This is a genomic window from Sphingomonas echinoides (genome assembly GCF_029623395.1).
GTDB lineage: Bacteria > Pseudomonadota > Alphaproteobacteria > Sphingomonadales > Sphingomonadaceae > Sphingomonas > Sphingomonas echinoides_A.
Genome location: NZ_JAPYKK010000004.1, coordinates 111,570 through 169,240, shown reverse-complemented (window position 1 = coordinate 169,240; position 57,671 = coordinate 111,570). Strand labels below are relative to the sequence as shown.

49 protein-coding genes and 2 tRNA genes (2 of these 51 cut by a window edge) are annotated in these 57,671 nt (G+C 63.2%); 24 read left to right on the top strand and 27 right to left on the bottom strand.

All coding sequences use genetic code 11. From position 1 onward, the window contains the following. Positions 1-2,475: the 3' portion of a preprotein translocase subunit SecA gene (secA, locus tag QBJ92_RS04430; RefSeq protein ID WP_277968468.1), read on the top strand. 258 nt of this gene lie to the left of the window's left edge; 2,475 of the gene's 2,733 nt are visible here — the last part of the coding sequence; the start codon falls outside the window, past its left edge; it ends in the stop codon at positions 2,473-2,475. A 138-nt stretch (positions 2,476-2,613) separates the two neighbouring features. Here the strand turns inward: secA and QBJ92_RS04425 are convergent, their stop codons facing one another. Further along, positions 2,614-3,249 (bottom strand): CC0125/CC1285 family lipoprotein, encoded by a 636-nt coding sequence (locus tag QBJ92_RS04425; RefSeq protein WP_277968467.1) that lies wholly within the window; start codon positions 3,247-3,249, stop codon positions 2,614-2,616. A gap of 277 nt (positions 3,250-3,526) precedes the next feature. Here QBJ92_RS04425 and QBJ92_RS04420 point away from each other — a divergent pair, with 277 nt between their 5' ends. Beyond that, positions 3,527-4,117: a hypothetical protein gene (locus QBJ92_RS04420; RefSeq protein WP_277968466.1), complete on the top strand. Its 591-nt coding sequence runs from the start codon at positions 3,527-3,529 to the stop codon at positions 4,115-4,117. A 142-nt stretch (positions 4,118-4,259) separates the two neighbouring features. Further along, positions 4,260-4,334, top strand: a tRNA-Asn gene (locus QBJ92_RS04415). Between the two features lie 166 nt (positions 4,335-4,500). Here the strand turns inward: QBJ92_RS04415 and QBJ92_RS04410 are convergent. The 5 genes from QBJ92_RS04410 to QBJ92_RS04390 all read right to left on the bottom strand — a co-directional run bounded on the left by QBJ92_RS04410 (position 4,501) and on the right by QBJ92_RS04390 (position 9,301). Next, entirely contained in the window at positions 4,501-5,139 is a 639-nt protein-coding gene (locus QBJ92_RS04410; RefSeq protein WP_277968465.1) for a phosphoribosylanthranilate isomerase, read from the bottom strand. Between the two features lie 102 nt (positions 5,140-5,241). Continuing rightward, the gene (gene pyrF, locus QBJ92_RS04405; protein ID WP_277968464.1) at positions 5,242-5,916 is read right to left on the bottom strand and encodes an orotidine-5'-phosphate decarboxylase; all 675 of its coding nucleotides are present in this window, start codon (positions 5,914-5,916) and stop codon (positions 5,242-5,244) included. Then, complete coding sequence (locus QBJ92_RS04400) at positions 5,913-6,290, bottom strand: hypothetical protein (protein ID WP_277968463.1); 378 nt, start codon at positions 6,288-6,290, stop codon at positions 5,913-5,915. The genes pyrF and QBJ92_RS04400 overlap by 4 nt, the downstream gene beginning before the upstream one ends. Positions 6,291-6,311: 21 nt before the next feature. Beyond that, complete coding sequence (locus QBJ92_RS04395) at positions 6,312-8,615, bottom strand: patatin-like protein (protein WP_277968462.1); 2,304 nt, start codon at positions 8,613-8,615, stop codon at positions 6,312-6,314. Further along, positions 8,612-9,301 (bottom strand): endonuclease/exonuclease/phosphatase family protein, encoded by a 690-nt coding sequence (locus QBJ92_RS04390; protein WP_277968461.1) that lies wholly within the window; start codon positions 9,299-9,301, stop codon positions 8,612-8,614. Before QBJ92_RS04390 ends, QBJ92_RS04395 begins: the two co-directional genes overlap by 4 nt. A gap of 259 nt (positions 9,302-9,560) precedes the next feature. Between QBJ92_RS04390 and QBJ92_RS04385 the strand changes: the two genes are divergently transcribed. Together QBJ92_RS04385 and QBJ92_RS04380 are read left to right on the top strand one after the other, a co-directional pair. Further along, complete coding sequence (locus QBJ92_RS04385) at positions 9,561-10,523, top strand: alpha/beta hydrolase (protein WP_277968460.1); 963 nt, start codon at positions 9,561-9,563, stop codon at positions 10,521-10,523. 146 nt (positions 10,524-10,669) lie between these two features. Then, a complete protein-coding gene (locus QBJ92_RS04380; RefSeq protein WP_277968459.1) occupies positions 10,670-12,742 on the top strand; it encodes an alpha/beta hydrolase family protein in 2,073 nt (690 codons plus the stop codon). Here QBJ92_RS04380 and QBJ92_RS04375 read toward each other — a convergent pair. Genes QBJ92_RS04375 through QBJ92_RS04360 form a run of 4 tightly spaced genes read right to left on the bottom strand, consistent with a single transcriptional unit; the run spans position 12,678 to position 17,083 of the window. Next, entirely contained in the window at positions 12,678-13,040 is a 363-nt protein-coding gene (locus QBJ92_RS04375; protein WP_277968458.1) for a DUF3325 domain-containing protein, read from the bottom strand. The two genes, QBJ92_RS04380 and QBJ92_RS04375, sit on opposite strands and share 65 nt — an antisense overlap. Next, on the bottom strand, positions 13,037-14,608 hold the full coding sequence (locus QBJ92_RS04370; RefSeq protein WP_277968457.1) for a PepSY-associated TM helix domain-containing protein: 1,572 nt from the start codon (positions 14,606-14,608) through the stop codon (positions 13,037-13,039). The genes QBJ92_RS04375 and QBJ92_RS04370 overlap by 4 nt, the downstream gene beginning before the upstream one ends. Beyond that, positions 14,605-14,919, bottom strand: a complete 315-nt coding sequence (locus QBJ92_RS04365) for a hypothetical protein (RefSeq protein ID WP_277968456.1) — start codon at positions 14,917-14,919, stop codon at positions 14,605-14,607. The genes QBJ92_RS04370 and QBJ92_RS04365 overlap by 4 nt, the downstream gene beginning before the upstream one ends. Before the next feature lies 1 nt (position 14,920). Further along, complete coding sequence (locus QBJ92_RS04360; RefSeq protein WP_277968455.1) at positions 14,921-17,083, bottom strand: TonB-dependent siderophore receptor; 2,163 nt, start codon at positions 17,081-17,083, stop codon at positions 14,921-14,923. A 102-nt stretch (positions 17,084-17,185) separates the two neighbouring features. Here QBJ92_RS04360 and QBJ92_RS04355 point away from each other — a divergent pair, with 102 nt between their 5' ends. Further along, positions 17,186-19,318, top strand: a complete 2,133-nt coding sequence (locus QBJ92_RS04355) for a TonB-dependent siderophore receptor (RefSeq protein WP_277968454.1) — start codon at positions 17,186-17,188, stop codon at positions 19,316-19,318. 165 nt (positions 19,319-19,483) lie between these two features. Here QBJ92_RS04355 and QBJ92_RS04350 read toward each other — a convergent pair whose 3' ends face one another. Both QBJ92_RS04350 and QBJ92_RS04345 read right to left on the bottom strand, forming a co-directional pair. Beyond that, a complete protein-coding gene (locus QBJ92_RS04350) occupies positions 19,484-21,811 on the bottom strand; it encodes a TonB-dependent receptor (protein WP_277968453.1) in 2,328 nt (775 codons plus the stop codon). 457 nt (positions 21,812-22,268) lie between these two features. Next, complete coding sequence (locus QBJ92_RS04345) at positions 22,269-23,426, bottom strand: FAD-dependent monooxygenase (RefSeq protein ID WP_277968452.1); 1,158 nt, start codon at positions 23,424-23,426, stop codon at positions 22,269-22,271. 197 nt (positions 23,427-23,623) lie between these two features. Between QBJ92_RS04345 and QBJ92_RS04340 the strand changes: the two genes are divergently transcribed. From QBJ92_RS04340 to QBJ92_RS04325, 4 genes are read left to right on the top strand one after another with little or no spacing between them, the layout of a single operon-like run. Next, entirely contained in the window at positions 23,624-25,285 is a 1,662-nt protein-coding gene (locus QBJ92_RS04340) for a thiamine pyrophosphate-binding protein (protein WP_277968451.1), read from the top strand. Positions 25,286-25,287: 2 nt separating this feature from the next. Beyond that, positions 25,288-26,088: an aspartate dehydrogenase gene (locus QBJ92_RS04335; protein WP_277968450.1), complete on the top strand. Its 801-nt coding sequence runs from the start codon at positions 25,288-25,290 to the stop codon at positions 26,086-26,088. A gap of 12 nt (positions 26,089-26,100) precedes the next feature. Beyond that, the gene (locus QBJ92_RS04330; RefSeq protein WP_277968449.1) at positions 26,101-27,564 is read left to right on the top strand and encodes an aldehyde dehydrogenase; all 1,464 of its coding nucleotides are present in this window, start codon (positions 26,101-26,103) and stop codon (positions 27,562-27,564) included. Positions 27,565-27,624: 60 nt separating this feature from the next. Further along, positions 27,625-28,434, top strand: coding sequence for an IclR family transcriptional regulator (locus tag QBJ92_RS04325; protein WP_277968448.1), 810 nt, complete (start codon positions 27,625-27,627; stop codon positions 28,432-28,434). A 3-nt stretch (positions 28,435-28,437) separates the two neighbouring features. Here the strand turns inward: QBJ92_RS04325 and QBJ92_RS04320 are convergent, their stop codons facing one another. The 8 genes from QBJ92_RS04320 to QBJ92_RS04285 form a co-directional block, all read right to left on the bottom strand. Next, the gene (locus tag QBJ92_RS04320; RefSeq protein ID WP_277968447.1) at positions 28,438-29,247 is read right to left on the bottom strand and encodes an SIR2 family NAD-dependent protein deacylase; all 810 of its coding nucleotides are present in this window, start codon (positions 29,245-29,247) and stop codon (positions 28,438-28,440) included. Between the two features lie 275 nt (positions 29,248-29,522). Continuing rightward, on the bottom strand, positions 29,523-30,299 hold the full coding sequence (locus tag QBJ92_RS04315; protein ID WP_277968446.1) for an alpha/beta fold hydrolase: 777 nt from the start codon (positions 30,297-30,299) through the stop codon (positions 29,523-29,525). Positions 30,300-30,398: 99 nt separating this feature from the next. Next, positions 30,399-31,286: a VOC family protein gene (locus QBJ92_RS04310; RefSeq protein ID WP_277968445.1), complete on the bottom strand. Its 888-nt coding sequence runs from the start codon at positions 31,284-31,286 to the stop codon at positions 30,399-30,401. A gap of 43 nt (positions 31,287-31,329) precedes the next feature. Then, entirely contained in the window at positions 31,330-32,151 is an 822-nt protein-coding gene (gene hcaB / locus QBJ92_RS04305; protein WP_277968444.1) for a 3-(cis-5,6-dihydroxycyclohexa-1,3-dien-1-yl)propanoate dehydrogenase, read from the bottom strand. Further along, on the bottom strand, positions 32,138-33,367 hold the full coding sequence (locus QBJ92_RS04300) for an NAD(P)/FAD-dependent oxidoreductase (protein WP_277968443.1): 1,230 nt from the start codon (positions 33,365-33,367) through the stop codon (positions 32,138-32,140). The genes hcaB and QBJ92_RS04300 overlap by 14 nt, the downstream gene beginning before the upstream one ends. Then, the gene (locus tag QBJ92_RS04295; protein WP_277968482.1) at positions 33,364-33,687 is read right to left on the bottom strand and encodes a non-heme iron oxygenase ferredoxin subunit; all 324 of its coding nucleotides are present in this window, start codon (positions 33,685-33,687) and stop codon (positions 33,364-33,366) included. The genes QBJ92_RS04300 and QBJ92_RS04295 overlap by 4 nt, the downstream gene beginning before the upstream one ends. A gap of 22 nt (positions 33,688-33,709) precedes the next feature. Further along, positions 33,710-34,264 (bottom strand): aromatic-ring-hydroxylating dioxygenase subunit beta, encoded by a 555-nt coding sequence (locus tag QBJ92_RS04290; protein ID WP_277968442.1) that lies wholly within the window; start codon positions 34,262-34,264, stop codon positions 33,710-33,712. Next, entirely contained in the window at positions 34,254-35,447 is a 1,194-nt protein-coding gene (locus QBJ92_RS04285) for an aromatic ring-hydroxylating oxygenase subunit alpha (protein ID WP_277968481.1), read from the bottom strand. The genes QBJ92_RS04290 and QBJ92_RS04285 overlap by 11 nt, the downstream gene beginning before the upstream one ends. 398 nt (positions 35,448-35,845) lie before the next feature. Between QBJ92_RS04285 and QBJ92_RS04280 the strand changes: the two genes are divergently transcribed. The 10 genes from QBJ92_RS04280 (at position 35,846) to QBJ92_RS04235 (ending at position 44,966) form a co-directional block, all read left to right on the top strand. After that, positions 35,846-36,874, top strand: a complete 1,029-nt coding sequence (locus QBJ92_RS04280; protein ID WP_277968441.1) for a helix-turn-helix domain-containing protein — start codon at positions 35,846-35,848, stop codon at positions 36,872-36,874. A 353-nt stretch (positions 36,875-37,227) separates the two neighbouring features. Further along, positions 37,228-38,430, top strand: coding sequence for an MFS transporter (locus tag QBJ92_RS04275; RefSeq protein WP_277968440.1), 1,203 nt, complete (start codon positions 37,228-37,230; stop codon positions 38,428-38,430). Positions 38,431-38,911: 481 nt separating this feature from the next. Then, positions 38,912-39,241 (top strand): recombinase-like helix-turn-helix domain-containing protein, encoded by a 330-nt coding sequence (locus QBJ92_RS04270; RefSeq protein ID WP_277968439.1) that lies wholly within the window; start codon positions 38,912-38,914, stop codon positions 39,239-39,241. Beyond that, positions 39,238-40,272 (top strand): aromatic ring-hydroxylating dioxygenase subunit alpha, encoded by a 1,035-nt coding sequence (locus QBJ92_RS04265; protein WP_347342780.1) that lies wholly within the window; start codon positions 39,238-39,240, stop codon positions 40,270-40,272. The genes QBJ92_RS04270 and QBJ92_RS04265 overlap by 4 nt, the downstream gene beginning before the upstream one ends. Position 40,273: 1 nt before the next feature. After that, positions 40,274-41,047, top strand: coding sequence for an IclR family transcriptional regulator (locus tag QBJ92_RS04260; RefSeq protein ID WP_277968438.1), 774 nt, complete (start codon positions 40,274-40,276; stop codon positions 41,045-41,047). After that, positions 41,044-41,940: a VOC family protein gene (locus QBJ92_RS04255; RefSeq protein WP_277968437.1), complete on the top strand. Its 897-nt coding sequence runs from the start codon at positions 41,044-41,046 to the stop codon at positions 41,938-41,940. The genes QBJ92_RS04260 and QBJ92_RS04255 overlap by 4 nt, the downstream gene beginning before the upstream one ends. 30 nt (positions 41,941-41,970) lie before the next feature. Continuing rightward, positions 41,971-42,513 carry a cupin domain-containing protein gene (locus tag QBJ92_RS04250; protein ID WP_277968436.1) on the top strand — a complete coding sequence of 181 codons (543 nt, stop codon included), beginning with the start codon at positions 41,971-41,973 and terminating at the stop codon, positions 42,511-42,513. Between the two features lie 43 nt (positions 42,514-42,556). Next, the gene (locus tag QBJ92_RS04245; RefSeq protein ID WP_277968435.1) at positions 42,557-43,354 is read left to right on the top strand and encodes an alpha/beta fold hydrolase; all 798 of its coding nucleotides are present in this window, start codon (positions 42,557-42,559) and stop codon (positions 43,352-43,354) included. A 12-nt stretch (positions 43,355-43,366) separates the two neighbouring features. Next, positions 43,367-44,161, top strand: a complete 795-nt coding sequence (locus QBJ92_RS04240) for an SDR family oxidoreductase (protein ID WP_277968434.1) — start codon at positions 43,367-43,369, stop codon at positions 44,159-44,161. 28 nt (positions 44,162-44,189) lie between these two features. Continuing rightward, positions 44,190-44,966: an SDR family oxidoreductase gene (locus tag QBJ92_RS04235; RefSeq protein ID WP_277968433.1), complete on the top strand. Its 777-nt coding sequence runs from the start codon at positions 44,190-44,192 to the stop codon at positions 44,964-44,966. Between the two features lie 274 nt (positions 44,967-45,240). On the opposite strand, the gene QBJ92_RS04230 is transcribed toward QBJ92_RS04235, so the two are convergent. The 3 genes from QBJ92_RS04230 to QBJ92_RS04220 all read right to left on the bottom strand — a co-directional run bounded on the left by QBJ92_RS04230 (position 45,241) and on the right by QBJ92_RS04220 (position 46,783). Beyond that, a tRNA-Thr gene (locus QBJ92_RS04230) sits at positions 45,241-45,316 on the bottom strand. Between the two features lie 34 nt (positions 45,317-45,350). Then, positions 45,351-46,235, bottom strand: coding sequence for a hypothetical protein (locus tag QBJ92_RS04225; protein WP_277968432.1), 885 nt, complete (start codon positions 46,233-46,235; stop codon positions 45,351-45,353). Continuing rightward, positions 46,232-46,783 carry a TetR/AcrR family transcriptional regulator gene (locus QBJ92_RS04220; protein ID WP_277968431.1) on the bottom strand — a complete coding sequence of 184 codons (552 nt, stop codon included), beginning with the start codon at positions 46,781-46,783 and terminating at the stop codon, positions 46,232-46,234. The genes QBJ92_RS04225 and QBJ92_RS04220 overlap by 4 nt, the downstream gene beginning before the upstream one ends. Before the next feature lie 162 nt (positions 46,784-46,945). On the opposite strand from QBJ92_RS04220, the gene QBJ92_RS04215 reads away from it, so the two are divergent. Further along, the gene (locus QBJ92_RS04215; protein ID WP_277968430.1) at positions 46,946-48,148 is read left to right on the top strand and encodes an MFS transporter; all 1,203 of its coding nucleotides are present in this window, start codon (positions 46,946-46,948) and stop codon (positions 48,146-48,148) included. Positions 48,149-48,183: 35 nt separating this feature from the next. Then, positions 48,184-49,197 carry a zinc-dependent alcohol dehydrogenase family protein gene (locus QBJ92_RS04210; protein ID WP_277968429.1) on the top strand — a complete coding sequence of 338 codons (1,014 nt, stop codon included), beginning with the start codon at positions 48,184-48,186 and terminating at the stop codon, positions 49,195-49,197. Between the two features lie 83 nt (positions 49,198-49,280). On the opposite strand, the gene QBJ92_RS04205 is transcribed toward QBJ92_RS04210, so the two are convergent. The 4 genes from QBJ92_RS04205 to QBJ92_RS04190 form a co-directional block, all read right to left on the bottom strand. Further along, on the bottom strand, positions 49,281-50,207 hold the full coding sequence (locus QBJ92_RS04205) for a LysR family transcriptional regulator (protein ID WP_277968428.1): 927 nt from the start codon (positions 50,205-50,207) through the stop codon (positions 49,281-49,283). Positions 50,208-50,275: 68 nt separating this feature from the next. After that, the gene (locus QBJ92_RS04200; protein ID WP_277968427.1) at positions 50,276-51,040 is read right to left on the bottom strand and encodes a substrate-binding domain-containing protein; all 765 of its coding nucleotides are present in this window, start codon (positions 51,038-51,040) and stop codon (positions 50,276-50,278) included. Beyond that, the gene (locus tag QBJ92_RS04195; RefSeq protein ID WP_277968426.1) at positions 51,037-52,899 is read right to left on the bottom strand and encodes a CocE/NonD family hydrolase; all 1,863 of its coding nucleotides are present in this window, start codon (positions 52,897-52,899) and stop codon (positions 51,037-51,039) included. Before QBJ92_RS04195 ends, QBJ92_RS04200 begins: the two co-directional genes overlap by 4 nt. A gap of 21 nt (positions 52,900-52,920) precedes the next feature. Further along, positions 52,921-55,812 (bottom strand): TonB-dependent receptor plug domain-containing protein, encoded by a 2,892-nt coding sequence (locus QBJ92_RS04190; protein ID WP_277968425.1) that lies wholly within the window; start codon positions 55,810-55,812, stop codon positions 52,921-52,923. 323 nt (positions 55,813-56,135) lie between these two features. Between QBJ92_RS04190 and QBJ92_RS04185 the strand changes: the two genes are divergently transcribed. Together QBJ92_RS04185 and QBJ92_RS04180 are read left to right on the top strand one after the other, a co-directional pair. Further along, a complete protein-coding gene (locus QBJ92_RS04185) occupies positions 56,136-57,455 on the top strand; it encodes a cation:dicarboxylate symporter family transporter (RefSeq protein WP_277968424.1) in 1,320 nt (439 codons plus the stop codon). Next, on the top strand, positions 57,452-57,671 hold the 5' end (the start) of the coding sequence (locus tag QBJ92_RS04180; protein WP_277968423.1) for a carboxymuconolactone decarboxylase family protein. Its footprint extends 341 nt past the window's final position; only the first 220 of its 561 coding nucleotides appear in the window; the start codon lies at positions 57,452-57,454; the stop codon falls past the right edge of the window. Before QBJ92_RS04185 ends, QBJ92_RS04180 begins: the two co-directional genes overlap by 4 nt.

The window sequence follows — 57,671 nt, the reverse complement described above, 5'->3', positions numbered from 1 at the left end:
CAGCTGATCGGCGGCATCGTGCTCCATCGCGGCGAGATCGCCGAGATGCGCACCGGCGAGGGCAAGACGCTCGTCGCAACGCTCGCGACCTATCTCAACGCGCTGCCGGGCAAGGGCGTCCACGTCATCACGGTCAACGACTATCTGGCGGCGCGCGACGCGGGCTGGATGGCGCAGGTCTATAATTTCCTTGGCATGACGGTTGGGGTGATCATCCCCAACCTGTCCGACCAGCAGCGGCTCGACGCCTATGCCGCCGACATCACCTACGGCACGAACAACGAGTTCGGGTTCGATTATCTGCGCGACAACATGAAGTATGAACGCGAATCGATGGTCCAGCGTCCGTTCGCGATGGCGATCGTCGACGAGGTCGATTCGGTGCTGATCGACGAAGCGCGCACGCCTTTGATCATCTCCGGTCCGACCGACGACAAGTCCGACCTGTATCGTTCGGTCGACCTGATCGTGAAGCAGCTCCAGCCGACCGATTACGAGAAGGACGAGAAGCAGAAGTCGATCATCCTGACCGAGGACGGCACCGAGAATATCGAGCGGCTGCTCGAGACCGCGGGGCTGCTCGAGGGCGCGAACCTGTACGATTTCGAGAACACGCAGGTTGTGCACCACACCAACCAGGCGCTGCGCGCAAACATGATGTTCCGGGCGGACATCGATTACATCGTCAAGGACGGCAAGGTCATCATCATCGATGAGTTCACCGGCCGCATGATGGACGGCCGGCGCTGGTCGGACGGTCTGCACCAGGCGATCGAGGCCAAGGAAGGCGTTGAGATCGAGCCCGAGAACCAGACGATGGCGTCGATCACCTTCCAGAACTATTTCCGCATGTATCCGAAGCTTGCGGGCATGACCGGGACGGCAGCGACCGAGGCGGCGGAATTCTACGACATCTACAAGATGAATGTCGTGACGATTCCGACGCACGTGCCGGTCCAGCGCGTCGACGAGGAAGACGAATTCTACAAGGACACCGCGGACAAATTCCGCGCGATCGCCAAGAAGATCAAGCATCACGCCGATCTCGGCCAGCCGGTGCTGGTCGGCACCGTATCGATCGAGAAGTCCGAATTGCTCAGCGAATTCCTGGTGCAGGAAGGCGTCAAGCATGAGGTGCTCAACGCACGTCAGCATGAGCGCGAGGCGCACATTGTCGCGCAGGCGGGGCGCAAGAGCGTGGTGACGATCGCGACCAACATGGCGGGCCGCGGCACCGACATTCAGCTCGGCGGCAACCTCGAATTCCGCGTCAACGACGAGCTGTCGGCAATGGCCGAGGGGCCGGAGCGCGAGGCGGCGGTCGCTCGGATCAAGCAGGAAATCGCGGTCGAGAAGGCCGAAGTGCTCGCGGCGGGCGGGCTGTTCGTGCTCGGCACCGAGCGGCACGAGAGCCGTCGGATCGACAACCAGCTGCGCGGGCGTTCGGGGCGTCAGGGCGATCCAGGTCTGAGCCGCTTCTACCTCAGCCTCGACGATGATCTGCTGCGCATCTTCGGGCCGGACACTTTGTTCGCCAAGATGATGCGTTCGAACATCGGCGACGGCGAGGCGATTGGCAGCAAGTGGCTGTCCAAGGCGATCGAGACCGCGCAGAAGAAGGTCGAGGCGCGCAACTACGACATACGCAAGCAGGTCGTCGAATATGACGACGTGATGAACGACCAGCGCAAGGTCATCTACGAGCAGCGCAGCGACATCATGGACGCGTCGACCGTTGGCGACGTGGTCGAGGACATGCGCTCGGAAACGGTCAACGGCATCGTCGGCGCGGCATGCCCTCCCGGCACCTATCCCGAGCAATGGGACATCGCGGGGATGAAGGAGCAGCTCGCGACGACGCTCAACCTCGATCCGCAGATCGAGGCATGGCTCGAGGAAGAGGCGATCGATCCCGAGATCATCGAGGAGCGCGTCCGCACGCAGGCCGATGATCTGGTCCGTGAAAAGGCCGAGTCGCTCGATCCGGAGACGTGGGTGCGGGTCGAAAAATCGATCCTGCTGCAGAACCTTGATCATCACTGGAAGGAGCATCTCGCGACGCTCGACGCGCTCCGCCAGGTCGTCCACCTGCGCGCCTATGCGCAGAAGACGCCGATCAACGAGTATAAGCAGGAGGCGTTCTCGCTGTTCGAGCGCATGCTCGGGAGCATCCGCGAGGACGTGACACGGACGATCGCGTTCGCGCAGTTCAACGTCGAGCCAGCGCCGTCGCTGCCGACGTTGCCCGACTTCATCACCAACCATTTCGACCCGTTCACTGGCGACGACGATACCTACGATCAGGACGGCGCGAGCGGCTTGATCACCACGCGTCTGCCGCCGCTGTCGATCCCGCGACCGGAAGGTCAGGAGCTTGGACAGGATCCGGCCGATTGGGTCGGGAACGTCAGTCGGAATGCGCCTTGCCCGTGCGGGTCGGGGAACAAGTACAAGCACTGCCACGGCGCGGTCTGACGACCGCTTCTGGCGTCATCTCGCGCAGGCGGGGTGACGATCAGTGGGCAAGTTCTGCCCTTTGGTCCGAGCGCAGATCGCAGACAAAAAAAGCCCCCCTTCCGACCAGCGGAAGGGGGGCTTTTCTGTACCACGAGCTTACTTGGGCGTGACGATACTCGGCCCGAGGTTGCGCAGAACCTCGCGTGCATCGAACGCACGGATGTTGTCCTTCGGCTTGGGGCCCTTGCCAACAACGATCTCGGCGTTGGCCTCGTACTTGTCGATCGTGTTGATATCGATCCCGCGGTCGAAGAATGGATCGCCGATGAAGGGATCCCACGAACGCCAGCCGAAGCCGCGACCGCGATAGCGCCAGCTGGGGCCCCAATAGCCGCCGCCGAAGCCGCCGCCATAACCAAAGCCGCCGCCATAGCCCAAACCGCCATACCCTCCGCCAAAGCCACCCAGACCGGGCGTGGCGTACGTACGCGTGCTCTTGTCGACGTTACGGTCAGCAAAGACGAAATAGTCGAAGCCGCGTTGAACGGTCAATTCCGCGGCGCGGAACAGAAGATACTTCTCTACCGTGTCGCGCGACGTGTAGCTATTGCCCGAGAAACTGACCTGGAAGCGGTTGTCCTCGATCTGGCGATCGCTGTAGCCGGATCGCGAGAAGCCGTTGCCAACGGCGGGGCGATAGGTCGATTCGGATGCGCAGGCCGTTAGTAGGGTCGATGCCGCAAGCGCCACAACAAGCGCAGATCGGCGGAAATTCGGCGGGAACTTGGGCATTTCGGTCTCCAGTGAACTGGTCTGTGCGGCGAGCCGTGCCGTCGAGGCCATGAAGCGCAGAACGATCGATCCGGTGCAAGGCTCCGGTGTTCGTCAGAACTACGACCTTGTAAACCGTTGGAGATGAACGGAGACTGACGCGCGACGAGCCGTGCCATTTTAGGCCTCCAAATCTATTTCTCTTTAATATCGATATGCGACACATTGTAACTGTCGAGGTGCCCGATTTGCGCTTATGTTGCGGCGGGGCGAGTGGCGACGCACAAAGGGGGCGTTAATGCGGATCATTGGGGGGATTGCTGCAGGTCTGATCGCCGCCGCGACGCTGTCCAGCGTCGTTCACGCGGATCCGGGTGTCTTATCGCGCGAATCGGCGGCCAAGATGGTCGGAAAACTGACGCCTGTGGAGGCGCGGGTGACACCGGATTTTCGCATTCGTCTCGCAATGGTCACGACCCCCATGGAGGCCGATCAGCTGATTGATCCGGACGGAGCGATGAAACACCGCTTTGCCAGTTCAATGATCGACTATTACCCGTTCAATGGCAGCGGCCTCCATCTGTCGGGCGGAATGAAGTTCTTCTCGGTCGCCAATTTTGTGCGGGACGCCGAGAAGGCCACCGGCGGGTTGCTGTACATACCGCGCCTGCCGGGTGCCGGCACCGGGGTGCGGACCGGTTTCAACCGTCGTACGCCCGCAGCGACGGTAGGATACAGTGGGCAGTATAAGAACGCGTTGTTCGGGGTCGAGTTGGGCACGCTCGTCGGCGCGGCCAATGCGGATCTACCGCGCTCCTATCGTGCGTTGGGCGAACGACGCGGGGGATTGAACCCGATTGCGAATCTCGTTGTCGGCATGAAGTTCTGAAACGCCGCGCGCAAACAAGGCGATCTCGATCGATGTCGTAGAAACCGCAGAAAACCGCCATTTTCTCAGTAATATAAAAAACCTGCGACACAGCGCTTGCATTGCCGCGCAACCCGTTGCTATAGGCGCGCCTCCGCGATGTTCCCTGATAGCTCAGCGGTAGAGCTCTCGACTGTTAATCGAGCGGCCGTAGGTTCGAATCCTACTCAGGGAGCCACTTTTCGCAGGACGATACGACCCCGGCGGGGCGTATCCTACGAACCCGAAAATGACAGGCGCGGTGGTGCCATTGTGAAATGTCCATCCCCATGGGGTGCGACGACGCGCACCTCGACGCTTATAAGGGTCTGCGGGGCGGAGCCGGGTCTATCGACCCGGTCCTATCAGTATGATGCTACGGCGTGCAGGAACGCGGAGATCCGCGTCGGGTCCTTGATCCCCGGGGCGCTTTCTAGCCCCGACGACACGTCCACCAGCGTCGCGCCGGTTATCCGGATCGCCTCTGCCACGTTGTGCGCATCCAGGCCGCCTGACAGCGCCCAAGGCTGCACGTGACGGACACCCTGAAGGAGCGTCCAGTCGAAGCGTACGCCCATCCCACCGGGCAGCGCTGCACCAGGGGGTGTCTTCGCGTCGTACAGGATGCGGTCCGCGAGGCCGTGATACGGCAGAGCGTCAGCGAGATCAGCGCGAGTCCGTACCGCGACGGCACTCCAGAGCTCCAGGCCGGTTCGCGCCTTGATCGCCGCGGTGCGCGCTGGCGGCGTTTGATGCAGTTGCAGAACACTGAGCCGCCCAACCGCGATCGCCGCGTCCAGCGTGGCGTCGTCCGGGTCCACGAACACCCCCACGCGTGCCACATGATCGGGGACACGCGCCGCGAGCTGCTCGGCTCGGTCGCGTCCGACGTGGCGGGGCGATGGTGGGAAAAACACTAGCCCAACGTGGCTTGCGCCCCCGGCGATCGCACAGTCGAGCGTTTCCGGTGTGGAGAGTCCACAGATCTTGGCGGTAACGGGCATGCAGAAGTCCTTGGCGGTCGTCGTGATGCGCGCAAGCGGTAGCACGAAGGGCTTAACTTCAGCCGAACGAAGAGGTGCACCACGCTGCGGTGACTGGCTCGATTACAGCGTGGCTTCGATTGCGCGGGCAGCCTCGTTTGGATCAACCGCTTGGGTAATCGGGCGGCCGATCACAAGGACCGATGCGCCCGCGTCGATCGCAGCACGGGGCGTGACGACGCGCTTCTGATCGCCAAGCGCGCCGTCTGCCGGCCGAACACCGGGCACGACGAAAAACCCTTTCGGCCACAGCGCATGAGCCGCTGCCACCTCGGCCCCCGAGCAGACGATCCCGTCGATTCCCGACTCTTTGGCCAGTTCGGTCAATCGCAAGACCTGGTCCTGTGGAGACCCGGGAACACCAATAGATGCAAGGTCCTCTGCGTCGAGGCTGGTGAGCGTCGTCACCGCGACGACTTTCGTCCCGGTGGGGGCCGCTGCCTTGGCGTCTTCCAGCATTGCGCGGCCACCCGCTGCGTGCACGGTCAGGATGGCGGGATCGATCCCGTGCAACGTCATGATCGCTTTGGCGACCGTGTTGGGGATATCGTGGAGTTTTAGATCGAGGAAGATCGGCAAGCCAACGTTGGCCATGCTGCGAATTCCAGCCTGCCCGTTAGCGAGGAAGAACTCGAGACCGAGCTTGATGCCGCCGACATGATGGCGAACGCGCTCCGCCATTGCATGCGCCTTGGCCAGATCGGGTGTGTCGAGCGCAACATATAGACGGTTGCTCACAAAATCGCTCCACTGGCTGAGGATGCCTGCGCGGAGGCAGAGATCGTTCCTGGCGGATCGATCGGAAGCGGGGCGGGTGGTGCCGCCGCAATCTGCGGAGACATTGCTGCACGCATGTCGGCCAACGTTCGTTCTGCATTCGCCAACCGCGCGCGCAGGCGCCAGCGCAACGTCGAATGCCATGCGAGAGTCGGCAGAAGCCCCGCCAGGAAAGTCACGAGCAGGAGCAACGGCAGATTCACCAGCGCTTCCATCCCGCCCCACAGGCGGATCGCGACACTTGTCCAGTTGGCGACGGTGAACACTGCGGCGATGAACGCTAGCAGGCACCAGAACAGGATCTTGAGGAATTGCATGACGGTGAGGCTACTCAAAACCGTGCGGCTTGACCAGTGTCAGCCAATCTCGCGGCGCAGCGTCTCGAACAGGCCTGGAATTGCGGAAAGCCGGCCGGCTTCCTCGTCTAGAATAGCGAGGAACGCGGCGCGCTTGATCGCGGCGGTTCTGCCGGGTTTGAGCCGCTGGTCCCCCTCCAGCACCGACAGCACGATGTCGATCATTCGTTCCGCGCCGTGGAGGCGCCCCCACAGATAGTCGTTCTCGCGGTAGGCCCGGCTGAAGAACGCGCCGAAACTGTTGAACTGTATGCCTTTCAACGTGGCCTCGGCACCGCCGGAACGAATCGACGTCGCATCGTCGGGCGCGATCCGATCGACCTTGATCGGGTCGAACTCGTCGAGTCCTTCGCCTTGCAATAAGGGCAGGGTGGCGACATCATAATAGGGGAAACCCAGATAGGTCAGCAGGATCGGTCGCTTTACGTCGCGGGACAAATGGGTGAGCGCGGTTGCCAGGCGCGTGTCGGTCGCGGTGTCCAGGTCCCGCAGCGCCATAGCAGTTCCAAGGCTGTCGAGCAGGACGGCGGCGTCTCCGTCCGGTGCGCGCACATCCGGGCAGAGCGCCGCGTACAGATCGGTGCGCTTGCATTCCAGATAGTCGGCCAAGCTTGCATAGACCGCCTCCCGGATTGGACCGAGTTCGCTTTCCGGGTGATCACCTTCCATTTCGGCGATGCGCCGCGCCACGAGACGCAACCGGCGCAACCGGAACCCAAGATCGAACGTGCGTAGGAAAACAATCATAGGCTGTCCGGCACCGCCTACGAAGCCCGTCCGGGGTTCGCCAAAGCCTTGAGAGGCAACCGCCTTTTCGACACGTTGCCGAATTGGGGCAATGCTGTGGGGGCGCGCATCGCCGCCCACCCCGTCCAGCAGCGCGACGATTGCGTCGATCACACCGGTCAGCTTGAGATGCCCATAGGCGGTATAGGCGTAGCCCGAACTTTTCGCCGCCGCGATCTGTGCGCGCTGGCGCCACGCGGCGAGGCGCGACGGGGTCGGTGAATCGAGAAACAGGGTATAGCCGAACAACGCCTCGACCTGCTTTTCGACTTCCGGACGGATTCCGGCGATAATCGTTCGCATCCGCTCGATTCGGCGCGATCGTTCGGCGATGTCGTCCAGATTGTCGCGGATCGGTTGCTGGCGCGGCAATTCCGACATCGCGCCGATGATCGTCTGGAAAAAGCCGGGGGGTTTGTCGCCGCCGCCGACCAAACCGAAGCTGCCGCGCGGATGCGGGTCGATATAGACGAACCGGCGGTCGATCTGGCGTTGCGCAGGACGCTCGCGCAATGCGTCGATTGCGGGACGGAATGGTGCGTTGTTGAGCACGGATCCGTCGATCAGGACGGCGCTTTCGGCAGCATTGACGGCGTATTGCCGCGGCAAAATCCGCGCGAGAAAGGCGTCGCGTCCGCGCCATGCCGCAGATCGGGACTCAAGAACCCGGTCGAGTTCGCCGACCATGAACGGCGGGAACGCGCCCGGGAAGCACGAGGTCGCGCGCGCCGCGAACGCCAGCTCCGCGGGATCGGCGAGCGTCTCGCACGCGACGCCGTGATCGCTGAACGGAACCACGACGCGGTGTTCCGTCTCGACCACTTCCGGGGGCGAATGGAGCGTCAGGCGTTCCGGATGCCCCCGGAAATCGGTGACGGTGACGAACAGGTCGAGCGGCTGGCCCGGGGGAAGCAGCCGCGGGGTGCGGGGCGCGGCGGCCATCGCCTCCAGCGCATCGAGGATCAGCCCGGTGAACCGTTCGCCCCCGAACGGCGGTTCGAACCAACGGGACCGGATGAAATGCGACAGCTTGGCGCGCACTTCGTCACGCGCGTCAGAATCGACGGTCGCGTCGACGCCGTCGGCGCTCCGCGCCGCGACCCAGGCGAGCGGAAGCGCCCACGCCTTCGAAAAGCGCGTCGTCGGTGCTTGTCGTTCGTCGATCAGCGCTTCGACATCGGCCGACTCGAGCCACAATTTGGTGAGGGGTTCAAGGCTTTGCCCGCTGCTGATCGCTTGCCCGAGGAAAACGCCGTTGATGCCGCCCGCGCTGGCGCCAGCGATGATGTCGACCAGAACGCGCAGGCGCACCCCGGTCTCCGTTTCGATCTCGTCGAGCAGGGCACGGTAAATGCCAGCGCTTCCGGTTTCGGCGTCCGGTTGACGCGCCCCGCCATGAAACGCCTGGCTCGCGCAGGCAAGCCGCCAGATCTCCTTGGTGATCCCGTGCATGTAGACGGCAAGGCTGATGCCGCCGTAGCACACCAGGGCCAGGCGCAACTCCTTGTCGTGCGTCATTGCGGTTCGATCAGCGCCCAGATCGGCAAGTGGTCCGAGGCCTTGCGTGCGAGCGTGCTCGTATGGACTCCGCAGTCCGCCACTCGAAAACCGCGCGTCATAATCCGGTCGAGCCGCCCGATTGCGCGGCGCGCATGAAAGCTTGGGCCAGTCGGTGCGATATCGAACGTGTGGCGGAAATCATGCAGGCAGCCGCCATTGGGAGTCCATTCGTTGAGATCCCCCATCATCACCGTCGGCATTGGAGGCGCGCAGTCCTCGACGTGCGTCAGGATGGCGCGCGCCTGGCGGCGTCGCCACAGTCCAGACAGGTCGAGGTGCATCCCGAGGACGCGGACCGGCTGCGAGTCGATCGCCACGTCGACCCGGATCGCGCCCCGGGGTTCCAGCGCTGGGATGTGGAGCGCGGTCGAGCGCAGCACGTCGCAATCCTTGCGGACGAGCAAGGCATTGCCATGCCAGCCCATGCTCAATCGGTCATGAAGCGGCACCGCACGCCACGGGGTGTGCTCCTCCAGCAGGCGATGCGGGATGATCGCCGCGCGGGTACCGTGGCGCAGATCCGCCTCCTGCAAGGCGATGACGTCTCCGTCGATTTCGCACAGCACGTCGAGGATCCGACGCGGGTCGCGGCGACGGTCTAGCCCGACTCCCTTGTGCATGTTGTAGCTGACAACCTTGATCACCCCTGCGCTATCGGGCGGATCGCTTCGGCATGCAATCGTACGGATTGATCATGCGTCCGACGCGAGCGAAATTTGCGTCCGGCTGCGGCTTGCCAAAACCGGCTCGGGATCTGAAGAATCGCGGCTTTGTCCGATTGCATAGCGCTACCATTTGAAGGCGTCGGCTACACGAAATGAACTTTTTGCGATGCCCGTATTGCACCATGGTAACGGTACCGATAGGCTCGCTCGAAAGAACGATAAACACGGGAGAGCGATGATGAAATCTGCACAAGGTATTCTTGCGTCACATTGGTTCGGCAGGCCGGTTCGCAGCTGTCTTGCGACGTGCAGCATCGCTGCCGCGGTTGCGCTGGCAGCGCCGCTGCAGGCGCAATCCGACAAGATGGCGGGCATCCCGATCCCGGCACAGCCGTCCGCGATCGAATTGGGGACCGGGACCTTGCCGAACGCCAAGGCGCCGGAAGCCTGGCATAGCCAATATGGCAGCGTGTTCGCGCGGAACGTGACGGTCGCGACGCTTACCCCGTTCCTGCCCGATCCCGCCAAGGCGACCGGGGCGGCGGTGATCGTGGCGCCGGGTGGTGGCTTCCAGACCCTGTCAATGGAGAATGAGGGCTGGGACGTCGCCCGTGCGCTTGCGGCAAAGGGCGTCGCCGCGTTCGTGTTGAAGTATCGGCTCAACCAGACCCCCGAGGACATGGCCGCGTTCCAGCGTGGGTCGGGTCCGGGCGCCGGTCCCCGTCCTCCGCGGCCAAGCCCCGAAGCGATGATGGCGAACCTCGCCCCGCAAATCGCGGATGCGCGCGCGGCGTTTGCGCTAGTGCGGAAGCGGGCGGGCGAGTGGCATGTCGATCGTGACCGGATCGGGATGGTCGGCTTCTCGGCGGGCGCCATGCTGACGATGGCGACGACGATGGTCGGCCAGGACGCGAAACCCGCGTTCATCGGCGATATCTACGGGCCGGTCACTCCGATGACGGTGCCCGCGGACGCGCCGCCGCTGTTCGTCGCGCTGGCGGCGGATGATCCGCTGTTCGGCAACGCCGGGTTCGGGCTGATCGACAGCTGGCGCGCCGCCAAGCGTCCGGTCGAGTTCCACCTGTTCGAACAGGGTGGTCACGGGTTCGGCATGTACAAGAAGACGACGACGAGCACCGGTTGGTTCGACGCGTTCGCGCGTTGGCTCGACATGCACGGCTATCTGAAGCCCGCCGCCTGACGGACAGGTGCCGACCGTTCGCGCGGTTGGCACCGTTTCGGTCCGGATGGCGTGGTGCCCGCGACCGTCGAACGGCGGATCTCGCCACACCCTTGCATAGGGCACGCGATCGGGCATGACTGCGGTCGATCTATCCGGAGACCCGCATGCGCCTGTCCCTTGCTATCGCCCTCATCGTCGCGACCCCCGCCGCCGGAATCGCACAGCAACAACAGAATGCGTCGCCTGCGGAGGCGCCGACGCGGGCGTTCACCGGCGCGGACCTGTTTGGCCTCGCGATCGCGGCGGACCCGCAGATCAGCCCGGATGGCCGCACGATCATCTACGTCCGGCGCAGCGCCGATGTGATGACCGACCGGATGCAGTCGTCGCTGTGGCTGATCGATGTGGCTTCGGGGCGGCAGACGCCGTTCGCGACACAGGGATCGAACCCGCGCTGGTCTCCGGATGGTACACGCGTCGCTTATGCCGCCGCCGACGGGGATCGATCGCAATTGTTCGTTCGGTGGCTGTCGTCTGGGAGCAGCGCGCGCGTGACGAGCTTCCCCGGCGATCCGCAGGCGCTGGCGTGGTCGCCCGATGGGGGACAGCTTGCCTATGTCGCAACGGTTGCGGGCGAAGCGACGACGCTCGGCAAGGCGCCGCCCAAGCCGGAGGGCGCAAAATGGGCGGAGCCGCTGACGGTGATCGACCGGATCAACTATCGCAACGACGGACCCGGTTACGTCAAGCCGGGCCGCGACCATCTGTTCGTTGTGGCGGCGGACGGCGGCGCGGCGCGTCAGCTGACGTTCGGCGCGTTCGACGACGGCGGCCCACTATCGTGGACGCCGGATGGCCGATCGATCGTGTTCGCGGCGATTCGCGGGCCCGAGGCCGATCGGCAAGTGATGAACTCCGACGTGATCGCGGTGGACGTGGCCAGCGGCGCTTTGCGGACGCTGACCAGTCGTGACGGCCCCGACGCGAAGCCGATCGTCTCCCCGGACGGAGCGCGGATCGCTTGGATCGGGTTTGACGACAAGCGGCGTAGTTATGAAAACACGCAACTTTACATCGGCGATCGCAACGCTGGCGGTGCAAAGTCGCTGACCGCGACGCTCGATCGCGGGATAGAGGATGCCGCCTGGGCGGCGGACGGTCGCAGCCTGTTCGCCAGTTACGACGACCGCGGACAGCGCAAGGTCGCGCGGATCGGTCTGGACGGGCGTGTAACGCCGCTGGTCGACAACGTCGGGGGCGACGGGCTCGACCGACCCTATACCGGCGGCGAATTCTCCGTCTCGCGCAACGGCATGATCGCCTATACCGGCGGCGATGCGAGCGCGCCGGCGGACGTCTGGGTATCGAGCGGTGGCAAGGCCCGTCGCCTGACCCAGCTCAACGCCGGATTGGCGGCAGCGAAGGCGCTCGCGCCGGTGCGCAAGATCGCGGTGACGGCACCGGATGGCCGGTCGATCGACGCGTGGATCGCAACCCCGCCGGGCCGACCTGCCGGGAAACGCCTGCCGTTGATCCTGGAGATCCACGGCGGCCCGAACAGTGCGTATGGCCCGAGCTTCGCGACCGACGTGCAATTGTACGCGGCGGCGGGTTATGCGGTGCTATGGACCAATCCGCGCGGGTCGACCTCCTACGGGGCCGAGTTTGCCAATCTGATCGACAAGAAATATCCATCCGCCGATTATGACGACCTGATCGCCGCGGTCGATGCCGCGATCGCGGATGGCACGGCCGATCCCGACAATCTGTTCGTCACGGGCGGATCGGGCGGCGGCGTGCTGACCGCGTGGATCGTCGGAAAGACCAACCGGTTCAAGGCTGCGGCGACGCAGAAGCCCGTCATCAACTGGGCGAGCGAGGCGCTGACGATGGACAATACGCTGTTCACTTCGCGCTACTGGTTCACCAAGCTGCCGTGGGAAGACCCGATGAGCTACTGGAACCGTTCGCCGCTGAGCCTCGTCGGCAACGTGAAGACACCGACGCTGGTCGTGGTGGGCAGCGATGATTATCGTACGCCGGTCTCGGAATCGGAGCAATATTACGCAGCGCTCCAGATCCGCGGCGTGCCGACCGCACTGGTCAAGGTTCCCGGCGCGAGCCACGGAGGCTTTACGGCGCGTCCGTCGCAATCGGCGGCGAAGGCGTCGGCTATTCTTGCGTGGTTCGATCGGTATCGTACCGGCGCGGGGGGCGATGTGGCGCCGAAACCCTGACGTTCGCGCGTAGGATGCGGCGGTTGTCGCGTGCGATCTTTCGGTTGAGCCCGATCAGCACGAGTGCGGCACCTGCCGTCAAGTGGCCGCACCACGCCACCGCGCCGTAGCCGCTACCGAGGACGATCATGTCCACCGCGAGCGCGAATAGCAGGGAGAGTGCGCCAGCGATGCGAAGCCGTCGCGCGGATCGAACGGCCAGCGCGTGGCCGAGAAGGTCCTTTTGGTGTCGCACCATGGCCGCGCAAAGGCAGGCGAATCCGACAACCGCGACAATGATAGCCAGGGCGTGGATCATGCTGCCGCCATGTTCTGCATGGTGCGCATGCCGCGAGCGGGTTTGGCATTGACCGTCGACGCCTTGCGCGCTGCCCAGCCGAAGCCAAGGGCAAATAGGAGCATCGCGATGTCAAAGGCGACGAACAGCCAGTCGCCCGTCATCATGCCGGTCAGCATGTTGCGCGAGACGGTTAGGGCATTCACCACTGGCACCGATGCGAACAGGCCGGCGGCCAGCGCGAGGCTTTCTATCCAGGCGCGACGGTAGGGCCGGGCGATCGCCCAGAGCAGCACGGCTGCCCATGTCAGGAAGAGACTGTGGATCTCCCATTCTGCGCGCGCCGTCATGCCGGTCGGCAGCAGCCGGTTGGCGAGGAAATAGGCAGCGATGCCTGCCGGTAGACCAGCGATCGCGGCGATGTTGAGCCGTTCTACGAGGCGGAAACCGAAATGCGGACGGGTGGGGTCTGGCAGCTTCGCGCGGCGCTTCACCGTCCATAGGACGAGCCCGCTGCCGACCATGATCGTTCCGCCGATGCCCGACAAGAAGTAGAGCCAGCGCAGACCCCAGCCGGCGTAGCGACCGGCATGAAGCCCGATCATCACACTTTGGGTGGCCATTGCGCCGCCTTCTGGCGCGCCGCCGCGTATCATCCTGCCCGTGGCACCGGCAAAGACCATGCTTTCACCGCGCGCGCCGATGGCGGTGTCCGCCGCACGGCGGAGCGTAATGGTCGCGCTGACGTCGTTCGGATTGGCAATCTGGACCGAGCCCACTGCCGCCCCGGCCCATTCCCGTGTCGCGACTGCCATCAGTGGTCCGATGGGTACCATCGCCGCGGCAGTGCCGGTCCGTTGCGTCTCTCCGCCGTTCGGAAACACCTCGGCGAAGAAAGTCTCGGGGGACGCGTAATTGGCGGCGATCCCCCATGGCATGTACAGCGTCGCCAACGTGACCAGCCCGGTATAGGTGATCATCAAATAGAAGGGCAGAGCGAACACCGCCGTGACGTTATGCACGTCGAGCCAACTGCGTTGCCCCTTGCCGAAGCGCAGCATGAAAAAATCGGCAAAGATCTTCTTGTGCGTGATGATTCCGGACAGGATCGCGACGAGCATGAACATCGCGGCGGCACCGACCAGATATCGCGCCCACAACACCGGCATATAATGCAGGTCGAAATGGAAGCGGTACAGAAAGAAGCCGCCGCGCGTCTCGCGCGTTGTAACGACACGTCCAATCCCGTCGAGCGTTGCGCTGGTGTCGTTCCGGCGGCGCCGGGCATGCTGCTCGCCTTCCACCGTCCGGGGTTGCCAAAAGACCTCCGTCGCAGGGTTGCGCGCGGATGGCGGGGTGATGAACCAGCTGTCCGCGTCCGGTTGGGTTTTTTGCAGCCAGGCGATTGCGGCCTGCGTCGCCGGCGCCGGGGCGGCGGTGGCGACTACCTCGGGCCGCATCCACCGGCTGATCTCTTCCTGAAAATAGGCGGCGGTGCCGGTGACGAACATCGCGAACAGCAGCCAGCCGAACAACAGTCCCGTCCAGGTGTGCAGCGCCGCCATCGATTGGCGAAAACCGTTCTTCACAATCGACCTCCCGTCAGAATGGACCAGTAGAGGGCGGCGCCCAGCAGAAGCGCGGCAGCCATTAGCCACAGCCAGATGCGCAACACCGAGCGGGCGGAGAAGATCGCGACGATGATACCGGCATAGATGGCAAACGACGCGAGGGTGGCGGCGACGCTGGCCTCGGCCGCGCGCATCGGCAGGATCCGCGCGAGGCAGGCGACTGCAAGCGACGTGACGCCATAGCCGCCGACGATCGCGCCCAGGATGCGCAGGGGCAGGCTGATCCGGGCGGCAAGGCTCTCCGGGGCTGCGATCCGTTTACGTGCCATGTCAGAAGTGCCGCTGGAGTGCGACCTGGACGCTCCGCGGTTCGCCCGGCGTCGTGCGGGTCAGCGAGGCGGTGGGGAAATAGCGTGCGTTGAAGATGTTGCGAACATTGGCCTGTGCCGACCAATCGCCGAAACCGTAAAAGAGCGCACCGTCGACCAGGGCATAGCCATCGAGATAGAAGGGCTCCGTCGCCCCCGGCACGGCCGATGCCGTACTGGCAACGCGGTTGCTTTCATGATGAACGCCTGCGCCAGCACCCAGTTTGGCCAGCGGGCCATCCTGGATCGTGTAGCGCGCCCAGAGATCGACGATGTGGCGAGGAACGCTACCGAGCCTGGATCCGACGCGCAGCCGGTTGTCGGCGGTCACCTTCGCGTCGAGATAGGTATAAGCAGCAGTAAGGTCGATGCCACGTGCCGGTCGCCATGCGCCTTCCGCCTCGATGCCGCGCGTGCGCTGTTCCCCGGTTAGGACATAGACGTTGGGCAGCACCGCATCGGCCGTGGCGACATTGGTGCGGGTCAGCGAGAAGAGGGTCAGCATGCCAGTCAACCGGCCGTCGCCGCGCGCGACCTTCACCCCGCCTTCGTAATTGACGCCGCGTTCGGGCGGCAGCACGCGCTGGTTGACGTCGCGGTAACTGAATTGCGGAGTGAAGGATTTGGAATAGTTCACATAAAGCGACGACCAGTCGTTCAGCGCCAGCGTCGCGCCAGCGCGCGGGCTAAACGCTCTCGCGCTGGTTTTCGGACCGGGTACGCCGCCATTCAGATTGATCGCCGAAGCATCGTCCCAGCGACCGCCGACCGTGACTGCCAGAGCCTCGCCGAGCTTGATGTGATCCTGGACGTAAAACCCCAGTTGCTTGGTTCGGCTACCTGCACTGGACGTGGGAACTGCCGGATTATGGTTGCTGACCGTGCCATAGACCGGCGCATACAGATCAAGATAATAAGGCTTGCTGGTGTCGTAGAGATTGATGTTGTCCGCCTTGCGACTTCCGTAATCGACACCGGTCAGGACATAGTGGTTCAGCGGTCCGGTGTTGAAACGCGCGCTGGCGTTGGTGTCGACCCGGAAATAGGTGCCGTTCTCCTCATATGGCCCGTAAAAGGCCCGGCTGACCCGCCGGTATGCGGGGATCGCAGGGGTGGTGGCAGTCGCCGGAACGGCCAGCGCGTTGATGCCGGTGACGAACAGCCAATTGTCCCAGCCATTATGGAAATCCTGATAGCGCAGCGACTGGTGGAGCACGATCGTGCTACCGATCCGGTGATCGACGACGTAACCAACGTTCCAGTAATCGTTCTTTTGCTTGGCGGGATACGCGGTGTCATTGATCGACAGGTCGATCGGCAGCGGTCCGTTGGGATTGGGCAGGGCGGTGCCATAGGCCGTGGTAGGCGACCATGGCCGGATATCATCCTTCTGATAGCGGGCCAGCAAAGTCAGCGTCGTGCTCGGCGCGATTTTCCAACTGAGTGAGGGAGCGAGGAAGATCCGTTTCTGGCCCGAGGACTGCACGAAGAAATCCTGATTGCGGTAGATCCCTGCCAGCCTCGCCGTAACGGTGCCGTCGCGTGTCAGCGGGCCGTTCGCGTCGGCCCGCAATTCTACCAGGTCATAAGACCCGGCGCTGGCCCCGATATCGAGGAAGGCTTGGTCCTGCGGACGCTTGCTGACGAGGTTGACGATGCCGGATAACGGCCCCTGTCCGAACAGGCCGGAGGCCGGCCCCTTGACCACCTCGATCCGTTCCAGCCCGGTCATTTCGGACGTGCCCATACCGGTATCGTCGAGCAGACCGTCGAGATAGGTTGCACCCGACGAGGCGTTGAACCCGCGGATGTTGAAGCCGTCGAAAAAACCGTAGGTGTTGTTGCGCGAGACGCCGGCAACCCCCGCCAACGCGTCGCCGAGCCGCAGCACGCCACGGTCGCGCAACGTCTGTTGCGACACGCTCGAGATCGCCTGCGCGGTTTCCAGAGGCGGTATCTCCGCCTTGGACGCGATCAACGCTCCGCCGACTTGGTGTGCCGTGACGATGATGTCGTTTTGCTTCTCTTCCGCCTCGGATGCCGTCTGCGCCCACGCGTCCGCTGGCAGATCGAGCGTCGACGCGAACAGCACGGCTCCGGTCGTCCGCGCAACAATCTTTTTCAACGTGTCCCCCTGTCATTCGTGAGGAGCCTATACGCACAGTTGAGATTGACTCGCAATAGCAATGCAAATAGCGGGCGGCTTCAATCTTTGGGGGACAACGTCATGTGCACATTTGTCGGATCACTTCTGTCAGCATCGATCCTAGCAGGCGTGTCGCTGTGTCCGGCGGCACATGCGCTCAGCCTCGATCCTCCGCAGGAAGTTAATCCGCGCGACGCGCAAGAGGAGAAATCCGACATCGTCGTGACCGGCCTGAAGTCCGACGACGGTCAGGGCAGGGTCACGGAGGGCGGCGCCCTGGGTCCAAAAACCCTCTTGGACACGCCATATTCGATCACGGTCGTAGACAAGGACGATATCGCCAAGCGACAAGCCAACAGCATCGCGCAGATCTTCGTCAACGACCCGTCGGTGTCGTCATCCGCACCGGCCGGGACGACCAACTGGTGGGGCGCGCAAATCCGCGGACTGGGCGTGCGCAACTACTATATCGATGACGTCCCGCTGCTGCTGTACTGGGGCGGCGATTTCCCGCTGGAGCCGATCGAGAGCGTGACGGCGCTGAAAGGCCTGACCGGTTTCATGTACGGCTTCGGTTCGCCGGGCGGGGTCATCAGCTATCGCACCAAGCGGCCGACCGCAGCCCCGCTGCTGACCACGGAAATCGGTTATCGCACCAACAGCATCTTTTACGGCCGGATCGATGCGGGCGGTCCGTTGAGCAAGGATGGCAAGCTGGGCTATCGCCTCAACCTGGCTGGGGAAAAGGGTACGGCCTACAATAGGGCCGGGGTCAATCGCCTGGTGGGGTCGCTCGCGCTGGAATATGCCGTCAGCTCCAAGCTGAACTGGTATGCGACCGCGACCTACGAGGATAGCGACCTGCGGCACGAACCGTTCCAGGTCTATTGGAGCGGCTATGCCGATACCGTCCTGCCGAAGGTCAGCTATGATTATGGCAAGCTGAACATTGCCAACAGTTTCTACCGAACCAAAACGCTGTCGACCGCGACCGGGCTGCACTGGTCTTTTGCCGATGGCTGGTCGGCAAAGCTGACCTACGGCTATACCAGCAAGCTGCATCATTCGAACAAGATGTTCGTCTACATGCTGAATCAGGCGGGGGATTATGAGGGGAACGCCTATAATTTCGCCCAACTGGACAGGAATCATTTCGCCCAGGCGATGATCCAGGGTGCTTTCACGACCGGTCCGCTGCGCCACGAACTCGTCGCCGGGGCGGCGTATCAGAGCAGCCCTACCAAATTCGGGCTGACCGACTATCACTGGGGCAACGATTTCAACGGCAATATCTACCAAGACCAGCCGTTCCGCGTGACCCGCACCATTCGGTTCGGCACGGATGTGTCGCCGTCACGGGACCGGCAGGAGGCACTGTTCCTGAGTGATACAGTGCATCTGGGCGATCATGTCCAGGCGATGCTTGGCGCGCGCTACACCCGCTACCGGCTGTTCGACCTTGACGCGGATACGACAACAGACTCGGGCTATCGTACTTCGGCCGTGACGCCGACGGTCGCGCTGATCTACAAGCCTGTGCCGTTCCTCTCGATCTATGGCAGCTTTGTCGAGGCCATGGAGCCGGGCAGCCGCGTCGGCGGCGAATATGCCAATGTCGGCGAAGTGCTGAAGGCGACGATCAGCCGGCAATATGAGGTAGGGGCGAAATACGAACATCGCGCGCTGAGCCTGACCACTGCCGCCTTCCGCATCGAACGCGCGAACACGATCGACAGCATCGTTGCAGGGGCGCGCCGACTGACCCAGGACGGACTGACGGTATACAAGGGCGTGGAAGCGATCGCCGGATATCGCGTGACGTCGGACCTGAAGCTGGGACTGGGCGCCGTCCATCTCGATCCGACGATTCGCGACGTGTCTGCGGGCAACGAAAACCTACTCGGCCATATTCCCGGCGGTGCATCGAAATGGCAGATCGTTGGTAACGGCGAATATCACGTCGCTGCCATTCAGGGGTTCAGCCTGCACGCCAATGTCCGCTATTTCGGCAAGGCGCCGACCGACGATCGGAATCTCCTGTTCATCCCGGCGCTCACGCTTGCAAACGCTGGTTTTCAGTATGAGACGGGAATCGGCGGTCGCACGGTGACCTTTGTCGGCAATGTGAACAACATGCTGAATGCGAAATATTGGACACAGACGAATGTCGGTGAGGGTATCAACGGGTCGCTGAGCGCGCGCGTCGCTTGGTAGTAACGTCGTTAGGCGGCAGCCGCTTACCACTCCCGCGCGGATGTCCCGGTCGGATCCACGGAAGACCGTGGTTCCGACCGGGAATAATGGCCCTGACTTTGGTCTGCCACGCGTTGAGCAAAACGGCCTCTGTTGGATGAGCTTATCCATCCAACAGAGGGTGGGTCAGAAGCTGTAGCGCAGGCGAACACCGTAGGTGCGCGGCGGAGCAAGGACGCCGTTGATCGGGTAACCGGTCAACGCAACCGACTGATATGCGGTGTCGGCGGTCTTTTCGTTCGTGATGTTGTTGATGAATCCGATGATCTTGTATCCGGCCACCGCCTCATAGGCGAGCGACACATCGGCCTTGCCGAACGACGGCTGCGAGATTGCGGCGACGTTGAATTCGTCGAAAAAGACCTTCGACGACCAGTTGCCCTGTACCCGTGGCACGATCGTCCCATGGGCGATGGCGATCCGGTATTCCACGCCGGCGTTGGCGGTGAAGTCGGGCGCTTGCGGCATCCGGTTCCCCGACAGATCGAGCAGCCCGAGCGACGGCCGTCCCGGATCGGTGTTGAAGAAGTCCGTGAAGCGCGCGTGCATCCAGCTTCCATTGAGATTGAAGCGCAGTTCGGGGGTAGGATCGAAGTTGGCTTCCGCCTCTACGCCATAAATCCGCGCCGCTGCGGCGTTGGTCAGTTGTGCCGCGGTGCCGACCAGTTTTGACAACTGGAGATCGGAATAGTCGTAGTAGAAGCCGGCGAGATTGAGCCGCAACCGGTTGGAAAGACCGCGTACCTTCAGGCCCGCTTCATAGGCCCAGACCGATTCCGGTTTCACCGCAGGGTTCGACAGGATCACGCCCGTGCTCGTCGGGATCACCTGTGTACCGCCCAGATTGAACAGGCCCGCCTTGAAGCCCTTTGACACCGACGCGTAGAGTAAGGTCTGCGGGTTGACCTGGAAGTTCACGCCGAACTTCGGCGTGAACGAATTGAAGCGTGCCGAAACGCGGTTAGGGGCAGCAAAGGGCAGCTTCGGATTGTTGAGATCGGCCGGTGCCAGGAACGCCCCCGACCGGACGAAATCGGTGTAGAGATCGTCGTCCGTTTTCTTTTCCGTGCTGTACCGCGCGCCGACGATAAGAGTCAGGCGATCCGTGGCGTGGTACGAGCCCTGGCCGAAGACCGCGACACCGCGTGTCTTGAGGTTTCCGCCGGCGGCATAAGTGCCGACATAGGTTCCTGGAACATAAGGGAAGCCAAAAACAGCAGCGTTGGCTGGCGACCATTGCGTGCCGAACAGATCCTCTGCGAAGAAATAGGCGCCGGTCGTGACGTCAAACCGGTTCCCGGTGTAGTTGACGTTGAGTTCCTGCGAATAGGTATCCGACTTCTCGTTGGTGATCGCCCGTGCAATTGGTGCACTGGTCGAGTCGATATCGGCGTTCAAATAGACGTCGGTGTGGCGCCATGCGCTGACCGACCTAATCGAAAATGCACCGAGATCGAGTTTCGCGTCAACCACCACGCCGCCGGTTTTCCGGTCGTACCGCGTATCCATGTCGTTCGCGACGTTGTAGCTGCGCTGGAGGGCGACCCCGCCCAGAGCAACGCCCAACAGCGGCTGTCCGGTGACGCCGACTTCGCCGGTCAGACCGCGCGCGCCGATCAAGTTTGGCTGACTTGAGTTGTCCTTCTGCCGACCAATATCGCCGATGACGGTGATGGCGAGGTTGGGGGCAGGGCGCCAGAGCGCGGTCAAGCGCGCGCTGCGGCTCCTGACGTTGTTGACGTCGTTGCCGGTGACGATGTTTTTGCCATAGCCATCGCGGGTCTGGCTGAACACGGCCATACGAATGCCGAGCGTATCAGTAACGGGTCCGCCCACCGCACCCTCGGCGATCAGGTCGTTGTAATTGCCGTACGAGACCTGGCCGTAACCGGACCACGAATTGGTCGGCCGGTTGGTGTAGATGTTCACCGCGCCGCCGGTGGCGTTGCGGCCATACAGCGTTCCCTGCGGGCCGCGGAGAACTTCGACGCGGCTGACATCGTAGAAATTGCCGATCTGGGCGGCTGGGCGGGAAACGTACACATCGTTGAGGTTGTACGCGACACTGCCTTCGGCACCGGCGGCCGTGTTGCTGAAGCCGATCCCGCGGATGTTGAGTTTCGCCGAACCCAGAATTTCGCTGTAGTTGAAGCTCGGGATGCTCGTTGCGAGACTTGCAATCTGGATGATGCCGGCTTTGGCGAGCGATTCACCGGAAATCGCGGTGATTGCGATTGGCACCCGTTGCACGCTGGACTCGCGCTTGTCCGCGGTGACGATGATGTCGTCGCTGTTTCCTTGAACGGGCGCGAGGGAGGCCGCGGCTGTCGGCTCCGGTGCGGCCTGATCTAGTGCGGGCGCAGTCTGCGCTACGGATGGTACCGACCATAGCAGAACGGCGGACGACGCCGCGAGCAGCAGGTTCGTCCGGAAGTTGCAGGATATATAGGTCATAGCCTTCCCCCTCTTTAGTGTAGTCGGCTGCGCAGGACGCGCGGAGCCGAGAAAGCGTTCGCGCGTAAGCGTGCGAACCGTGGGGCAGGGTTGTCCTGATATTCGGGATCAACCTGCCGGTCGAATACGAAGTCCGTCGAGCCGCGCACGCTCTGGTCGTGCCGCCCGTCGCTTCCTCCTGCGGGAGTATGAAGGCCTGTCGGGATGGTGCGTTTGTTGCCGGCCTTTGCCGGTCGCTGGAAAATGACGGAACAGGCCACGGCACGCCGCTGCCGCAAGGTTTCCGAAATGCCTCCTCGTGCTCTCATTTCGCGCTCCACTCCCGACCTCTGGCCGTATCGACATCACGCCATTTCGGCTGTCTCGATTATTTGTAGGTGAAACATCTGTTGTAATGCGAACTATGTCAGGCCTGTTGAGTCGAGCGTCGAAAAGCTTTGAAAAGCCCGGACAACGATCAGATCGGTTCGGCCATTCGGGTGTAGAAGCTGTCCACTGCGGCTTGCGCGTTGAGCTTCATTCCTTCGTTCCTGCGAACGCATGCAGCGGCATCTTCCTGGCCACCGCGCTCACCGACCTTGCGCGACTCTTCCTGGACGAAAGTGCAGCGTTCGACTCGACGCTCGTAGAAGGCGGCAAGACAGGCGGGAATGTCGGTTGCCTGCCCCAGCATCTCTGCCAGGACGACCGCATCTTCCAGGGCCATGGCACCGCCTTGGCCCATGAACGGGGAGGAGGCGTGCGCGGCATCCCCGATTAACAGGGTGCGACCCTTGTTCCACGGCATCGGTAACCGCATCTCCTCGACTGCCGTATAGAGTACCTGTTCGGGGCGCTGGATCTCGGCGAGGAGGGGCGCGGCCGGCCCTTCGAACTCGCCGAATTTGGCCACCATTTCGGTGTGAAGCGTCGCGGGATCGTAGTAGCGATCCTTGGTCTCGTTCGCGGTGGCGAAAACATACAGCATATCATTGCTGATCGGCATGATGCCCAACCGTTTGCCAACGCCCATCATCATGATTTTATTGGTGATTGCTGCCGGCTTCCGGTGGATGCTGCGCCATACGCCAAAGCCGGAAAAACTGGGTTCAATCGCGCCGTAAAGCTTCGTTCTGGTGGCGGAACGGATGCCATCCGCGCCAATCACGGCGTCATAGCGACCGACGCTTCCGTCGGAAAATGCCACTGAAACGTGATCGCCAGCATCGTCGATCTGTTCGACGACGGTGCCGAGTCGAATCGGAACGCGATGCGACTCCAGCGCCGCTGCCAGAACGCGGTGCATTTCGGAGCGCTTGATGCCGAGGATCGGCGGGACATGACTGCCGCCGATGCGGGGATAGACGGTTGAGACAATCGATGTCCCATCGGCGTTGTAATACGGATTGACGCCGTCTTCGCTCGACCAGCCAGCGTCCAGAATGTCGGCAAGGACGCCGATGCGGTCCAGCGCCGCCAGCCCGTTGGCATAGACGAAAATGCCCGAGCTCGAGGGCTGCCACACCGCCTGTTTCTCGACCAGTGTGGGCTCGATGTTCTCGCGGGCAAGCGCGATTGCGAGCGCTGCCCCGGCAATGCCGCCGCCAATCACCAGGACGCTTTTAGTCGAATGCATAGATCCAAACTCCAACCTGTGGGTCATGTTCTCATTTAAACCACTTGCCTCACATATAAACAAGCGATAGATCGAAATCACCTCATCGATCGGGACGCCTGCGGTCAGCCGCTACTGCCAGGTCAACCTTGGTAGAACGTGCGCGCTCGCGTCTTCCCGCAGAAGCAAGGTTAGAAATGATCAACGTCGAGACTGAAATGAACCCCACGATAGAAGCACAGGCTGAGCAGGCTAGCGTGGGCGAGGTCATCGTGCGCCTGCTCGAACATTGGGGCGTGACCTACGCTTTTGGCGTGATCAGCATCCACAACATGCCCATTCTGGATCCGCTGGGCGTGCGCGACAATATCCGCTTTGTGGCGGCGCGCGGGGAAGCGGGCGGCTTGAACATGGCGGATGCCTATGCGCGGGTGTCGGGCTCGCTGGGCGTGGCGTTCACCAGCACTGGCACCGCGGCAGGCAATGCGGCCGGCGCCATGGTCGAAGCCTTGACTGCCGGATCGCCGGTAATGCACATCACAGGCCAGGTCGAACTCGAGCATCTCGACCGGGACCGTGCCTATATTCACGAAGCGCCGCGCCAGTTGGAAATGCTGCAAGCGATTTCCAAGGCGGCATTCCGGATCAGCTCGCCAGACGAACTGGTGGCGACGATGGTGGAAGCCGCGACGGTCGCGCTTTCCGCGCCGACCGGCCCGGTCAGCATCGAGATTCCGGTGGACGTGCAGGCGGCATTGATGTCGGTTCCCGCCGTCCTGCCCGAAATCGAACGGCGCGTGCTGCCGACCGCGCAGAGCGATATCGATGCGCTGGCGGCCATGCTGCGTGCAGCCCGGCGCCCGATGGTGCTGCTGGGCGGTGGTGCGCGTGGGGCGGAAGCCGAAGCGACGCAGCTCGCCGATTTGGGTGTGCCGATCGTCACGTCGACCAACGGCCGGGGCATCGTGCCTGAAATGCATCCGTTGTCGCTGGGCGCGTTCAATTGCACTCCGCAGATCCAGGCTCTGTATGAAGAGGCGGACTTGCTGATCGTCGCAGGATCGCGGCTCCGCGGCAACGAAACCTGGACCTACAAGCTGCGCCTGCCGGCGCGTGTCGCAGTGATCGATTGCGATGTAACGGCTGATGGTCGCACCTATAGCAACGACCTGTTCGTACACGGCGATGTGCGCACTGCGCTGGCTGGGCTGGTCGACGCGGCGGCGGAAGGGCTGGAAATCGAACCCGCGTTCGTCGCCAAGATCACCGCCGCGCGCGAAGCCATGCCGGCGAACCTGCGCGCCGGCCTGGGCGACTATGCCGAATTGGTCGATGCCGTGCAGGCGGCCATCCCCGCCGAGGCGGCATGGGTGCGCGACGTCACCATTTCGAATAGCACCTGGGGGAACCGCTATCTTCGCGTCGGCCACTCGCGCGCCGGCGTTCACGCAGTGGGCGGCGGCATCGGCCAGGGATTGCCGATGGCGATCGGTGCGGCGTTGGCTTCTCCGGCGGGCGCGTTCGCGTTGTCCGGCGATGGCGGTCTCAGCCTGTGTCTGGGTGAATTGATGACGCTGGCGCAAGAGCAGCCGGACGTGACGCTGATCCTGATGAACGACCTGGGATATGGCGTGATCCGCAATATCCAGGACGTGGAGTATGGCGCGCGCAAGTTGTTCTCCAACATCCTGATCCCCGACTTCGGCGCACTCGCCGTCGCTATGGGGTTGCGGCATGAGAAGGTTAGCGACGTGGGCGACGTGGCCGCTGCGCTGGCGCGGGCACGGTCCAAGCCCGGCGCGGCTATCATTGAAGTCGATATGGTGGCGATCGGGCCGTATCCCGTGCGCTTCGCAGGCCCTCCCAAGCTGGCGAAGTGACCATGTCGGCCCGTCCCCCCCTTGGCATCGGTTTCATTGGTGACGGTGGCATTGCGCATTCGGTTCGCGAAGCGCTGACCGCATGCGGCGATGTGCCGTATCGTACTGTGGCGATCCTGACGCGACCGTTCGTGCTGGATGGCGATCGCCCGATCGTGGAGGATGTGGCAGCGCTGGTTGCTGCCCGACCGGACATCGTGGTGGAATGCGCCGGTCACAGCGCCGTGTCCGAATTTGGCGAGGCGGTCCTGCGCGCGGGGATTCCACTGATGGTCGTTTCCATCGGATCGCTTGCCGACGATGCGTTGCTGGCACGGTTGCGCACCGCGGCGGACGATGGCGGCAGCCGGGTCATTCTTGCCGCGGGGGCGATGGCCGGGATCGACGCGCTGGCCGCGGCACGGCTGGGGGGGCTGTCGCGTGTACGGTATATCGGACGCAAACCGCCGATGGCCTGGGCTGGAACCCCGGCCGAGGAACTGGTGGACTTGTCGAACCTGCAGGCGCCGGCCACGTTTTACGTCGGCAATGCGCGGCAGGCGGCGCTAAAATACCCGAAGAATTCCAACGTGGCGGCGACGATCGCGTTGGCCGGGATCGGTTTCGATCAGACCGAGGTCGAACTCGTGGCCGATCCGAATGTAGCCAAGAACGTCCACGAGCTGATGTTCGAGGGCGGCGATGGCCGCTTCGAGATCAGCATTTGCGGGGAACCCTCGCGAGCCAATCCAAAGACTTCGGCGCTGACGGCGCACAGCATCGCTCGACTGCTTTCGGGCATGGCTTCCCCCATCGTCATCTGATCGGAAACGGGCATGGACTTCACGAAGATCTTCGTCGGCGGCGATTGGCGCACCGGCCGGGGCGGCTTGGTCGATAGCATCAATCCCGCCGATGGCAGCGTTGTCACCCGTTATGGTACCGCCGGCGTGGACGACGTGAAGGACGCGGTCGCCGCAGGTCAGCGCGCTGTCGCCGATCCCGAATGGCGCGCAATGTTGCCCCACCAGCGTGCCCGCATCCTTACCCGGATTGGCGACGCGATCGAGGCCGATGTCGACACGATTTCCGTATTGCAGACGGCCGATACCGGAAAGTCGCGCGCCGAAACGCGGGCGCTGGCGCTCTCCGCTGCAAGCACGTTCCGCTACTTCGCCGCAGCGCTGGAAACCATGGACGAAAGCCTGACCAGCCCGCGCGGACGCTATTTGACGCTGTCCTTGCACGAACCAATCGGCGTGATCGGCGCGATCACGCCGTGGAACTCGCCGATTGCCAGTGACGCGCAAAAGATCGCGCCCGCGCTCGCTGCGGGCAATGCGGTGGTGCTGAAGCCAGCGGAATGGACGTCGCTTGTGTCGCTTCATCTGGCAGGCATTATCGCCGCCCAAGGGCTGCCCAAGGGGTTGCTGTCGGTGTTGCCGGGGCCGGGGCGCATCATCGGAGAAGCGATCGTCCGCCACCCCGGAGTGGGCAAGATCCTGTTTACTGGAGGTACCGCCACCGGTCGTCGTATCGCCGCTGCTGCTGCCGAAAAGCTGATGCCGGTTTCGCTCGAGTTGGGCGGCAAATCGCCGACGATTGTACTGCCCGATGCGGACATCGACCAGGCGATCGCCGGCATTCTGTTTGGGATCTTCAGCTCATCCGGCCAATCCTGCATCGCCGGGTCTCGCCTGTTTGTCGCACGATCGCTTTATGACGCGTTCGTGCCGCGCCTCGTTGAACGGACCAAGGCGCTGCGAGTTGGGCCGGGTACCGCGCCGGATACGCAGGTCGCACCGCTCGTCTCCACCCTTCACCGCGACACCGTCGCAGACTTTGTCGAGCGCGCTTTGGCGGACGGGGCAACGTTGCTGTGCGGCGGCGGTCGACCGGAAGGCGCGCTGTATGACAATGGCGCCTATTATCTCCCGACAATCCTGGCTGGCGTCACCAACGACGCCGCGATCTGTCGCGAGGAAGTGTTCGGGCCGGTACTGGTGATAATGCCGTTCGACGACGAGGCCGACCTCATCGCCCAGGCGAATGACAGTGTTTATGGTCTGGCCGCTGGGATCTGGACCCAGAACTTTCCCCGCGCCTATGCGCTCGCCCGGCAGTTGGAAGTCGGGACGGTGTGGATCAACACGTATAAGCAATTCAGCATTTCGACGCCGTTTGGTGGCTGGAAAGACAGCGGTCTTGGTCGCGAAAAGGGGCGGGACGGGATCCGGGCCCACATGCAGCAAAAAAGCGTCTATGTCGGGTTGGATCCTTCGCCTTTGCCTTGGGCGTGAACCAATTGTGGTTTGCTGGCGCATCGGTATAGGCTGGACTGAAGGATAAGAGGGCTCCCGATGTCTGACGAAGAACAACCCGATGCGCTGGATGAGCGGTACATCGTGCCCGGCCTGGCGCGCGGGCTGCAGATGCTGCAGTCGTTCACTCGCGATCGGCAGGAGCAAACTATCGCCGAGATGGCGCGGCATGCCAGCGTCACCCGTTCGAGCGCGTTTCGGATCGTTTACACGCTGGAGGCCTGCGGTTTTCTGCGGCGCGGACAGGATTCTCGGCGGTATCAACTCGGGTCGCGCGTGTTGGAGTTGGGGTACAGTTTCCTGGCGGGCAAGGACCTTATCGAAGTCGCCACGCCGATCCTCCGGAAGTTGCGCGATGACACGCAGACCTCCACCCATCTTGCCGTGCGCGAAGGTTGGGAAGTCGTCTATGTCGCCCGGTTCCAGGGAAACACGTCGCTGATCAGCGCAATGACGGTGGGCACCCGGCTGCCTGCCCATGCCACGGCACCGGGCCGCGTGTTGTTGACCGGCCTGCCGCTGTCCGAGGTCGTGGCGCTGTACGAATCCTATAATTTCCAGACGTTCACGCCGGAGACGCCGGACAGCATCGGTGCTCTGGTTGATCTGGTCGAACGCGCCCGGCGCGAAACCAGCGTGGTCAGCTGGGGCTTCTTTGACCGCGACGTGGCGAGCGTTGCCGCGCCCGTGTTTGGGGCCAGCGGCAAGCTGGAAGCGGCAATTTCGGTAAGCTGCCCGATCACCACCTATGACCGGGAAAACTTTTCTACCACCGTGCGCAGTGCGGTTGAAGCCGCGGCTGCAGAGATCTCGCGCGGCATGGGCTATCGCAAGATGGAGGCGGCCTGAGGGTCAGCCCTCGTCAACGGCGGCTTTGAGCTTGGTCAAGAACGCTAGCATCGATGCGGCGGGATCCTCGCCCTTTTCGTGGAGCACGGTGATTCCCCATTGTTCCAGCACCGCATCCTGCACAGGATCTTCCTTGGCGGTGAACACGAAGGACGAGGGGCGATCGCGTTCGCGGCCTGAATCCCGCCAGGTCTGCCACATGCGATACAGGGTCAGCCGGATGTTCAGGTCCGACATGCTGTAACCGACGAAGATCAGCGTGCGACCGAGCGCATCGGCCTTGAACTTGGTATCGAGCGGTGTCTCGAATGCGAGCCGCTTAAAATAGTCGGTCTCGGCGATGACCAGCGATTCATCGTCATCGAAATCGCCGTGGAATTTGACGATCTGCGGCTGGCCGACATCGGCGTTGACGATGTCGCTGGTGTTGGCGACCTTCGCGAACGGCTTGCCGTGGATCTGATACGCGATTTCCAGATTATTGTCGTAATTGGTCGTGTAGATGATCGGGAAATCGAGCTGGACGATGAGTTCGTGGATACGCGATTCCGCTACACGGTCAGCCGATACGCTCCAGGTGCGGTCCATCCAGCTGCGCAATGGGCCGATGCTCCCGTGCTGTAGCCGGTAATATTCGGCCAGCGTTTGATAACTCCAGTTGCCCGGCTGGTCCATCAGTCCGAGTTCGCTGCGCATGTGATCGATCAACTCAGCCCAGGAGGGCAGGCCGACGCTCATCGACACGCCTGCGCCCGCGAACAGGATCGCGCGTCGATCGCGAACGGCGTTGGCGAGCTTTGCGAGCGACGTCATGCGGCGCGGATCAAAAACGAGCCGAGGCTGAACATGCCCGGCACGATCCGACCATCCTGTGGGTTCGTCAACCCCGTAGGACGGGTGTTTAGGGGCGGGTTTAGGCAAGAGGTAGATGTCACCGCATCGGCCCGGGCGGCAAGGATCAGCTCGGTCATAAGGATCACGAAGGCTTCCCATTTCGTAGAAGTCATGTGCGCGGCGACAGTGCGGCAAAGCCCTATGCCAGCCTTGGGGGGCATAGGGCTCTGCGAGGCAGGCGAGACTTGGTCCGGTCAGGCGGTCTCGTCGGACAGGAAGGTTTCAACCAGTCGGTTAAACTCGTCAGCGCGCTCGACCTGCGCCCAATGCCCGCATTGCGAAAAGACGTGCAGATCCGCGTTCGGCATAAGACGCAACAGGATTAACGCCGTATCCCACGGTACTACCCGGTCGTCGCGGCCGTAGATAAGCAGCGTCTTGTGGGGGATGTCGCCGGCACGGCGCCACAACGTCCGCATCCAATCCAGGTTCGGCTTCGAATGCACCAGCAGTTCGCGTGCGACGGAAGCCTCGAAGCGGCGTTCGACCATTTCCGGCGTGATCCGGTCCTGGTCGAACACCATGCCGCGCAGGATGCGTTCCAGTTTTTCCTTGGTTGGTTCGTCCTTGTAAAACTCCGTCATGTTCCGCGCGCCTTCGGTCGGAAGCGGCGAGAACATTGGCAGCGATCCCGCCGTTCCCATCAAGATCAGGCGATCGACGATTTCCGGCCGCGCCAGCGCGACTTCGATGGAGACGCTGCCGCCCACGGAATTGCCGAGGAAATGCGCGGATGGAATCCCCATCGCGTCGAGCATGTCGATGATGACGGTCGCGTACCAGGCGACGTCCATATAACCGTTGGCCGGTTTGCCGGATTTGCCACAATGCGGCAGGTCGATCGCCAGGACGCGATATTTCTCCGCATAAACAGGCAGATTGGAACCGAAATTGCCCCATGCTGAAGCGCCGGGCGCGGTGCCGTGCAGTAGAACCAGCACCGGGCCCGATCCCGCTTCGTGATAGTGCATCGTGGTGCCCTGCACCTCGATCGTGCGGGACGTGCTTTCAGCCGTATGGGTTGAGACCGTCATGGTGTTCTCTTTTCGTCGAAAGGGGTAGGGGGCGGATCAATGGCGCGCGGGCGGATTGAACTTGTGACCCCAGACGCTCGGTTCCGTGTGGTGCGTGACGTGCCACGTCTCATCGTCCACGCTGAGGCTGCCCCAGCCGAACTCGATCGCCCATCCTGACGGTGTGAGCACGTAGAAGGAAACGACGTTGTCGTTGGAGTGACGACCCAGATCCATCAGGATATGCGCGCCCGCCTTCTTTGCACGATCCAGGGCAAAGCCGACTGCGTCGAGCGTGGTCACCTCAAGCATCAAATGGTTGAAGCGGCGCGGCAGGGGCCAGTTGCCGAGGGCCAGCGAATGGTGGCGGCTGTTGACGTGGAAGAAGGTTAGGTGTGCGATGCGATCCGGCAGGGCCAGATCGTTATAATCGCTGATCTTGAAGTCCAGCGTCTTCTGGTAGAACTTGACCTGAGCGTCATAGTCGTCGGTCCCCAGCACGATATGGCCAAGGCCCTGCTCACCGGTCAGGAAGCCGACGCTTTTGGGCGACTGGAACGGATCGTGCCGAACTTCTGTCGCACCGTAAAAGGCCTCGACGCGGTTGCCGTCGGCATCCTTGAAATGGAAGAACGACAGGACGCGCCGCTCCTTGGCTTCTTCAGGCGTGCCGTCGGTGACGGCGACGCCCGACGCCTGCAGGCTTTCACGCAGCGACTGAAGATCCTCGAGCTTGGTGGTTTCCCAGCCGGCGTAGAGAATGTCTTCGCTCGGCCCCGGCTTGAGAAAGATGCGGGCCTGATAGCTGTCGTTGCGCAGTACCAGCGTGCCATCGGCCAGCTCTTCGCCGATCTGGAGACCGAGGATCTCCGTCGCGAAATGCTTCCATTCATCAAATTTGACGGTTTCGAACGCCAGGTAACCTAGGGTGCGGATCTGTGACAATGGTGCTCTCCTGTGATCGAGGGGAATGGGGTGTTGGCGGAACTCAGGGATCGAACCGCTTCGCCAAGCCATGACCCCCCGCGACGGCGGCGAGGCCTCGCACGCCGATTCCGCCGTCGACATGAATGACCGTCCCTGTCGCTGCGGCGCCATCGCGACGCGAGGCGAGCAGCAAATAGGGGCCGACATATTCGCTGACGTCGGGAAGTCGGGCGAGTGGCACGCCGACCTCCAGCCAATCCGCCAGCGGGAATGCGTCGATGGACTTGTCCGACTGGCCCAGCGCGGCGGGGCCGCGCAGGTTGGTAGAGATGGCGCCCGGGGCGACTGCATTGACGCGGACAAATGGCGCCAGTTCGTGCGCCGCCTGGCGCATCAGACAGAGATTGGCGTGTTTGGTTGCAGTGTAGATGGTCCCACCGCCGCCGGGATAGAAAGCGGCGTTGCTCAGCGTCATGACGACGCTGCCGCGGCTGCGCACCAATGCCGGGATGGCGGCCTTCAGCGCGAAGAAATAGCCCTTGGTGTTGATCGCGAAGAGCTCATCGAACGCCTGTTCGAGCACGTCATCGGCGATATCGACCAGCGCGGCATTATAATCCCAGATGCCGGCGTTCGCGATCAGGCAGTCGAGCTTACCGAAGCGTTCGCAGGCAAGGTCCACCGCCGCCTGGTTTGCCGCCAGGCTGCGCACGTCGCCGGTGATCGTCGCAACCCGATCGCCTGCCAGCGCGTTAAGCGCTTCTGCGTTCATATCGAGGAGGGTCACCGATGCGCCTTCCTCGAGGAAACGCGCGGCGATCGCGCGGCCGAGGCCCGAGGCACCGCCGGTGATGAGGACAGATTGACCGTCAAGCTGCGCCACGAACACGTTCCTTACCTAGTTTATGCAGATCCTGCGTGGGGTCGCTCAGCACGTCGTGCGATGGCGTTACGCCGCGTTCGATAAGCCTCATGGCGCCGCGAACATCGTTCGCGCGGTTGAGCGTAACGGCAGCGACCAGCGCGCCGTCGCGGAGGTGGAACACGGTGGCGCTTCCCGAAGCCGGATCGCCACGCAGCACCGCTTCGTCGCCCGGGCGCGCAAGGCCGCAGCCTTCGAGGTGATGCGTATATTGATCCGTCCAGAACCACGGGAGCTCGTGATAGGGCTCGCCACGGCCAAGCATCGCGCGGGCTGCTGCGGCGCCCTGTTGCTGGGCGTTACGCCAATGCTCCAGCCGACCAGCGACTGGCATATAGCGCGACTGATGCCGCGCCACGTCGCCGGCAGCATAGACCCCCGGCACCGACGTGGCGCAAAACGGATCGACCAGAATGCCGTTGTCGACGGCCAGTCCGGCGGCTTCCGCAAGCGCGGTTTCCGGCACGATGCCGATCCCGACGACCACGATGTCCACCGCGATCTGGCGGCCGTCGTGCAACTCCACCGCTTCGACCGCAGTATCGCCATGCAGGCGGACCACGGCTGCGTTGCTGTGGATGCGGACACCATGGCCGCGGTGCACCGCCATCATCGCGTCGGCCAGGGGTGCCGGCAGGACGCGTGCAAGGCAGCGATCTTCCGCCTCGATCCAGTCGACTTCGCACCCCGCCTGAGCAGCGCTCGCCGCCACTTCCGCGCCGATCAATCCGCCACCGATCACCGCAACGCGCATGCCGGGCCGTAGTCCGGTATGGATGGCCAGGCCATCGCGCGCGTTGCGGACATAATGCAGCCCGTCCAATTCTGCGCCCGGCACGGGCAGATGTCGGGGCTTGCCGCCGGTTGCCACCAGGAGCCGGTCGAACGTGATGGACTCGTCTTCGCCGAGCAGCACGCGCCCGCCGGTCAGATCGATTGCGGTCACCGTAACGCCGAGACGCAGATCGATCCGAAGCTCGGCATAGCGATCCGCCGTCAGGATCGGCGGGACCGTCCCAGCCAGCAGCAGTTCCTTCGACACCGCCGGCCGATCATAGGGCAGCTGTTCTTCCGCACCGATCAGGACGATGTCGCCGATATGCCCTTCATCTCGCAAAGTCATGGCGGCCGCCACGCCGGCCGCACTGGCCCCGATGATGACAATGGTGCCGATCATGTGTCTGTCCCATCGGGCACACCGACCAGGATGCGACCGTCGTCGACGCGCACGGGATAGGTCGTGAGCGGAATGGTCGCGGGCAGGGTGCGCGCCTTGCCGGTGCGGATGCAGAAGGTGCCCGCATGCAGCGGGCATTCGATCCGCCCGTCTTCAACAAACCCTTCCGCCAACGAAGCCACTGCATGGGTGCAGATGTCCTGCGTCGCAAAATACCCGTCCTCCAGCCGATACACGGCGATCGGACCCGCTGCAGATTCGATGCGCATCACATCGTCGATCGCGAGATCATCGCCCCCGGTAACTTCCAGCCACTGCATGTCGATCACGTCCGCACCGCGATCAAAAGAACAGCACGAGGTTGTTGGACGCGATGACCGACTGGTCCCCCGTCACCAACCGTCCGGCGATCCGCCAGCCATCCCCCGTGAGCCGCAGCACATCATTGCGCCGGCCGGAGAACAGCGACGGCGGTTCATCCATCCGTGAGATGTAGACGAGGAACGCCGACGTCACCTTGATCTCGTCCGGCTGGTCGCCGGCGGCGATCTGGACGTTGGAAATCATGTGCCGCGCGCGGGCGCGGGGGTCATCGGACCAAGCGGTGCCGGACAGCAGGCGCTTTACCCGCGTTGCCATCCGCTTCTTGTTGTCGTCGAAGATCATGATCTCGTCGCCCGACTTGAAGCGACGTTCGTCGCGCCGGGTACGATCGATCCGCAGCGGCATCTGATACACGATGTCTTCCGCCATCAGGTCGAGCCAGTCGTTATACTGGCGATCATCCAGAATGCAGGCTTCGTGATAATAGAACTGCTCGATTTCCCATTGCAGGCGCAGCGGATCACTTTCGATGTCGATCGGCGCATCCAGCGCTACGGCGGCTTCAGCGGACATTTGCGAGAACCTCCTGCTTTGTGGCGCCGGCTTCCAGCGCTTCGTTCGGCTTCGTCACCAACTCCAGCCAGCGGGCGTAGAAGTTGCGGGCCGATACTTCCGTCAAATCCGGGCCGGTGAGACCCGGCCAGTCGTCGTACGACTGATAGCCGCCCATCTGCATGTTCAGTTCGGACGTGCGCGCGATCGCCCCGCTCAGCGGCCGCTGGATATCCACCCAGTTGGCGCTATCGTCCTGCTCGAAGATGCCAGCGGGACCGAACGTCATCGCCGTCACTTTGCTGCGCAGTTCGACGACTTCCTCGGGCGAGTTGCGATCGTACAGAACCCAGGCCCAGATCTCCATCTCGTTGGGGCCGCGCGGAATCCACACATTGATGCGGCGATTGGCGTGCAGATAGCCGAAAGTCGGGAAGAAGTTGCAGTAGACCGGGTAGAAATCGGCCCATTGTTGACCGAATTTGGCGGCGACGCCGGGCTGTTCGATCTGGGTGATATAGTCCGCACCGATCTGACCGGTTGTCGTCATCAACTGCGCAACGAACGCCTCCTGGCCCGCTAGGAAACCGCCGCCATGCCCCTCGACGCTGGTGAAAATACGGCCTGGCTCCCCATCGAAGGGCGGGGCTTCGCCTTCGATCAGGGCTGTGATCGCGGACGAGTGAGAGGTCATGAAGTGAAAATTGTCGCTGGTCAGCTGTTCGGCGCCCAGCTTCCAATTGCACTGCACCCGCCATTTATACACACCGCCATACGCTGCCATGCCGCCTTCGGTTCGACCGAAGTTAAGGTCGAAATACAGCGCAGCGTCACCAAGCGAGGTGCGGAAGTCCGGCGCGTTTTCGTCCCAGTTGCCAAAGACAAGCCCGTGATGGACCTCGACCTGCGGCACACGGCGCGCGCTCCATTTCTTGCGATCGAGCGGTTCCTTGTACGAGAATTCTTCCCGTGGAACGTTGGTGAGGGTGCCGGCCGTGTCGTACGTCCAACCATGATAGGTGCAGGTGAAATTGCGGGTGTTGCCGGATTCCCCGCGACACAGCGTGGCGCCGCGGTGGCGGCACTGGTTGAGAAAGGCCGCGATCGTGCCGTCCGCCTGGCGGACGACGATTACGGGATCTTCGCCCATATAAGCGACGAAATAGTCGCCGCTGTTCGGAATCTGCGAGTCCGGGCAAAGCATGATCCAGCTCCGCGCGAAGATTCGTTCGAGCTCGAGCTGATAGATTTCGGGATCCGAGTAGACCGAGGCGTGGATTACGCCGGCATCCGGCTGGACGAGGTTTCGGATCTTTTCCTCAAGATCGATTGATCGTCCACTAACCTTCTCGCGATCCATCCTATCTCTCCCGACTGATGTTCGAACGCGGCAGAATTCTATCGCCGCAAGCGCTTGCTCGCTTGGGCGGTGTTCCGGTCTGCCTGCGGCATCTTTTGGCGCGATGATCGGCCAACCCAGGTAGCCTATGCTGATCCAGGGTCTTCGTCATTGATCGTTCGTTTGCTCTTTTTTACCGAGCGTTTTGGTGCGATCGTGCTGCGGAGCCGTCACAACTGAAACAGAGTTACGCAGTTATGCCGATGGCGCTAACAAAGAACCGGTTCGCTGAGAACCCGACGAATTACCGACCGGAGATGCCGATCGACGATCTGTTGCGCATGATCCGGTTGACCGGCGTGCTGCAGGTGCCGTCGATCATGACGGAACCCTGGGGCCTGGCGTGCCCGCGACAGGACGATTCTGTCACGCTACATTTGATCATGAGCGGCCACTGTCTCGCTTATCTCGATGACAAGAAGGATCCGGTCCGCCTGAACGAAGGCGATGCGCTACTGGCCGTACCGCCGCTGGCATACACGATGGCGGACAGCGTCACGACGGAACCCGTCGCGCTCACCGACGTGATGCTCGCACAGATGGACGAAGCCGACTCGCCCGATGCTTTCCTGGCCAGTCTGTTTACGACATGGACGCGGCATGGCGGGGACGGACGTTCCGCGCAGCTGCTGACGCTGCGCATGTATCTGGATCGCCGCTTTCCATCGGCTGTGTTGCGCAATCTGCCGCGCTTGTTGCGCCTTCCGGGCTTCATCGGACGCAGGACTCCGTTCGTGCAGGACATTACGACGCAAATCGGAGAACTCGGACGCCAAGGGTTCATGGGCCATTCGATCGCGACCCGGCTTGCAGAAGGCGTGTTGGCGGCTTGCATCAAGGACCATTTCGACCACGCGTTTAGCGGGATCGATGTGAAACGCGGGCTCAATGACCCGCTGATTTCGCGCATCCTGCACGCCATTTACGAAGATCCCGCGCAGGATTGGAGCATCGCGACGCTGGCGGAGCGCGCCTGTATGTCACGTTCGGCGTTCATTTCGCGCTTCACGCGCGTCACCGGCCAGACGCCGAACGGGTTTGTAACATCGGTGCGGATGATGCGTGCGACCGAGATGTTGGAACAGACCGCAATCCCGCTTGCGCAGATCGCGATCGACACGGGATACGGATCGGAAGCGGCTTTTTCGCGCGCATTCCACCGCTGGACCGGCAGAACGCCTGGCACTTTTCGTCGTCGCGGTAAGGACGAGGACGACTCCCCCGCTACGTGAAGGGATTGATTCGCGTTAAACAACAATGTGCGCGGCTGACGAAGTTCCATTCGCCAAGCGCGCGCCTTTTAGGAACATCTCACAATTTGGGAAGACAGGTGCCTCCCAAATTGCATGACCGTGTGGCGCTGGTTAGCTCTTACCCGAAGGGGAGACGTTCATGTCTTCCTGCTCGATCCCGAAAAGGCGAGCGTGGGATATGACGTCGATAACGTGCGCGATCCGGTTCGAACTCGGGCGGCGGCGCATGGTGGATAGCCGGAAGAGAAGACCGTGGCACTCGATCTCGTCGGTGCCGAACGCGCCAACGCAACGCCCGCCTGAGCGGGCCAACCTAAAAATGGATTTCGGCCATGGTTGAGTACGCCAACACCGCGCGCCCGCAACGTTCAGCAACGGGTGGAGGTGCACGCCACGCCGTAGTGCTGATCGCTGCCAGCCTGATGCCGGTGCTGGCGATTCTCTCGCTGGTCCCGGTGCTACCGGCGTTGACCCGGGAATTCGCGGCGACGCCGGGAGCGCTGTATCTAGTGCCGGTTGCGTTGACACTGCCGGCCCTGTGTATTGCCCTGTTCTCGCCAGCCGCCGGATGGTTGGCGGATCGTATCGGGCGGAAACGTCTGCTCGTCGGCGCTTTGGCGCTGTATGGCGTCTGTGGCGTGGCGCCGTTGTTCCTGCACAGCATTACCGCGCTGCTGGTCACGCGCTTCGGTGTCGGCGTGTTCGAAGCAACGGTAATGACGCTCGCCTTCACGCTGCTGGGTGATTATTACGAAGGGGAGGCACGCCGACGTTGGTACGCGATCCAAGTCTTGTGCAGCAGCTTGTGTGCGATCGTGGCAGTGGCGCTGGGCGGACTGATGGGCCAGCTGCTCGGGCCGCGCGGCCCATTCTGCCTCTACTTCATCGCGCTTCCCGTCGCATTGGCGTGCGCGCTGATCCTGTTCGAACCGCTCCGTCGTCACGTCGCCAAGGCCGCGGGCTTCCCGATGACACGCAGCTTTGCATCGCTGCTCGGACTTACCGTCCTTGCCGGTCTGTTGTTCTACGCCGTCCAACTCGGCCTCGGCCAGATCTTGGAAGGCGTGGGCGTATCCGCGCCATCCAAAATCGGGCTGATCGGCGCTACCGACGGGGTGGCGATCGCGCTGGGTTCGCTCCTGTTCAAGCGCTACGCCAAAATCGGCACGCCACGCATGCTGATGGCGGGGTTCGGCAGCGCCGCGATCGGCTACGCCATAATCGGGCTGTCGCACACCCCGGCGGTGGTGGTTGCGGCATCGATCGTCACCTGTTTTGGCGGCGGCATCCTGCTCCCGACTCTGCTGACCGCGGCGATGAGCACGCTAAGCGACGAGAATCGCGGACGTGGCACGGGCATGTGGCTCAGCGCATTCTATTTGGCGCAATTTATCACGCCGCTGCTGATGATCGCGTTGGCGAACCTTTTTGGCGGAAATAATCAAGCTCTGCTCTTCATGGGCCTGTTGGGGGGCGCGCTTGCGGTTTCGATGGGGGCCTGGATCGCGCGGCCAAGGTCGGCGGTGCCAGCCTGATCGCGTCGATTTCTCTACCCGAGTGCATGCGCGTCGCGCCCAGATTGTGCTGGTCATCGGCCCGAACGGCCTGACGATGGGGAAGTCCTAGAGCTACCCCGACGCCATTACGAACGCGCTACCGGACCATCTCGGAACCGGTGCGACAGAGCGAACTTTGCGCACGCGTCATGACGTGAAACGAAAAATCTCGTCTCAGATATTCTGCTGATCCTTGGTCACCGACGGTTTGATGGCACTCTTCACGCACCGCGATCCTCTCTGCCTTCTGACGCACGCGGACCAGTCGCTCGCGGAACGCAACTGCAGCAACGGTTATAGAGCCCGGACTTACACTTCGTGTTGTTCACATATGAAGCATATTTCTCGATTTAGAACAAATTTGCTCTACAAACGCTGATAACAGCAGCCTATCGTTGACGGGCTGATCTATTGAGCGTTATGATCTCCTTATATCGGAACAATGGATTGTAGGTGAACTGTGGCTCTGTTGCACAATCCCTATCTTCGCGCAGATTTGCGATCGGAAACCAAAGGGTCCGAGGCCACGGTGGAAGATCCGCGCACGGTTCAGAACATCCGGACTCAAACGGCTGGCGGCCCGCTTGATCCTTTCGAAGATCGACTTGCCTACGAACTCATGACGGTGTTTGGGGCGGGGGCAGAGGAAATTGACGATGTCGTTGCCGCGCTGAACGCCGCAGGCAGCCGCGATCAGTCAGGCGCCGCATGGGACGAAGCCAGCTTTCGCGCCCAGATGGACGCCTCGAGCGCGGCGCTGTTCGCCGTTGAGAAAAGGGATGCGCAGTGACCGTCTCTGTGGAAGAATGCGAACGTCGCGCGAACAGCGGCTTGCTGAACCGGTGGTATCCCGTCGTGGCCAGCTGGCGCCTAGCGAACGCGCCAATCGGCATCACCCGGTTGGGCGAACGGATCGCGATATGGCGTGACCACAAAGGCCAAGTGCATGCGGTGGAGGATCGTTGCCCGCATCGCGGCGCACGGCTTTCGTTAGGGTGGAGCAAGGACGATCGGATCGCCTGCTGGTATCACGGTGTGGAAGTTGACGCCGGCGGGCATATGGCAGCGGTTCCGGCGATCGGCCGGTGCGAAGCCGAAAAACGCGCCCGCAACAAGGCGTATCCGGCGGTCGAACGGGCCGGGGCGATCTTTCTGTGGTTCGGTTCACCTGGTGTCGAACCCACGCCGCTCGTGCTTCCGGAAGAGCTGGAAGGTGGCGAATGGGGATCAATCCTGTGTGTCGCCCACTGGAAGTGTAATTATCGCTATGCGTTGGAAAACGTGTTGGACCCGATGCACGGCATTTATCTGCACGCCGCTTCCCACTCGATGGCCGAAGGCGAAAAAATGGCGACGCTTCGCCAGCGCGAGACCGAAACCGGCTTCGTGTTCGAAAAGGTTGGCCAGACCGGAGTCAATTTCGACTGGGTGGAACTCGCCGATACCGGTGCGTTTTGGCAGCGACTGACGATCCCGTATCGCAAGAATGCGGGGCCGGGTGGTCCGTTTGGCATCATCGGGATGGTAACGCCCGTCGACGATACCAACTGCCTCGTCTTCTTCTGGCGGTGCCGCAAGGTAGACGGCTGGAAGCGCGATGCCTGGCGCTTTCTGTACCGCGCTCGGCTTGAACAGTTGCATTGGCACGTGCTGGAGCAGGATCGTGTCATCCTGGAATCCATGCTCGACACAGCGCGGGACGACGAGGCGTTGTACGCCCATGACGCCGGACTGGTGCGCCTGCGCCGGATGTTTCTAAAGACAGCGCAGGACCAGATCGAGGCGGAAACGCGCGTCAGTCAGCCTCAGGCGGCGGTTTGACATGAGCGTTCCCGCCCTTGAGCGCGGCATCGCAATCCTGCGGCTGTTCCGCCGCGATCGGACGACGATCGCAGCGAGCGAGATCGCGGCAGAACTTGGACTTGCGCGCTCCAGCCTGCACGCGCTGCTGGCTGCGCTGACTCAGCTTGGGTTGTTGCGGCGGCTGTCGAGCGGGCATTTTGCTCTGGATGCGGGCGTACTGGCGATAGGGTTCGAATATCTGGGGTCGCTGCCGATTACGGAATTGGCGGCAGGGGTGCTGGAACGGCTGCGCGACGAGACTGGTTGGTCGACCCATCTGGCCATCCTGCAGGGGCGATCGATCCTGTATCTCAGCCGCTTTGGCAGCCGTCATGTGCTGACTCGCAACGTCACGGTGGGCAGCTTGCTCCCAGCTCACACGACTGCGCTGGGGCGGGTGATGTTGTGCGATCTTGAGCCGGAGGTGCTGCGTACGATGTACGCTGACGATCTGTTGGGCGGGGCAAAGGCGTTCGCGCAGTTTGCCGCCAGACTGCGCGACGACCGTGCGCGCGGCTTTGTTGCAGGGCCTGGCTATCACGAACCTGGTATTCAGGTCGTTGCGGCCCCGGTGCGCGATGCGTCGCTGCGGGTGGTGGCTGCGATCAACGCGGTCGCCGTCGAGCAGCCGGACAATGATCTCGCGAGCATCACGCGCGCAGTGGTGACCGCGGCGCACGAGCTCTCGCGCATGCTGGGCGCACCGCATGTCCTGCCGAACATGCACGAACCTTTCCTGGAGAAGCAGCTATGACATTTTGCGGTATCGACAGCGTGACCTTCGGTGTCAGCGACATGGCTGAGGCGCGGCGGTTTCTCGAAGACTGGGGCCTGGAAAACAACGGCAGCAGTGACGATTGCCTGCGCTATCGCACGCGTGATCGCACCGATGTGCTGGTGCGCCATACGGCGGATCCCGTGCTTCCGCCTGCCATGCAGGAAGGCGCAACGCTGCGTCAGGTAACTTGGGGCGTCGCGGATGCAGGTGCGCTCGCAGCTTTGCAGGCTCGGCTTGGGACGGACGGCGCACTAGCCGATCCTAGTGGTCTTTCGCACGCCTTCCGTGTCAGTGTCCGCGTTGCGGTTCAGGCCGATGCGCAGGACGTTAACGGCCCCGGTATCACACGGCGTGTCGATGCGCGCTCACCCGTTTACGAGCGGGCAATTCCCATCTCGATCGGTCATGTCGTACTGTTCGTCGACGATCTTGATGCGACCATGGATTTCTTTGTCGGCAAGCTCGGCTTCGCGATCAGCGATTCCTACCCCGGTCATGCCGCCTTTCTTCGGGCGCGGACCCCAGGCCCGCACCACGATGCGTTCGTGCTGCGCCGTCCCGGGAAGCCCGGGCTCAACCATGTCGCCTTCACCGTCAGCAATATCCACGAAGTGTTCGGCGGTGGATTGGCGATGAGCCGCAAGGGTTGGGAAACCGACATCGGACCGGGCCGTCACCCGATTTCCTCGGCCTATTTCTGGTATTTCAAAAGCCCGTTCGGCGGCAGCCTGGAATATTATGCCGACGACGACTGGTGCACCGAGGCGTGGCAGCCCAGCGATTTCGAGCGGAAGCCCGAACTGTTCGCCGAATGGGCAGTAGCCGGTGGCATCGACGGCAACACCCGGCGCCAGTCCCGCGCCGCCTGATATCCTTGATCCGACCACGGAGCGACCATCATGACCGATACGATCGACGCAACCCGCAAGAACGCCATAGTGCCTGAAGGCCGCACTCTGTCCGACTGGATAGAAAGCCGAACTGCACGCTACGAAACACGCAACCTCGACTGGAACGCGCTCAAATTCCAGGCGGATTACGACCCCAAGTACAAGCGCGCGCAAATGCGCTATGTCGGCACCGGCGCGACCGGCGTTTCCGCCGACAGCAATACGGTGCCGGCCGAACATTTCACCTTTTCCACCATGGTGTTGCCCGCTGGTTGTGAAGGTCCGCTGCACCTGCACGACGATGTGGAGGAGGTGTTCTTCATCCTGAAGGGCAACAAGGTGAAGCTGATGTTCGAAGCCAATGGCGAATATTGCGAAACCTATGTGAAGGAACGCGATCTCGTCTCTGTTCCCGCCGGGGTCTACCGCGGGCTGATCAACGAAGGCATCGAGGAGGCGCTGATGATCATCTGTCTTGGCACCAGCGTGCCGGAAACGCCGACCTATCCACCGGAACACCCGCTGTCGAAGATCAAGCGTGTAAAGACCTGAGCGCGTGCCGTCAGACCTGTATCTGGAGCCGCCGCTTTCCCTGGTGACCGTAGGGGATGAACAACGCATCGCTGTACGGCAGGCAGGGGGCGGCGATGGCACGCCCTTGGTGCTGCTGCACGGGATCGGTTCCAATTCCAGCGCCTGGGCCGGGCAATTCGCCGGGTTTGCGCCCACTCGACGGGTGATCGCTTGGAATGCACCCGGATATCCGGGCAGCACGCCGCTCCCTGCGCCATCGCCAACCGCCGGCGATTACGGCACACGCGTGATTGCGCTGCTGGATGCATTGGATATTGAGCGCGCGGTGCTGGTCGGCCAGTCGCTGGGCGCCATCATGGGCACGGCGGCAGTGTTGCTCCAGCCCGAGCGGTTCGCTTGCGCCGTGCTTGCAAGCCCAGCCAGCGGCTATGCGACGCCCGAGGGTGCTCCAATCCCTGCAAGCGTCGCCGAACGCTTGGACGAAGTGGCGCGCACCGGCCCGGCCGGGCTCGCTGAACGCCGTGCGCCACGGCTGCTGACCGAGCGGGCATCCCCCGAAGCGCGCGCCATCATCCACCGTGTGATGAGCGAAGTGACGGTGGAGGGGTATGCACAGGCTTCCCGCATGCTCGCCCATGCCGATCTGACAAGCGACGTTGCACGCTTGCGGATCCCAACGCTGGTGATGTGGGGAGACGAAGATATCGTGACGCCCCCCGCTGGCTGTGCGCGGATCGCGGCAGCGGTGCCGGGTGGGCAGTACCGTGTGATCCCTCGCGTAGGGCATGGTTTCGCGACGGAAGCGCCGGCGCTGTTCAACGCAGCACTCGCCGATTTCCTGTCGCAGATCGAAGATTGAGAAGGACGTACCATGGATCTGGGACTTCGTGACAAGACCGTATTGGTCACCGGCGGATCGTCGGGGATCGGGTTGGAGACGGTACGCCAGTTCTTGAAGGAAGGCGCGCGCGTGGCGTTGTGTGCCCGAGGGCAGGGGGAGCTACACCGAGCCGCCGCCTCGCTCCGCGGAGAAGGGTTCGGCGACGATCGTATCCTGTCGATGGCGGCGGATGTGCTGGATCAGGACGCGGTTTCGCGGTTGGCCGAAGCGGTGGAAAACAAGTTCGGTGGGCTCGACATCCTTGTCGCCAATGCCGGACAGGCGCGCATTTCCACCTTCGCTTCGACACTGGATGCGGATTGGGAGGCGGAACTTCATCTGAAGGTCTTCAGTGTCGTTCGCCCGGTTCGTACCTTCCTGCCGATGCTGCAGGCCAGCGATGCTGGCGCGATCGTCGTCGTCAATTCGCTGCTGGCGCGCCAGCCCGAACCGCATATGGTATGTACGTCGGCGGCGCGCGCTGGCGTGCAGAATCTGGTGAAGTCGCTGAGCGTCGAGCTGGCGCCGCGGGTTCGTGTGAATTCGATTTTGCTCGGCACCGTCAACAGCGGCCAGTGGGAACGTCGCTACAAGGAGCGCGCACGGCCTGGCCAGAGTCTGGACGATTGGCTCGCCGAACTTGCCGCTGAAAAGCACATCCCAGTGGGACGGTTCGGCCGCCCCGAGGAGCCTGCTGCAGCGATCGTCTTTTTGTCGGCGCCAATCTCGGGTTTCACGACCGGGGCCGCATTGGAAGTGGCGGGCGGCGTCTCCCGCTTCGCCTGATTTTCCCTTTACCTCCGGACACCATCCCATGAGCGTCATCAAAGGTACCATCGACTTGGCCGGACGTACCGTCCTGGTCAGCGGCGCGGCGCGCGGTCTGGGTGCGGCCTTCGCCGAGGCGTGCGGCCGGGCGGGGGCTCGGGTGATCATCGCCGACATCCGTACTGATCTGGCCCAGGAAACGGCGCAGGGGCTCTGCGGTGAGGGGCTGGACGTTGCGAGTTATGCTGTCGATCTTGCGGACCCGGGATCGGTCGAGCAACTCGGCGCGGACATCGTGCGCGATTATGGTTGCCTGGACGGACTGCTCAACAATGCCGCGTTGGCGACCGGCATTGGGGGAAAAGGTCTGGACGAGATCGACATCGAGACGTGGGACCGCGTGATGACGATCAACGTACGTGGCACCTGGCTGATGACCAAGGCCTTCGCACCGCTGCTCAAGGCATCCAGCAGGGGCGGCCGGCTGGTCAATTTGGCGTCGGACACGGCATTGTGGGGGGCGCCCAACCTGCTGCACTATGTGAGCAGCAAGGGTGCCGTGATGGCCATGACCCGCTCGCTATCGCGCGAGCTCGGCCCGTTTGGCGTTACGGTGAATGCAATTGCGCCTGGCCTCGTACGGGTGGAGGCAACCGACTACGTGCCGGAAGAGCGCAAACAATTGTATGTCGACCGTGCCGCAATTCCCCGTGCCCAGCTGCCGGCGGACGTCGTCGGCACCGCAGTGTTCCTTTTGAGCGACGCATCCGGCTTCGTATCGGGGCAGGTGATCCCAGTGAACGGCGGCTTTATTGCGGCCTGAGCGCGGGGATCGCAGACGGTAAGAGCCATCGGCTGAGGGGGATGCAAAACCGTTCAAACCTCCCACCTTCGAAGGCCGCTGACCATGTTCCAGCGTTCTGGTTTCAACAGAGTTGGGCAATGCTTTGCCAAGGCGGAGGTGCTCGTTACTGTTCGACCATCCTCAGATCGGCACACGATAAGACGTCGAGATCTGCGGGAGTGGGGGAATGGTCAGAGTGCCCTGTTATCTTTCTACATCAACGGGGCAAATCTACTGCGCATGCCCACGAGGATGGTGCCGGTTGCAGGAATCGAACCCGCGACATCCAGTTTACAAAACTGGCGCTCTACCAACTGAGCTAAACCGGCCCGGAGGACGCCGTCCTCGCGCGCATTCCATGCGTCAAGACACGCCGAAGGTCCAGCCCTCTGTGCGCGCGATCGTGCGCGTCATTGCTGGCGGGTTCCACAAATCGTCGCGGGTGGCGTTCGCGCGCAGCCACGCCGCGGTCAGGATCGCGTCGGTCGCGTGATCGGTGTAGCGTGGCATCGGCAGGTGCGGCGCACTGCCGATCGCGGCGAGCGCGGAGTCGAGCGCGGCAGCGTCGCGCACCTTGCTCAACCCCTTGCGGAGACCGGCGGCGCGCGCGGCGATCGTCGTGTAGATTTCCACGACGCAGGGCCCGTGCTGCGGCGCGGGGTCGAATGGCCACACCGGGATCGCCGGATCGAGATGGTGGAGCAGCCGCATTCCGGCGAAACTGGCCTTGGCCACCTGTGCCGCGCCGATCGCGTCATAAACGGTCGAGGCCTTGCCGCCGCCGTTTGCGTTGAAATGTGCTTCACATCGCCGGTAGTGCAGAAAGTGCGCTTTTACACCGTCCGCCGCGCCGAGGTAGAAATGCCGCCCCCGGCGCGCTTCCAGGAAGGACGCTGCGCCCAAGTCCGCATCGGTGCTGTGCCGATCGACATAGGCCCATAGCGCGCGCGGATCCGTGGCGTCGGTTTCCCCCGGTAGATACGCGCCCCGTTCCACGAACGGTGCGGAAAAGCTGAAATCGAACCCCACCAGCAACGGGTCTTCGGCGCGCTCGTGTAACCAGTGCAGGATGTCGGTCCTGGACCAGACGCCACGCGGCGGCTCGACCAGAACCGGCGCTTCAGGACCGCTTTCGCAAATTGCCAGCGCGATCCCGGGATGACGCAGGCCCTTCGCTCCGGACCAGTCGATCGCGGCGAAGCGCGTGAAGTGACGCGGTGTGAGCGTGCGTCGCGGAGGCGCCGTCACGGTTTCACACTTCCAGACCACGCCGCCAATGCAAATCCGATTCCGGAGCGGATCGTGCTCGGCGCGAGGCCGTCCCGAGCCTGGATTGAAATTCCGAGCAACAGGCCATCGTACAAGGCGACGAGACCCGCAACGTCCGTCGCTGGATCGAGATCGCCAGACTGCACGCCGGCAGTGATGCATCGGTGCAACGCCTGTCGCGTGGCGCAGCGTTCGGAATGCGTCAGCGCTTTGATCGACGCGCTGGTATCGGAGCAAATCGTTGCTGAAAGCGTGACCATGCATCCCTTTGGATGCGCTTCCCCAGTCTGAACCGTAGCCGACGCCAAAAGAGCCTGTTCAAGCCGCGCACGCGGCGGCAGACGTTCGTCGTCGAGCGCGCTGATGACACCACCGTGAAGGCCGAGATAGCGAGTCAGTGTCTCGCGAAACAAGGCTTCCTTCGAACCGAAGGCCGCGTAGAAACTTGCCGAGGAGATGTCGCCCATCGCATGCCGTAACCCGGCCAGCGACGCGCCTTCATACCCATGTTCCCAGAACAAGTGCATCGCGCTGTCCAGCGCTGCGCTTCGGTCGAAACCGCGGGGTCGTCCGCTCCGTGCCATAACTCTCCGTTTCCAGATTTGTGGACTAAGCGATCCATTATTCGTTGACAAGCCGCGCTGGGTCGTCGAACGAACTGGACCAGTCGATCCACAAGTGAGTATGCCGTGCATTCAACATCAAGCCAGACAAGCGACGGCGCGCGGGAGACGCTCCCGATTTCCGCGTTGCTGGCATTGGCGATGACCGGCTTTACCGCGATTCTCACCGAGACGCTGCCAGCCGGGTTGCTGCCGCATATGGCTGCGGGGTTGGCGGTATCGGAGCCGCTCGCCGGGCAGACGATCACGGTCTATGCGGTCGGATCGGTGCTCGCGGCGATTCCACTGACGCTTTACACGCAGGGGTGGCGGCGCAAGCCCACGTTGCTCGTCGCGATCTTCGGCTTCCTGATCTTCAATTGCGTGACCGCCGTCTCGACCTCCTACGCGCTGACCTTGTTTGCGCGGTTCATGGGCGGTGTCGCGGCAGGGCTCGGTTGGGGGATCATCGCGGGCTATGCGCGGCGGATGGTCGTCCCGCAGTTGCGCGGCAAGGCTTTGGCGATCGCGATGGTCGGGACGCCGATCGCGCTGTCGATCGGCGTTCCGTTGGGTGCAATGCTGGGCACCACGCTGGGCTGGCGCGCCGCGTTCTGGCTGATGTCGGTCACGACGGTGACGCTGATCGGCTGGGTGCTGTGGCAAGTTCCGGACTTCCCCGGACAACCGGCGGAGCAGCGCTTGTCGATCGCGCGGGTGTTCCAGATGCCGGGGGTTCGCACGGTCCTCCTCACACTGTTCGCGTGGATCACCGCGCACAATCTTCTCTATACGTATATCGCGCCGGTCGCGGCGCTTGCTGGAATTCAGCAGCGGCTCGATTTGTTGCTGCTCGGGTTCGGGCTTGCCGCGCTGGCGGGGATCTGGATCACGGGGGTCTTGATCGACCGCGCCTTGCGGCCGCTCGTGCTCGGTAGCCTGACGGTGTTCGCGGCGGTGGCGGTGGCGTTCGGGGTGTTCGCCGCCGTACCCGAAACGACGATCGTCGCGACGCTGCTGTGGGGGCTGTCGTTCGGCGGTGCGGCGACGCAACTTCAAACCGCTTTGGCCGATGCTGCGGGCGAAGGCGTCGACCTTGCCAATGCGATGCTGACCACGGTGTGGAACGGTGCGATCGCCGCGGGCGGGATAGTCGGTGGCGTTATCCTGGAGCGTTCCGGCGCAGGATCGCTCGCCTGGGCCGTTCTCGCGCTCACGCTGGTCGCGCTCGTGCTTGCGTTCAGCGCGGATCGGTTCGCCTTCAAGCCCGGTCCGAGGGCTTTCACCTAATGTGCGGAACGCGCGCCATACCGGAGAACATTTTGATGAAAGCCTATCAGATTGGCAGCCAGAACGGCATCGACGGGCTCGTTCCGACGACACGCGCCACGCCGGTCGCGGGGCCTGGCGAAGCGCTGGTCGCGCCGCGGCTCGTCGGCCTGATCAGCCGTGACGTCCAACTCCTCCGCGGCACCTACGGGCCACGTCAGTCGGAAACCCGCATCCCGATGTCCGAAGGGGTTGGCGAAGTCGTGGCGGTCGGCGCAGGCGTCACCGAAGTCGCGGTCGGCGACCGCGTCGTCTGCGGTCATTTCGCCACGTGGCACGACGGGACGTTTCGGTCGGACGTCTTTGCGCACGACATCGGGATCACGCACCATGGCTGGCTGGCCGAGCGTGTCCTCTTGCCCGCCGCAGCGCTGATCCGGGTGCCCGACGCCCTCGCCGACGCCGACGTCGCTGGGCTTGCCTCGGCTGGGCTGACCGCTTGGAATGCGCTTGTCGAGGTTTGCAAGGTCAAGGCCGGCGACACGGTGCTGTGCCTTGGCACAGGCAGTGTGTCGCTTGCCGCGTTGAAGATCGCCAAAGCGTATGGTGCCAAGGTCGTCATTACATCGTCGCAAGACGCAAAGCTCGAGACGGCGCGGAGCCTGGGTGCGGATATCACGGTCAACTACCGTACGTCGCCAGATTGGGCGGCCGACGTGATCGAGCAGACCGACGGCAAGGGAGCCGACATCGTGATCGAGACGGGCGGCGTCGATACGCTGGGGCATTCCATCGCGGCGGCGGCAACCAACGGCCGGGTCATCGTCATCGGCGTTTCACCGGGCGAGGGGCCCGCCATCCCTGATTATCTGTCGCTCATCCTGAAGAACGTGACGATCCATGGGATCGCCAACGGCAGTCGTGCGATGTTCGTCGATCTGCTCGACGCGATGGTCGCGCACCGGATGACGACCGTGGTGGACCGGACCTTCGCGTTCGATCAGGCGCCGGAAGCGGTCCGCTATTTCGCGGCGGCGGACCATCTTGGGAAGGTAATGATCGCGTTGTGAATCGAACGGCGGGAACGGAACGGCGGGGAACGGTCAGGATGGGGGCATGATGGTCTCGACCGCCGTCCGCCGACCGCATCCCGTCAGTCGTCCCCCCAGATCGCCTTTCCCTTCCAGGCGCCATCCAGCGCGAGGGTGCGGAGTTCATCGGTCAGGATCTCGACCCAACTCCCCGCCAGGGGACTGTCCCGCAGTTCGCGCAGGGTCGCGACGCCGACATGCGACCGGAGCGACGGACGCTCGATCTGGTGCGACGTCACAATTCCTGCGTCGACTGCGGGCTGAATGGCGAGCTGCGCGGTGATCGAATAGCCCAAGCCGTCCGCCACTAGCTGGCGAGTTAGCGCAACACTGTCGATTTCCATGATGACCCGCAGCCGCACGCCGTTCTGGGTCGCCATTTGTTCGATCAGGCGGCGGTTGCTGTGGGGCAGGGCCGGGAGGATCAAGGGGAGATCGGCAAGGTCGACGAACCGCAGCGTGCGCGGCGCTTCACCGGGCGGCGCGACCAGCACCATCGGCTCGCTGAACAATGGCCGGACCTCGAACGCTTCGAGCAGCGGCTGATTGTAGACGACCGCCGCCTGCACGCTGCCGTCCAGCAACCATGCCTGGAGCGAGGTACTCAGGCCTTCGCGAACGTGGAGCATCGCCTTGGGCCATCGCGCGCGGAACCGCCGCACCATGTTCGCTCCAACCGCCAGGCCGATCGCCGGGGTCAGCCCGACCGCGAGGTGACCGCGTTCCTGCGGATCGTCGTCCCGCACATATTCGCTCGTGCCGTTCAAATAGTGGAGCATCATCTCCGCCCGATCCAGCAGTCGTGCGCCCGCAGGCGTCAGGACGACGCCACGCGCGTGCCGGACGAACAGCGCGACCTTGAGCTCCTCCTCCAGCTTGGCGACGTGCCGACTGAGCGCGGGTTGCGCAATGCGCAGCTTCTCGGCTGCTCTGCTGAAGCTGCCGGTATAGGCGACGGTGGAAAAGGTACGCAGCTCGCGAATGTCCATAAGACGTTACTTAGGCCCTTTCGGGCGCGGCGTCATACCGAATGCGCCGGGGGTGGTTGCGGGGTCGATCAGCGGGCGGCAGACGTCTGGGCGGGCAAAGGCACCAGTCCGCTGTTTTGCAACGGCAAATCTGCGGCCGGCGAGGTCAGGTAGCGCAGCAAACGGGCCCCCGCTTCGGGATTGGGGGCGCGGGCACCGACAAAGGCGGTCAGGACGGAGCGATGCTGCAAGGCAGGCGGCAACGGACCCACCACCGTCAGGCCGCGGATGTGCAACATCTCGCTGCACTGGGAGAAGGCGATGTCCACGTCGCCCGCCGCGGTCGCCTTGGCGATTCCGACCTGCCGCGCGACGCGGGCCATCTGCCGGGTGATCCCCAGCTTGGGGAACATCGTGCGGGTGACATAGTCCCCGCTGAGGCTGTTCGAATAGCCGACCGACCGCGCCGCCAGCAGCGCACGACGGACCGCGGCGGATGTGTCGATCTTCGGTGCCGGACGGTTGGCGGGCACGACGACGCAAATCGGCGAGGCGGCCAACGGAACGACGCTGCCGGGAAGCGCGTGACCACCCGCAACGAGGCCGTCGATCACCTTCGCCTCGGCGATGACGACATCGGTTGCCTCACCGGCTGCCACGGCAGGACCGATATCGGCAGAGCGATCGATCTTGATCGCCAGCGTGTCGCCGCTGCGAGTCTGATAGTCGCCGCGCAGCGCATCCAGCGCGACCGCGATCGCGCCGGAGGCGTGGACCTTGACGTCGCCTGCCATCGCACTGGAGGGAAAGGCGATCCCGGCCAGGGCCAGCACGGGCACCAGCACCCGGATCATCGCGGTGCCGCCGGTACGATCGGCAGGACGATCATCGAGGGGTGCGCAGGATCGTGCAGGATCGCCGAATGCGCGACTTGCTGGCGGGTGTGATGCTGGATCGGTTCGCCGGTATTGGGATTGACGTCGAACTTCGGGAAATTGCTGCCGGCGATGTCGAGCCGGATGCGGTGGCCCTTCTTGAACACGTTGCTGGTCGGCGGCACCTCGATCGTCATCGTGTAGGTCTTGCCGGGCGTGAGCAGCGTGGCCTTGTCGAGCGTATCCCGGTAGCGCGCGCGTCGCAGCGCATCGGACAGGGTCAGCGCGACCCCATCGGGGTACGCGGCGGAGGCCGGATATTCGTCGATGAGTTTGACCGCGAAATCAGTGTCTTTCACGTCGGTGCGGAAATGCAGCGTGACGCTGACCGGCCCGGTCACCTCGACGTCGCGATCCAGCGGTGCGGTGCTGAAGCTCTTCACGTCGGCGCGCGCATTGAGCGGTCGGGAGTCGGTACACCCCTTGTAGGTCGGCTTGCACCGCTGATCGAACGCCCCGCCGATCCGCGTGTAGATCGTCGGAACCGGATGCGCAGGATCGGCGATGAGCGCGGTGGAGGTCGTGGACGTTGCGGGCGACGAACCGAGCAGGCCATTGCCCTGAAGATAGTAAGACGTCGGTTTCGCGCGTGCGAGCGGATAGGCGGCTTCGTCGCGCCAGTATCCGCCGTGATAAATCAGGCCCTCCGCGGTGCGATGGCCGTCGCCGGTGCCCATGACAAATAACCGCACAGGGGAGGCCGGAGTCGCCGGTTGCTCACCCTTTAGATATTGCCGGAACCACGCATCGGCGGCTTCGAGCGGATGGCCTTCGCCGTCCGGACCGAATTCGGCGTCGCCGTTGTGCGATACCGAGCGGCCATGATCCCAGGGGCCGGAAATCATGCGCGTTTCCGACCGGTGCGCCGCTTTCAGACCAAGATACGCCTTCAGGAACGGCCGCTGCATGTGATCGTACCAGCTGCCGTAAAACAGCATCGGAATGTCGGGATAGTCGCGATAGCGATCGGGATTGATCCCGTAGCTTTTCCAATAGGCATCATAGTCGGGATGCGCGAGCCACTCGCTGAACCAGCGCTGGGCGGGGGGCGAGAAGGCGAGCAGTTTCGCCTGCTCGGCGGCCGGAAGCGCCAGCACCCGGTCATAATCCTTGCGCATCGCCTCTGCCTGCGCCTTCACCGCCGGCTTGTCGGCATTGTCGTGCATCGTCAGGATCGCGCCGAGCGTGTGCGAAAGGTTGTGATCGCCCAGCCACGCACCCTGGCTCCAGGCGCCGCCACCGTCGTGATAGTCGGTGACCGCATTGATGAGGAACTGCGCCTTCAAGTGCGGCGGCTTGCCGAGCGCGGTGTTGAACTGCGTGTGCCCGCCGTAAGAGATACCATAGGTGCCGATTGCACCCGTCGACCAGGGTTGCGTCGCGAGCCATTCGACCATGTCATGCCCGTCGCGCGGATCGTTGACGGGGTCGTGCATGTAATAGACGCCCTCGGAATCATTGTTCCCGCGCATGTCGGACGAGACGAAGACATAGCCGTGGCGGGCGAACCATGCGCCCGTCGCCGCCGTATTGTTGGCCTTGCGGCCATAGGACCAGCGTTGCAGCACGACGGGGAAGCGCTGCCCCGCCGCCGCGCCCGCCGGCATGTAGAGATCGACGGCAATGCGGATGCCGTCGCGCATCGGAACCATCACCTTTTCCCGGACCGCGATGTCCGTCGGCTGCTGCGCCGCCGGAGCCGTCGATTGCGCGCTGGTCGCAACCGGGGCGGTGACGAGTGCGATCGCCGCGGAGAGGAACAGGTGATGGTGCTTCATGGTCGATATCCCTCGCGACGATCAGTATTTGAAGCGGAAGCCGACCACGAAGGTCCGCCCGACGGCATCGTACAGGTCGAGGTTGGTGTTGGTCGAACTGATCGTATTGTTCGGGTTGATCGGGGGTGCCTGATCGAACAGATTGTTCACGGTCATGAACAATTCGCTGTTGCTCCCACGGCTTCCCCCGCGATTGTCGATGCGGAGCCGCGCCGTGAGGTTCGTATAGAACCGCGACGGAATGTTGTTGAACTCGTCGGCAAGATCCTTCGACGTGTAGAGGACGTTATACTTGCCGCTGCCGACATAGCGTTCCTGGACGACGAGGCTGAACGGGCCTTGCGAATAGATGCCGGTGAACTGCCCGCGCCAGTTCGGCGTGTTGCCCGTGGGGGTTCCGACGTCGCCGGCACGATCGATCGCAATGCCGCCCGCCGTCGACGAGATGAACGTGTCGACGTAGTTGGCCAGCACGCGAAGCGACAGGTCGCCCGTTCCGATCCGGGTCCGATAGCCTGCCTCGAAGTCGAGGCCGCGCGTCTTCAGCGAGGCGAGGTTGAGCCGCGGCTGGAGCAGGTTGGTGATCCGGCCGGAAGTGGGATCGCGCGTGATGAGCGCGCAGGTGACGGCCGATCCGGCGAGGCACTGGGTGAGCGTGTCCTGCGCGGTGAGCGTCGTGATCGCGCCCGAGATGTTGATGTCATAGGCATCGACCGAGAGCATCGCACCGCGCAGCCACTCCGGCTGGAAGACCACGCCCAGCGTGGTGGTATTGGCGCGTTCGGGCGCCAAATTGGGATTGCCGAGGCCGAACGGCTGGATGTTATAGCTGATCCCGCCGACGACCGGATCGATGACGGTGGCGAAGCCCTGCGACGGGCCGGTGAACAGCTCGATGATGTTGGCGGCGCGAATGTCGCGCGACCGTGCCGCGCGCAGGCGGATTTCAGTGGTCGGCTCGTAGGTTGCGCCGATCTTCCACGTGGTGACGCCGCCGCTCGTGCTGTAATCGGTGTAGCGGGCCGCCGCGTTGAGTTCCAGACTGTGGCCGAGCGCGGAATCCTTGAAGAACGGCAGCAGGACTTCGCCGAACGCTTCCTTCGTATCGTAGCTGCCGTTGAGCGGCTGCGTGTTGGTCAGGAAATAGCCGCCGGTGAAACCCGTGATCGGGTTCTTGCCGGTCGCGACGTCGTCCGAGACGCCAACCGCTTTTTCCTTGCGATAGCCGACACCCGCGGCGACCGCGACCGCGCCACCGGGCAGGTTGAACAGGTTGCCGGTGACCTGCGCTTCCGCGACGCGCTGCGACAGGCGCAACCGGTTGTAAAGGTCGCCGTGGACATAGGCTTTTGCTGCCGCGGACGGGCTGTCCTCGCCCAGGATGTTGAGCGGCACGCAACCGTCGGACGGGTTGGTCAGGGTCGACCGGCAGACGATCGCGCCCGTGCCCGGATTCCGCACGGCGTCGAGCGCCTGATAGAATTTCGAGAGGACGATGTTGTTCCGGCTGCGATAGATCTGTGTGGTCTGGCCGCCCTCGCCATGGACCGACCATTTCCAGCTGCCGCCGAAGCTGCCCTTGGCACCGAAGGCTGTGCGCCAGGTGTTGTTGGTGTTCTCCGGCGAGATGATGCCCAAGCCGCGACCGTAATAGCCGATCGGCAGCGTCGTCACGCCCGCCGTGACCATCCGTGCCCGGACGGAATCCGGGAGGAACGGATTTTCCCGCCGGATCGTCAGGCCGTTGCCGAGGAAATAGGGATATTGGCTGCCGTAACGCGAATGGGTGTGCGCCAGCGAAAGTTCGGCGAAGACATTGATATCGCTGGTAACGTCATAATCGGAGTGCAGGAACCCGACGACCCGCTCGAGCGGCGCGAGCAGCCCGACGCGCGGCAGGATGTTGGGGCCGTTGCCGCCCGACATGCGCTGGCTTAGCGTGTTGGCATATTGGCCATAGCCGAATTGGGTTGGCGTACCGTCCCGCGCGAAATCCAAGCCGCGCAGCGGGCCGGAGGTGACGAGGCCACCCCAGCTCGCGACCGAAATCCGCGCATCGGGAATGCGGATGAAGCGCGGCGCGCCGCCCGGGTTGGGAATGACCTGATACGGAACCGCATTCCATCCGCGATCCGTAACCGGATCAGTGTCATACGCGAGAATGCCCTTGTCGTTGGCATATTCGACCGACCCGATCAGATGGCCGCGACCGCTGGAGAAGCCGGTGCCGAAGGCGATGGATGCGGCCAAGCTCTGCGCGTCGCCGCGCTGCGAAATGCCGCTCTGCACGCTGCCCTTCACCCCGGTGAAGCGCGTATCCAGCACGAAGTTGACGACGCCCGAGACCGCGTCCGACCCATAAGCCGCCGATGCGCCGCCGGTGACGACGTCGACACGCTGGATCAGCGCCTGGGGAAGGAGGTTGACGTCGGTGGTGCCCGACCCGCCGGACGGAACGAAACGGCGTCCGTCGAGCAGGACGAGGGTGCGCGATGGGCCGAGGTTACGCAGGCTGAGGTAGTTCTGCCCGCCGCTGTTGGTGGTCGACGCCTGCGATTGCGGCTTCTGCGAACCCGCGAACGATGGCAGTTCGTTGAGCGCAGTCGCGATCGTGGTGGGGGAGGAGGCGGAGAGCTGTTCAGCGCCGACGACGGTCACCGGTGTTGGCGCGGTCGACCCGTCGCGGACAACGCGCGATCCGGTCACGACGATATCGCCGCCGCCGACCTCGGGGGCGGCCTGTTCCTGGCTTACCGTGTCGAGCGCGGGCGGGGGCGCGGCTTCGGGGGCGCTCAGCGAGGGTGGGGTGACTGTCTGTGCGCCGGCTGATCCGGCGAAGGCGATAGCCAGGATGCTGCAACCAAGCAGGCGGAACGACTTAGCGCGCGATCGTTGTGAGACGGACAGACCCATCGAAACATACCCTCCATGAACGAGGCCGCTCTTCGGGCGGCACTTCTGAAGGCTGGGTAGGCCGTGGATACAGCTAGATCAAAAACCGTTTCAACATAGCTAACCATCCATTTTCGGCATTGGTCGTAAATCCGAGGTAGCTCGATCTATTATGCCGTGCCGGCATAGGATGGCATATCGAAACGGTTTTTGATCTAGATATCGATCCCGCCTAGGACCTCCGGACACGTCAGGCCAAGGCCTTGTGTGGAGAAGGGCCGATCGCTTGTACGCAGCCGCCAAGAGCCTGCGGCAGACTGGCGTGTCGGTCGGAGAGGACAGTCTTGAAACACCTGAAAGAGCTGCACATTCAAGTATTGATCGCCCTGGTTGCGGCGGTCGTGCTGGGGATTGTTGCGCCGGAGTGGGCGGTTGCTTTCCGCCCGCTCGGTCAGGCTTTTATCGCCCTTCTCAAGATGATGCTCGCCCCGATCATTTTCCTGACGCTGGTGCATGGGTTGACCCATGTTTCCGACATGCGCGCGCTTGGCCGTATGGGCATCAAATCGCTGGTTTATTTCGAAGTGGTCAGCACCCTGGCGATGGTCGTCGGACTGGTGGCGGTCAATCTGCTGCAGCCCGGCGTCGGTTTGCATGCCACCAATCTGGTCGAGCCCGACGCGGCGGTGGCGGCGGGGAAGGTGAACGTTACCGATTTCTTCCTGCATATCATTCCGAATACGCTCGTCGGGGCGTTTGCCACCGGCGATATCCTCCAGGTTTTGCTCGTTTCGATCCTCGCCGGGGTCGCGATCAACCGGGTGTGCGGGCCTAACTCGTTGACGGTGCGCGGGATTGAGGAAGCGCAGGCGGTCCTGTTCAAGATGCTCGGCTTCTTGATGAAGCTCGCTCCGCTCGGCGCATTTGGCGCGATGGCGGCGGCGGTGGGTAGCTATGGCGGGGCAACGCTCCTATATCTGCTCAAGCTGATCGGCGTTTATTATCTTGCGTCAGCCGTGTTCGTTTTTGTCGTGTTTTGGACCATTTCGTGGTCGATTGGCCTACCGTTTCTGGCGGTTTTGCGCCTGATTAGCGACGAAATGCTGCTGGTTTTCGGCACCGCATCGGGCGAAGTCGCCTTTCCCCGGCTGCTCGAGAAATTGAAGCGCAGTGGCTGCGACGATGTCGTCGTCGGGTTCGTGCTTCCCGCCGGATATAGCTTCAATCTGGATGGCACCTCGATCTACATGGCGGTCGCGATCGGCTTCATCGCGCAGGCGACCGATACGCCTTTCTCGCTGTGGCAACAGATGGGGTTGCTAGCGATCCTGGCGCTGACGTCCAAGGGCGGCACGACCGTCGCGGGCGGGGCGTTCATCAAGCTGGCGGCGACGTTGCAATCGGTGCGATCGCTCCCACTGAGTGGGCTGGGCCTGTTGTTCGGGATCGACCGGATCATGGCGACCGCCACCGCGCTTACCAACATCGTCGGCAATACGATCGCGGTGTTCTTCATCGCGCGCTGGGAAGGCGGGTTCGATCCCGATGCCTTTGCCCGCGAGACCGGGCAGCAGCCGGGTCGCAGCTGGGTGCGCGGCCCCGCCGTGCCGATCGCGCGCGCCACCCCTTCAACACTCCCTAGTCCAACCAAAGGTCCTGCATGAACCGCCTTCCGCCCGTTACCCCCGAGACGCTGACCGATGCGCAGCGCCCCGTGTTCGATGCCATCGCCACCGGCCCGCGCAAGGGCGTGCGGGGTCCGCTCGCGATCTGGCTCCACCGGCCCGAACTGGCGCAGGCCGCGCAGGCGCTGGGGCAATATTGCCGCTATGACAGCAGCGTCCCGGCGCGGCTGTCCGAGCTGGTGATCCTGTCGATGG

Bases quoted from the DNA above. Each gene is read 5' to 3' on its own strand.
- QBJ92_RS04365 (WP_277968456.1), bottom strand. From the start codon at position 14,919: ATGGCACGTAAACGGATCGCAGCCCCGGAGAGCCTTGCCGCCCGGATC.
- QBJ92_RS04285 (WP_277968481.1), bottom strand. From the start codon at position 35,447: ATGCTTTGCCCGGACTCGCAGATTCCGAACAGCGGCGACTATTTCGTC.
- QBJ92_RS04235 (WP_277968433.1), top strand. From the start codon at position 44,190: ATGAGCGTCATCAAAGGTACCATCGACTTGGCCGGACGTACCGTCCTG.
- QBJ92_RS04335 (WP_277968450.1), top strand. From the start codon at position 25,288: ATGTCGGCCCGTCCCCCCCTTGGCATCGGTTTCATTGGTGACGGTGGC.
- QBJ92_RS04255 (WP_277968437.1), top strand. From the start codon at position 41,044: ATGACATTTTGCGGTATCGACAGCGTGACCTTCGGTGTCAGCGACATG.
- QBJ92_RS04200 (WP_277968427.1), bottom strand. From the start codon at position 51,040: ATGATCCGGGTGCTGGTGCCCGTGCTGGCCCTGGCCGGGATCGCCTTT.
- QBJ92_RS04190 (WP_277968425.1), bottom strand. From the start codon at position 55,812: ATGGGTCTGTCCGTCTCACAACGATCGCGCGCTAAGTCGTTCCGCCTG.
- QBJ92_RS04330 (WP_277968449.1), top strand. From the start codon at position 26,101: ATGGACTTCACGAAGATCTTCGTCGGCGGCGATTGGCGCACCGGCCGG.
- QBJ92_RS04290 (WP_277968442.1), bottom strand. From the start codon at position 34,264: ATGTCCGCTGAAGCCGCCGTAGCGCTGGATGCGCCGATCGACATCGAA.
- QBJ92_RS04210 (WP_277968429.1), top strand. From the start codon at position 48,184: ATGAAAGCCTATCAGATTGGCAGCCAGAACGGCATCGACGGGCTCGTT.
- QBJ92_RS04195 (WP_277968426.1), bottom strand. From the start codon at position 52,899: ATGAAGCACCATCACCTGTTCCTCTCCGCGGCGATCGCACTCGTCACC.
- QBJ92_RS04395 (WP_277968462.1), bottom strand. From the start codon at position 8,615: ATGACGCACGACAAGGAGTTGCGCCTGGCCCTGGTGTGCTACGGCGGC.
- QBJ92_RS04315 (WP_277968446.1), bottom strand. From the start codon at position 30,299: ATGCACTATCACGAAGCGGGATCGGGCCCGGTGCTGGTTCTACTGCAC.
- QBJ92_RS04295 (WP_277968482.1), bottom strand. From the start codon at position 33,687: ATGCAGTGGCTGGAAGTTACCGGGGGCGATGATCTCGCGATCGACGAT.
- QBJ92_RS04240 (WP_277968434.1), top strand. From the start codon at position 43,367: ATGGATCTGGGACTTCGTGACAAGACCGTATTGGTCACCGGCGGATCG.
- QBJ92_RS04320 (WP_277968447.1), bottom strand. From the start codon at position 29,247: ATGACGTCGCTCGCAAAGCTCGCCAACGCCGTTCGCGATCGACGCGCG.
- QBJ92_RS04280 (WP_277968441.1), top strand. From the start codon at position 35,846: ATGGCGCTAACAAAGAACCGGTTCGCTGAGAACCCGACGAATTACCGA.
- QBJ92_RS04300 (WP_277968443.1), bottom strand. From the start codon at position 33,367: ATGATCGGCACCATTGTCATCATCGGGGCCAGTGCGGCCGGCGTGGCG.
- QBJ92_RS04250 (WP_277968436.1), top strand. From the start codon at position 41,971: ATGACCGATACGATCGACGCAACCCGCAAGAACGCCATAGTGCCTGAA.
- QBJ92_RS04410 (WP_277968465.1), bottom strand. From the start codon at position 5,139: ATGCCCGTTACCGCCAAGATCTGTGGACTCTCCACACCGGAAACGCTC.
- QBJ92_RS04380 (WP_277968459.1), top strand. From the start codon at position 10,670: ATGCGCCTGTCCCTTGCTATCGCCCTCATCGTCGCGACCCCCGCCGCC.
- QBJ92_RS04420 (WP_277968466.1), top strand. From the start codon at position 3,527: ATGCGGATCATTGGGGGGATTGCTGCAGGTCTGATCGCCGCCGCGACG.
- QBJ92_RS04385 (WP_277968460.1), top strand. From the start codon at position 9,561: ATGAAATCTGCACAAGGTATTCTTGCGTCACATTGGTTCGGCAGGCCG.
- QBJ92_RS04325 (WP_277968448.1), top strand. From the start codon at position 27,625: ATGTCTGACGAAGAACAACCCGATGCGCTGGATGAGCGGTACATCGTG.
- QBJ92_RS04260 (WP_277968438.1), top strand. From the start codon at position 40,274: ATGAGCGTTCCCGCCCTTGAGCGCGGCATCGCAATCCTGCGGCTGTTC.
- QBJ92_RS04345 (WP_277968452.1), bottom strand. From the start codon at position 23,426: ATGCATTCGACTAAAAGCGTCCTGGTGATTGGCGGCGGCATTGCCGGG.
- QBJ92_RS04355 (WP_277968454.1), top strand. From the start codon at position 17,186: ATGTGCACATTTGTCGGATCACTTCTGTCAGCATCGATCCTAGCAGGC.
- QBJ92_RS04340 (WP_277968451.1), top strand. From the start codon at position 23,624: ATGAACCCCACGATAGAAGCACAGGCTGAGCAGGCTAGCGTGGGCGAG.
- QBJ92_RS04220 (WP_277968431.1), bottom strand. From the start codon at position 46,783: ATGCACTTGTTCTGGGAACATGGGTATGAAGGCGCGTCGCTGGCCGGG.
- QBJ92_RS04350 (WP_277968453.1), bottom strand. From the start codon at position 21,811: ATGACCTATATATCCTGCAACTTCCGGACGAACCTGCTGCTCGCGGCG.
- QBJ92_RS04425 (WP_277968467.1), bottom strand. From the start codon at position 3,249: ATGCCCAAGTTCCCGCCGAATTTCCGCCGATCTGCGCTTGTTGTGGCG.
- QBJ92_RS04275 (WP_277968440.1), top strand. From the start codon at position 37,228: ATGGTTGAGTACGCCAACACCGCGCGCCCGCAACGTTCAGCAACGGGT.
- QBJ92_RS04375 (WP_277968458.1), bottom strand. From the start codon at position 13,040: ATGATCCACGCCCTGGCTATCATTGTCGCGGTTGTCGGATTCGCCTGC.
- QBJ92_RS04205 (WP_277968428.1), bottom strand. From the start codon at position 50,207: ATGGACATTCGCGAGCTGCGTACCTTTTCCACCGTCGCCTATACCGGC.